45 protein-coding genes and 2 tRNA genes (1 of these 47 running past the window's edge) are annotated in these 57,671 nt (G+C 45.0%); 12 read left to right on the top strand and 35 right to left on the bottom strand.

Annotation, left to right across the window (positions count from 1 at the left end):
- The 14 genes from rpsA to gyrA all read right to left on the bottom strand — a co-directional run.
- On the bottom strand, positions 1–407 hold the 5' end (the start) of the coding sequence (gene rpsA / locus LU351_RS12515) for a 30S ribosomal protein S1 (RefSeq protein WP_232594416.1). Its footprint begins 1,276 nt before the window's first position; the window shows 407 of its 1,683 coding nt (coding positions 1–407); the start codon lies at positions 405–407; the stop codon falls past the left edge of the window.
- 262 nt (positions 408–669) lie between these two features.
- Positions 670–744: transfer RNA gene (locus LU351_RS12510), tRNA-Asn, on the bottom strand.
- 29 nt (positions 745–773) lie between these two features.
- A tRNA-Asn gene (locus LU351_RS12505) sits at positions 774–848 on the bottom strand.
- 184 nt (positions 849–1,032) lie between these two features.
- Positions 1,033–2,235: a lipopolysaccharide assembly protein LapB gene (gene lapB / locus LU351_RS12500; protein ID WP_232594415.1), complete on the bottom strand. Its 1,203-nt coding sequence runs from the start codon at positions 2,233–2,235 to the stop codon at positions 1,033–1,035.
- 27 nt (positions 2,236–2,262) lie between these two features.
- The gene (gene cmk / locus LU351_RS12495) at positions 2,263–3,006 is read right to left on the bottom strand and encodes a (d)CMP kinase (RefSeq protein WP_232594414.1); all 744 of its coding nucleotides are present in this window, start codon (positions 3,004–3,006) and stop codon (positions 2,263–2,265) included.
- A gap of 78 nt (positions 3,007–3,084) precedes the next feature.
- On the bottom strand, positions 3,085–3,810 hold the full coding sequence (pyrF, locus tag LU351_RS12490) for an orotidine-5'-phosphate decarboxylase (RefSeq protein ID WP_232594413.1): 726 nt from the start codon (positions 3,808–3,810) through the stop codon (positions 3,085–3,087).
- Between the two features lie 82 nt (positions 3,811–3,892).
- Positions 3,893–4,225, bottom strand: a complete 333-nt coding sequence (locus LU351_RS12485) for a ComEA family DNA-binding protein (protein WP_232594412.1) — start codon at positions 4,223–4,225, stop codon at positions 3,893–3,895.
- 262 nt (positions 4,226–4,487) lie between these two features.
- Positions 4,488–5,915, bottom strand: a complete 1,428-nt coding sequence (cysN, locus tag LU351_RS12480; protein ID WP_232594411.1) for a sulfate adenylyltransferase subunit CysN — start codon at positions 5,913–5,915, stop codon at positions 4,488–4,490.
- The gene (cysD, locus tag LU351_RS12475; RefSeq protein WP_232594410.1) at positions 5,915–6,826 is read right to left on the bottom strand and encodes a sulfate adenylyltransferase subunit CysD; all 912 of its coding nucleotides are present in this window, start codon (positions 6,824–6,826) and stop codon (positions 5,915–5,917) included. Before cysD ends, cysN begins: the two co-directional genes overlap by 1 nt.
- A gap of 158 nt (positions 6,827–6,984) precedes the next feature.
- Positions 6,985–8,301 (bottom strand): 3-phosphoshikimate 1-carboxyvinyltransferase, encoded by a 1,317-nt coding sequence (gene aroA / locus LU351_RS12470; RefSeq protein ID WP_232594409.1) that lies wholly within the window; start codon positions 8,299–8,301, stop codon positions 6,985–6,987.
- Positions 8,302–8,307: 6 nt separating this feature from the next.
- A complete protein-coding gene (locus tag LU351_RS12465) occupies positions 8,308–9,192 on the bottom strand; it encodes a prephenate dehydrogenase/arogenate dehydrogenase family protein (protein ID WP_232594408.1) in 885 nt (294 codons plus the stop codon).
- Positions 9,193–9,222: 30 nt separating this feature from the next.
- Entirely contained in the window at positions 9,223–9,840 is a 618-nt protein-coding gene (cysC, locus tag LU351_RS12460; RefSeq protein ID WP_232594407.1) for an adenylyl-sulfate kinase, read from the bottom strand.
- 207 nt (positions 9,841–10,047) lie between these two features.
- Positions 10,048–11,169: a prephenate dehydratase gene (gene pheA, locus LU351_RS12455; RefSeq protein WP_232594458.1), complete on the bottom strand. Its 1,122-nt coding sequence runs from the start codon at positions 11,167–11,169 to the stop codon at positions 10,048–10,050.
- A 236-nt stretch (positions 11,170–11,405) separates the two neighbouring features.
- Positions 11,406–13,979, bottom strand: coding sequence for a DNA gyrase subunit A (gyrA, locus tag LU351_RS12450; protein WP_232594406.1), 2,574 nt, complete (start codon positions 13,977–13,979; stop codon positions 11,406–11,408).
- A gap of 768 nt (positions 13,980–14,747) precedes the next feature.
- Here gyrA and ubiG point away from each other — a divergent pair.
- From ubiG to LU351_RS12435, 3 genes are read left to right on the top strand one after another with little or no spacing between them, the layout of a single operon-like run.
- Positions 14,748–15,449, top strand: coding sequence for a bifunctional 2-polyprenyl-6-hydroxyphenol methylase/3-demethylubiquinol 3-O-methyltransferase UbiG (ubiG, locus tag LU351_RS12445; RefSeq protein ID WP_232594405.1), 702 nt, complete (start codon positions 14,748–14,750; stop codon positions 15,447–15,449).
- Positions 15,450–15,496: 47 nt separating this feature from the next.
- Entirely contained in the window at positions 15,497–16,177 is a 681-nt protein-coding gene (locus tag LU351_RS12440; RefSeq protein WP_232594404.1) for an HAD family hydrolase, read from the top strand.
- 41 nt (positions 16,178–16,218) lie between these two features.
- Positions 16,219–16,986, top strand: a complete 768-nt coding sequence (locus LU351_RS12435) for a YciK family oxidoreductase (RefSeq protein WP_232594403.1) — start codon at positions 16,219–16,221, stop codon at positions 16,984–16,986.
- Positions 16,987–16,999: 13 nt separating this feature from the next.
- On the opposite strand, the gene LU351_RS12430 is transcribed toward LU351_RS12435, so the two are convergent.
- The 14 genes from LU351_RS12430 to flhA all read right to left on the bottom strand — a co-directional run bounded on the left by LU351_RS12430 (position 17,000) and on the right by flhA (position 35,141).
- The gene (locus tag LU351_RS12430) at positions 17,000–17,626 is read right to left on the bottom strand and encodes a DUF2802 domain-containing protein (RefSeq protein ID WP_232594402.1); all 627 of its coding nucleotides are present in this window, start codon (positions 17,624–17,626) and stop codon (positions 17,000–17,002) included.
- A gap of 131 nt (positions 17,627–17,757) precedes the next feature.
- Positions 17,758–18,243, bottom strand: coding sequence for a chemotaxis protein CheW (locus LU351_RS12425; RefSeq protein WP_232594401.1), 486 nt, complete (start codon positions 18,241–18,243; stop codon positions 17,758–17,760).
- A gap of 292 nt (positions 18,244–18,535) precedes the next feature.
- Positions 18,536–19,990, bottom strand: a complete 1,455-nt coding sequence (locus LU351_RS12420) for a chemotaxis protein CheW (RefSeq protein ID WP_232594400.1) — start codon at positions 19,988–19,990, stop codon at positions 18,536–18,538.
- An 18-nt stretch (positions 19,991–20,008) separates the two neighbouring features.
- On the bottom strand, positions 20,009–20,785 hold the full coding sequence (locus LU351_RS12415; protein WP_232594399.1) for a ParA family protein: 777 nt from the start codon (positions 20,783–20,785) through the stop codon (positions 20,009–20,011).
- Between the two features lie 339 nt (positions 20,786–21,124).
- On the bottom strand, positions 21,125–22,246 hold the full coding sequence (gene motD / locus LU351_RS12410; protein WP_232594398.1) for a flagellar motor protein MotD: 1,122 nt from the start codon (positions 22,244–22,246) through the stop codon (positions 21,125–21,127).
- A 115-nt stretch (positions 22,247–22,361) separates the two neighbouring features.
- Positions 22,362–23,102 carry a flagellar motor protein gene (locus LU351_RS12405; protein WP_232594397.1) on the bottom strand — a complete coding sequence of 247 codons (741 nt, stop codon included), beginning with the start codon at positions 23,100–23,102 and terminating at the stop codon, positions 22,362–22,364.
- A gap of 120 nt (positions 23,103–23,222) precedes the next feature.
- A complete protein-coding gene (locus LU351_RS12400; RefSeq protein WP_232594396.1) occupies positions 23,223–24,578 on the bottom strand; it encodes a protein-glutamate methylesterase/protein-glutamine glutaminase in 1,356 nt (451 codons plus the stop codon).
- 29 nt (positions 24,579–24,607) lie between these two features.
- Complete coding sequence (locus LU351_RS12395) at positions 24,608–26,956, bottom strand: chemotaxis protein CheA (protein ID WP_232594395.1); 2,349 nt, start codon at positions 26,954–26,956, stop codon at positions 24,608–24,610.
- 338 nt (positions 26,957–27,294) lie between these two features.
- Entirely contained in the window at positions 27,295–28,104 is an 810-nt protein-coding gene (locus LU351_RS12390) for a protein phosphatase CheZ (protein ID WP_232594394.1), read from the bottom strand.
- 21 nt (positions 28,105–28,125) lie between these two features.
- A complete protein-coding gene (gene cheY, locus LU351_RS12385; RefSeq protein ID WP_232594393.1) occupies positions 28,126–28,509 on the bottom strand; it encodes a chemotaxis response regulator CheY in 384 nt (127 codons plus the stop codon).
- A 498-nt stretch (positions 28,510–29,007) separates the two neighbouring features.
- Complete coding sequence (locus tag LU351_RS12380) at positions 29,008–29,757, bottom strand: RNA polymerase sigma factor FliA (protein ID WP_232594392.1); 750 nt, start codon at positions 29,755–29,757, stop codon at positions 29,008–29,010.
- Positions 29,758–29,771: 14 nt separating this feature from the next.
- On the bottom strand, positions 29,772–30,599 hold the full coding sequence (locus LU351_RS12375; RefSeq protein ID WP_232594391.1) for a MinD/ParA family ATP-binding protein: 828 nt from the start codon (positions 30,597–30,599) through the stop codon (positions 29,772–29,774).
- 47 nt (positions 30,600–30,646) lie between these two features.
- Positions 30,647–32,797 (bottom strand): flagellar biosynthesis protein FlhF, encoded by a 2,151-nt coding sequence (locus LU351_RS12370; protein WP_232594390.1) that lies wholly within the window; start codon positions 32,795–32,797, stop codon positions 30,647–30,649.
- 115 nt (positions 32,798–32,912) lie between these two features.
- Positions 32,913–35,141 carry a flagellar biosynthesis protein FlhA gene (flhA, locus tag LU351_RS12365; protein WP_416053954.1) on the bottom strand — a complete coding sequence of 743 codons (2,229 nt, stop codon included), beginning with the start codon at positions 35,139–35,141 and terminating at the stop codon, positions 32,913–32,915.
- Positions 35,142–35,495: 354 nt separating this feature from the next.
- On the opposite strand from flhA, the gene LU351_RS12360 reads away from it, so the two are divergent.
- Both LU351_RS12360 and LU351_RS12355 read left to right on the top strand, forming a co-directional pair.
- Positions 35,496–36,194 (top strand): NAD-dependent deacylase, encoded by a 699-nt coding sequence (locus LU351_RS12360; protein WP_232594389.1) that lies wholly within the window; start codon positions 35,496–35,498, stop codon positions 36,192–36,194.
- A 406-nt stretch (positions 36,195–36,600) separates the two neighbouring features.
- Positions 36,601–38,391, top strand: a complete 1,791-nt coding sequence (locus tag LU351_RS12355) for a PPC domain-containing protein (RefSeq protein WP_232594388.1) — start codon at positions 36,601–36,603, stop codon at positions 38,389–38,391.
- Between the two features lie 85 nt (positions 38,392–38,476).
- On the opposite strand, the gene LU351_RS12350 is transcribed toward LU351_RS12355, so the two are convergent.
- Both LU351_RS12350 and LU351_RS12345 read right to left on the bottom strand, forming a co-directional pair.
- Positions 38,477–40,306, bottom strand: a complete 1,830-nt coding sequence (locus LU351_RS12350; RefSeq protein WP_232594387.1) for a DUF885 domain-containing protein — start codon at positions 40,304–40,306, stop codon at positions 38,477–38,479.
- Between the two features lie 292 nt (positions 40,307–40,598).
- Complete coding sequence (locus LU351_RS12345; protein WP_232594386.1) at positions 40,599–42,563, bottom strand: hypothetical protein; 1,965 nt, start codon at positions 42,561–42,563, stop codon at positions 40,599–40,601.
- 352 nt (positions 42,564–42,915) lie between these two features.
- Between LU351_RS12345 and LU351_RS12340 the strand changes: the two genes are divergently transcribed.
- Positions 42,916–43,284: an acyl-CoA thioesterase gene (locus LU351_RS12340; protein WP_232594385.1), complete on the top strand. Its 369-nt coding sequence runs from the start codon at positions 42,916–42,918 to the stop codon at positions 43,282–43,284.
- A gap of 3 nt (positions 43,285–43,287) precedes the next feature.
- Here the strand turns inward: LU351_RS12340 and LU351_RS12335 are convergent, their stop codons facing one another.
- The gene (locus tag LU351_RS12335; RefSeq protein WP_232594384.1) at positions 43,288–45,018 is read right to left on the bottom strand and encodes a two-component system response regulator; all 1,731 of its coding nucleotides are present in this window, start codon (positions 45,016–45,018) and stop codon (positions 43,288–43,290) included.
- 419 nt (positions 45,019–45,437) lie between these two features.
- Between LU351_RS12335 and LU351_RS12330 the strand changes: the two genes are divergently transcribed.
- Genes LU351_RS12330 through LU351_RS12315 form a run of 4 tightly spaced genes read left to right on the top strand, consistent with a single transcriptional unit; the run spans position 45,438 to position 49,782 of the window.
- A complete protein-coding gene (locus tag LU351_RS12330; protein WP_232594383.1) occupies positions 45,438–46,955 on the top strand; it encodes a PAS domain-containing sensor histidine kinase in 1,518 nt (505 codons plus the stop codon).
- Between the two features lies 1 nt (position 46,956).
- Positions 46,957–47,412 carry a response regulator gene (locus tag LU351_RS12325; RefSeq protein WP_232594382.1) on the top strand — a complete coding sequence of 152 codons (456 nt, stop codon included), beginning with the start codon at positions 46,957–46,959 and terminating at the stop codon, positions 47,410–47,412.
- Positions 47,409–49,334 carry a response regulator gene (locus LU351_RS12320; RefSeq protein WP_232594381.1) on the top strand — a complete coding sequence of 642 codons (1,926 nt, stop codon included), beginning with the start codon at positions 47,409–47,411 and terminating at the stop codon, positions 49,332–49,334. The genes LU351_RS12325 and LU351_RS12320 overlap by 4 nt, the downstream gene beginning before the upstream one ends.
- Before the next feature lie 7 nt (positions 49,335–49,341).
- Positions 49,342–49,782 (top strand): response regulator, encoded by a 441-nt coding sequence (locus tag LU351_RS12315; RefSeq protein WP_232594380.1) that lies wholly within the window; start codon positions 49,342–49,344, stop codon positions 49,780–49,782.
- Between the two features lie 331 nt (positions 49,783–50,113).
- Here the strand turns inward: LU351_RS12315 and LU351_RS12310 are convergent, their stop codons facing one another.
- Together LU351_RS12310 and LU351_RS12305 are read right to left on the bottom strand one after the other, a co-directional pair.
- Positions 50,114–50,773, bottom strand: coding sequence for an HD domain-containing protein (locus LU351_RS12310; protein ID WP_232594379.1), 660 nt, complete (start codon positions 50,771–50,773; stop codon positions 50,114–50,116).
- A 209-nt stretch (positions 50,774–50,982) separates the two neighbouring features.
- Positions 50,983–51,150 (bottom strand): hypothetical protein, encoded by a 168-nt coding sequence (locus LU351_RS12305; protein ID WP_232594378.1) that lies wholly within the window; start codon positions 51,148–51,150, stop codon positions 50,983–50,985.
- Here LU351_RS12305 and LU351_RS12300 point away from each other — a divergent pair.
- The gene (locus LU351_RS12300; protein ID WP_232594377.1) at positions 51,132–52,130 is read left to right on the top strand and encodes a glycoside hydrolase family 16 protein; all 999 of its coding nucleotides are present in this window, start codon (positions 51,132–51,134) and stop codon (positions 52,128–52,130) included. The two genes, LU351_RS12305 and LU351_RS12300, sit on opposite strands and share 19 nt — an antisense overlap.
- A gap of 37 nt (positions 52,131–52,167) precedes the next feature.
- On the opposite strand, the gene LU351_RS12295 is transcribed toward LU351_RS12300, so the two are convergent.
- A complete protein-coding gene (locus LU351_RS12295) occupies positions 52,168–52,470 on the bottom strand; it encodes an antibiotic biosynthesis monooxygenase family protein (protein ID WP_232594376.1) in 303 nt (100 codons plus the stop codon).
- 86 nt (positions 52,471–52,556) lie between these two features.
- A complete protein-coding gene (gene traF / locus LU351_RS12290; protein WP_232594375.1) occupies positions 52,557–53,849 on the bottom strand; it encodes a conjugal transfer protein TraF in 1,293 nt (430 codons plus the stop codon).
- Between the two features lie 605 nt (positions 53,850–54,454).
- Between traF and LU351_RS12285 the strand changes: the two genes are divergently transcribed.
- On the top strand, positions 54,455–57,671 hold a 3,217-nt coding region (locus LU351_RS12285), incomplete at its 3' end, for a DUF6531 domain-containing protein (RefSeq protein WP_232594374.1).

Below are 57,671 nucleotides of genomic sequence, written 5' to 3'. Positions count from 1 at the left end.
ACAAGAGAACCAGGCAAGAATGCACGAATACCAGAGACATCAACGGTAAAGCCACCTTTGACTTTTCCGTTAATCACACCTTTAACAACTTCTTCTGCAGCATGAGCAGCTTCCAGAACTTTCCAGGATTCAGCGCGCTTCGCTTTCTCACGAGACAAGCGAGTTTCACCAAAACCATCTTCTACGGTTTCTAGTGCAACTTGAACCTCATCGCCAATAGCAAGCGTCAACTCACCATTTTCATCCAGAAATTGAGAAGCTGGAATTACACCTTCAGACTTCAAACCTGCGTGTACAGTAACCCAGTCTTTATCCACATCGATAACCACACCGGTTACGATTGATCCTGGAACCATATCAACGCTTTTTAAGCTCTCTTCAAACAGTTCTGCAAAGCTTTCGCTCATTGTTTTACCTTTAATAGAGTAACAGCATCACCACTTTCGTCATGATACTTTATCCACCGTAAAGCCAGTTTCACGGGTAAGTTATAACAAACAGCAAACATAAGGAAGTAATAATCTGGCCACTTCTAAAGTTCGCTTTTATTTTGCCACAAAGCGCAGATGCGCCGGGGGCTGCGAGCTTACCAGAAGCCAGCGCAAGGCTCAATGAGAACTGATTATAAATGTTAAATAAAAAGATATTTTGGAAGAAATGAAATATTGATGGCTCCGGCACCTGGGATCGAACCAGGGACCAATAGATTAACAGTCTACTGCTCTACCGCTGAGCTATGCCGGATTCACAAGAAAGGTTCTCTTAAGATATATTGGCTCCGGCACCTGGGATCGAACCAGGGACCAATAGATTAACAGTCTACTGCTCTACCGCTGAGCTATGCCGGAATCATCTATACCCGTCGAGGAATGGCGCGTATCTTATAGAGAGCATTTTTTACTGTCAACAACATGAAGACATTAAGTATCTGTTTTTTGTAGAGTTCTTTCCTTCGGGGAAAATTTACTTTTTATATTTTGATAAAATAGTGAATTGCCAAGCCCCTACCAGTAAAGCCCTCTCCCGAAACGCTTATTCCCCATCAATACCCCTAACCGCACGAATACTTTCCCAAGATTTACAGCTAGGGCAAAGCCAATAGAGTTGATTTCCTGCAAATCCACAGGAATTACAGCGATAGTAAGGTTTTAATTCAACCAAGTGCCTTAACAATAATTCTGTCACCTTCTCTGGGCGATTCTTTTCTTCCTGTGAATTGTCCTTCTGAAACGTTAAAAACTTTCCCACAACACGAAGGGAAGGCCTTGATTGTAACTTTTCAGCTAAAAAATTACTGGCAGCAGCACTACCATCCATGCTTTTGACAAGCTCAACCACTGAAAGCAATACAGAGCTACTAGGATAGCGATCATGAAGAGCGATTAAATATCGAATAAGCTCTCTCACAGATCCATGTTTGGCGTAACACTCAACCAATCGAGGCAACACTTCTGGGATATAATCAGCATCTTGATCTGGAACTTTTTTGAGGTGACGAATAGATTCCTTGTAGCTACCTTCCATAACATATACCCCAGACAATTCAAGGGAGGCTCTGGCACAGTTTTTATTATAATTAAGCGCCTCTGAAAATGCTTTTTGAGCAGAAATGAAATCATTCTGCATCAACATAACACCACCTAATTCACAATAATGATGAGCCTGTACCTTTCGCCAAAGGGTGATATCTTCGACGATTTTTTTGTCCAACAAATGATCAACAGCCTCTATGGCACTCAGCCACTCCTTTTCATCCCGATAGATATCACATAAGTACTCCAAGGCTCGTCTTTGCAAAGTCAAATCTTGGGAGCTTTTAAGCTCTAGGAAAACATTTTCAGCACGATCCAATACCCCAGCCTTCATATAATCTAAACCCAATTCTAATTGGGCATATTGCTGCTGAGTCAAAGACAACGAAGGGCGGGAGAGTAAATTTTGGTGGATACTGATTGCACGGCCAATATCCCCTTGCTTCCTTAGCAAAGCCCCGAGAGCCATGTGGGTATGCAATGTTTCGCTGGATACCTCAAGAGCAGAGACCAATATATCTGCGGCTGCATCAGCATTTTCGTTCAGAAGATGATTCAAGCCTCGAATGTACTCAGCCTGATCAAACTTAGCCTTCTCACGAGGCCAAAGCTTCTCTGTCCATGAAAACGAAGACAGCCGACCAAGCAAATAACCAATAGCAAGTGAAAGGAATATGAGAAAGAAAATGGCCGTATCATTCATTGAGTTTTGACCCCAACAACACTTAATCTACAAAGCGCTATTTTTTTCCCCAATGGAAGAACTGGCACCGGAAGGAACAAAACGTTTTCCATCAACAACAAGAATAGAGTCTGCATATTCGACAATCTTTTCAAAAACGGCATCAATCGTCATTTCGCTACTGTCGATACTGACCGCACTAGTGCATGCCTTCAAAGGCGAAACCGCACGTTTTGAGTCTTGTTCATCCCTTAATTGAATATCAGATAAAATTGCTTCGAAATCTGCATCGACACCAGAGGACAGTAATTGCTGGTAACGTCGCCTAGCACGCTCTTCAGCAGTAGCCGTTAAAAAAACTTTAACATCTGCATTAGGGAAGACAGTTGTCCCCATATCCCGCCCATCAGCGATAAGACCCGGGGATTGAGCAAAATGCCGCTGACGCTCCAGCAATGCCGCTCGGACATTCCCAAGCGCGGCAATTTTCGAGGCGGCCATCCCCACTCTTTCTGTTCGAATTTGGCTCGAAACCTCTTTGCCATCTAAAAAAACAGCAATTTTTTGGTCAACCGTCTTAAATTGAATATCAAGGGTTTCAATTACCCTAAGGACAGCGGATTCATCTTCTATTGAAACCTGCAAATTACAAACAGCAAGTGCTGCGATTCTATAGATCGCACCACTATCTAATAAGTGAAAGCCGTAGTACTGGGCCAGTTTTTGGCATAACGTTCCCTTTCCTGCCCCACTTGGACCATCTACAGTGATAATGGGTATTTCTCTACTCAACCCTAACCTTCCTCACAACACATTTATTTTAATCGCAACGTATCTTGAAATACGCCCACAGAAATAAAAAAGCCAAATCTAACAGGATAACTCAGCCACAACCGCTGCAGAAGCTTCTCCAGGATCATCAGCTTGTGTAATCGGACGGCCCACAACAATATGACTACTGCCAGCATTCACTGCCTCAGCAGGTGTCATTACCCGGCGCTGATCTCCCTTTACACTATTGGACGGACGTACCCCTGGGGTAACTCGTAAAAAATTGGACCCAAAGCGGTTTACCATTGACGAGGCTTCAAATGCTGAACACACAACACCATCCAACCCGCACTCATTAGCTAACTGAGCTAATGTCGCCACGTATTGATCCAAGTTAATGGCAATTCCTAGTCCAGAAAGATCTTCTTGTTGCATACTGGTTAACACAGTCACTGCTATCAATAAGGTATTTGTATTTGACGATACAATCGCGTTTTTTGCCGCTTCCATCATACGCCGCCCTCCCTGAGCATGGACGTTGACCATCCATACACCCAAGTTTGCAGCGGCTCTTACCGCCCCAGCACACGTATTGGGTATGTCATGGTATTTAAGATCTAAAAAAACATCGAAACCAAGTATTTGCAGCTGCTCAACAATATGCGGACCTGATGCAGTAAACAACTCCTTACCGACCTTCACGCGGCAAAACTCCGGTGAAAGCTGCTTAGCCATAGTAAGGGCGCTATTAGCATCAGGGTAATCCAATGCCACAATCAGTTTTGGCCCCAAGTCTACAGCAGTTGTCGTCACTTGCTTTGTCATTATTACACTCTACTCATTTCAGCATTACATAGAAAAAAGCCCGAGTAAAAACTCGGGCTTTTTTCTATTAAACCAGCTTTTATTACTGAATGACAATCCGATCTCGATTTTTATCCATGAGTTTTTCACCAATGCCTTTCACTTCCATTAGCTCTTCCACATGCTGGAATCCACCATTCTCTTCACGCCACACAACAATAGCTTCCGCTTTCTTAGGGCCAACACCATGCAGCACCTTCGCCAAGCGCTCAGCCGGAGCGGTATTAATGTTGACGATATCAGACACACTTTCAGATATGACAGAAGCCGCTGATTGTGACGTCTCAGCCTGCGCCAAAACAGTGCCCGAAGCAAACATAAGCAGCACAAAAAAGGCAGTGGTCAATGTGGATTTTAGATGTTGAAATGAAGCCATAGCTATCTCCTTCCATGAAAGAATCAGTATTTAGTAGTGTTTGTCACAACGACCAAAACATATTATTCTCAAATGAAATAATTAAACAGGCGACATTCTCCACACTTTGTTTAAGAAAAAGACTCAAGCGCCGCAGAAATATCTCACATTATCAAAAACATCTAATATATCAAATAAGAAAAAACCTCGTAGGGCAGCTAACCTACGAGGTTTATAAATCAACATTAAATAGCCTTGGGACAAAATCCAAGAAGCTAATTAATTATTTCAATATTTTAGAGATATCCGCCGCTCCCCAATGAGGAAAATGCTTGCGAATTAATGCATTTAACTCTACTTCAAAAGCAGAATGCTGGGCTCCTGAACCATCTACCCATTGCGCCTCATCCAATGCTTGCATCACCATACCAGCACCGACAGTGATGTTGCTGAGCCGATCAATGACAATAAATGCGCCAGTTGCACGGTTTACGCGATAGGGATCAACAACGACATCACCGCTCAATGTTACCTCTACCAAAGCAATATCGTTCAGAGCCAAATTATCTGCCGCACTCTGTTCCTGAGTATTCACATCAATAAGATGTTTGATATCAGTCACTGAGCCGGTTACGGAATGGCTGGCGAATTTGAAGTCGTACTGTCGCTCCGTCGATAAGTGCTTTTCGGACATCCATACCACATGAGCTTCCACATGGTTGGTCATTGATACCGATTCACCGCTTTTCACGAGCGTATCACCACGACTGGTATCGATCTCATCTTCCAGCGTAATTGTGACGGCCTGTCCGGCAAATGCACTGTTTAGCTCACCATCGTAAGTCACAATGCTCTTGACTCGACTGACTTTACCGGACGGTAAGGATTTCACCTCTTCACCGACATCAATCGTGCCCGAAGCAACCGTCCCGCAAAACCCTCTAAAGTCTAAGTTCGGTCGATTAACGTACTGCACCGGGAACCGGAAATCAGCGAAGTTGCGATCTTGGGCAATCTCCACTGTTTCCAATATCTGCATCAATGTTTGACCTTTGTACCACGCCGCTCTCTCACTGGGGTTAACAACATTATCTCCATCCAATGCTGAGATAGGTACATATCGCACGTCTTTTAGGCCTAAACTGTCCGCAAAAGGTTCGTACTCGGCTTTAATTTCTTCAAACCTTGATTCGTTAAACTCAACAAGGTCCATTTTATTAATCGCCACGACGATATGACGAATTCCCAGTAAAGACGCAATATAGCTATGACGACGCGTTTGTGTCATCACACCGTGGCGAGCATCGATAAGGATAATGGCCAAGTCACACGTAGAAGCACCGGTTGCCATATTTCGTGTGTATTGCTCATGCCCTGGTGTATCAGCAATGATGAACTTTCGCTTCTCGGTAGAGAAATAACGATAAGCCACATCAATGGTAATACCCTGCTCACGTTCTGCGGCCAGGCCATCCACCAACAATGCCAAATCCAGTTTCTCACCTGTTGTACCATGCTTTTGGGTATCTGAAGCCACTGCCGCCAATTGATCTTCATAAATCATTTTTGAGTCGTGCAGCAAACGACCAATTAATGTGCTCTTACCGTCATCAACGCTGCCACAAGTAAGAAAACGAAGAAGCTCTTTCTTTTCATGCTGCGCTAAGTAAGCATGGATATCTTCAGCAATAAGATCCGATTGATGAGACATTAGAAATAGCCCTCTTGTTTTTTCTTCTCCATTGACCCTGAGCTGTCATGATCAATTACTCGACCTTGACGCTCTGATGTAGTGGTTAACAGCATTTCTTGAATAATATCCGGCAAAGTAGCCGCTTCAGACTCCACCGCACCCGTTAGCGGATAACACCCAAGAGTTCGGAATCGCACCATCTTTTCTTGAATTTCCTCACCCTCTTCCAGCGGCATACGCTCATCGTCCACCATAATCAGCACGCCGTCTTTCTCAACCACAGGACGTTTAGCGGCAAAGTAAAGGGGCACGATGGGTATACTTTCTAGGTGGATATATTGCCAAATATCCAGCTCAGTCCAATTCGAAAGCGGGAAAACACGAATGCTTTCACCCTTCTCAACACGACTGTTATAGATATTCCAAAGTTCAGGGCGTTGATTTTTCGGATCCCAACGGTGGTTTTTATCACGGAAGGAATAAACACGCTCTTTCGCCCGTGATTTTTCTTCATCACGACGGGCACCACCAAAAGCAGCGTCAAAACCATATTTATTTAACGCCTGCTTAAGAGCTTGGGTTTTCATAATATCGGTGTGCTTCGCGCTGCCATGAGTAAACGGACCCACTCCCATTTCCACACCTTCTTGATTGGTGTGAACAATGAGCTCTAATCCTAAGTTTTTAGCCAGCTCATCACGAAATTTAATCATCTCCTTAAATTTCCATGTTGTATCGACATGCAACAATGGAAACGGTGGCTTTCCAGGGTAAAACGCTTTCATCGCAAGATGCAGCATGACTGCCGAGTCTTTCCCGATGGAGTAAAGCATCACAGGGTTATCAAATTCGGCCGCGACCTCACGAATAATGTGAATACTCTCGGCCTCAAGTTCCTTTAAATGAGTGAGTTTATAGTCGGTTGTCATAGTCACCACTGCCAGTAATCTTGCGTGTGAAGTTTTGATGAACGGTTAAGGAATGCTCTGAACGCAACATTCGAAGTTTCAAACCGAGCCTTTGAGTTTCTGATTTTCATCATCAAAAACAAAAATCTGGCTCAGTATAAGGGGTCAATAATAGAAGCTTAAGAAATTTGTTCTTCTATTCTTATTCCTAATTTATTGGCAAGCTGTATGAAATTGGGGAAAGAGGTTCGGACATTGGTTGCATCCTGAACGGTAATCGCACCCGTCGCCCTCAACCCAGCAATGGAGAAGGCCATCGCAATACGATGATCATGATGTGTTTCAACAGCCCCGCCCCCCATTTCACCGCCTTTAATCACAATACCATCCGGCGTGGGCTGAGCATCGACCCCCAAAATATGTAAGCCATCTGCCATGGCCTGAATTCGATCACTTTCTTTTACTCGCAACTCCTCCGCACCGGTAAGCGTCGTCACTCCTTCCGCACAGGCGGCTGCAATAAACAAAGCGGGAAACTCATCAATAGCCAAAGGGACTTGATCTTCCGGGATGGTAATACCTTTAAGAGGCGCATACTGAATACGGATATCCGCGACCGGCTCACCACCGACCTCTCTCTCATTGTCTAGGGTAAGATTTGCCCCCATTAAGCGTAAGATATTGATCACACCAACACGGGTTGGATTGATGCCTACGTGAGTTAATGTCACATCGGAATCCGGAGTAATGGCAGCTGCCACCATGAAGAAAGTTGCAGACGAGATATCAGAGGGCACTTCTATTTTTGTTGCCGTGAGCTTTCCTCCCCCCACAAGACTAATGACATCGCCTTCTCTCTTAACGCTATAGCCAAAACCACGCAACATTCTCTCAGTGTGATCTCTCGTCGGCGCAGGCTCTAGAACGCGAGTTTCTCCATTGGCGTATAAACCCGCCAATAACACACAAGATTTAACCTGAGCACTGGCCATTGGCATCTCATACTCAATAGCTGTCGGGGTCACTCCACCATTAATTTTTAAAGGGGGCCGCCCACCTTCAGCCGCCTCAACCTCTACACCCATCTCACGCAATGGGTTAACTACTCGATTCATGGGCCGCTTGGATAACGAAACATCCCCGATTAATTCCGCATCAAAGTTTTGTCCCGCAATAATTCCTGCAAGTAATCGCATGGACGTACCCGAATTGCCCATGTCCAATGCTTTAGAAGGCTTCCTCAAACCATGAAGGCCAACACCATGAATGGTTACCTTTCCATCTTTAGGCCCCTCAATAGAAACACCCATATCTCTGAATGCTTGGAGCGTAGCTAAAGCATCCGCTCCCTCTAAAAACCCTTCTACTTCTGTAACGCCTTCCGCCAAGGAGCCAAACATAATAGAACGATGGGATATGGATTTATCTCCAGGTACTCGGACTGTTCCGCGAACAGTACCACCTGGCTGAACGACGTAATTAATGGTCTGACTCATAACTCTCTACTTTTCCTGTTGCTTTAGGCGTTGCGTAAAGTGATCACGTGCTGTTTTTGCCCGAGTAAAAACCCCTTTTATGGCATCACCGTCATTAGATTCGATCGCGGCACGTAATCGCTCCAAATTCGCAGTAAATAAATCAATGGAGTGTAATACACTTTTCTTATTTGCAAGCATAATATCGTGCCACATATCAGGGTCGCTAGAAGCAATCCGAGTAAAATCTCGAAACCCTCCCGCCGCATAACGAAAAATATCTTCATTATGGGCATCACTGGCCAAAGTATCGACCAATGAATAGGCAATGACGTGAGGCAAATGACTTGTGGCACCCAAAATTTCATCGTGCAAATCAACATCCATCAACAAAATTTCTGCCCCCACCTCTCGCCACATCTTCGCCACATCATCAACATGAGCGTGATCCGTCTCTGGCATAGGTGTTAAAATAACTCGATGGTTAACATAAAGATTGGGATTGGCTGCGCTGACCCCACTTTTTTCTGAACCGGCAATGGGATGACCTAAAACTAACTGCGATGGAATACAACCATAAACAGCCAGCGCAGCTTCACGCACACTTCCCTTTACACTCGCCCCATCCGTAATCGTGACAGAAGGACTCAACAAAGATCGACATTGATGAAGCACCGCTTCTATAGATAGTGTAGGAACAGTCATCATCACAATATCGCCCCCCCCTAACTCAGCAGCAACCTCCCCCAAATCCGACACACACCGATCAACAACGCCCATCTCCAGTGCTAAATTTGCATTGGATTTTGAACGAAAAACACCAATCACCTCATAGGCGGACTTGCGAGTTTTCAGACCCAAGGCCAAGCTTGAGCCAATCAAACCCACACCAATTATGACTAATTTCTTCATGAAGCTGCCCTAAAAAGTACAAAAATTCAACTAAACAACAGGGCTAGTACAAACGGGAATAATGGAATGAGATTCTAAATAATCAATGACTTTTGCAATGCTTTCTTCGATAGTTAACTTTCCAGCATCAACAAACACTTCCGGGTGCTCTGGCGCTTCGTAAGGGGAATCAATCCCTGTGAAGTTTTTGATATCCCCTGCTCTCGCTTTTTTGTAAAGCCCTTTGGGATCTCTTTGCTCGCAGACCGATAACGAAGTAGCAACATGCACTTCTATGAACTGACCTTTGTTCACCAAGGAACGAACAAGGTCGCGATCAGACCGAAAGGGAGAAATAAACGCACTCAACACAATCACACCAGCGTCAACAAACAGTTTTGAGGTTTCTCCAATACGGCGAATATTTTCAATACGATCTTCATCCGTGAAACCCAAATCCTTATTTAAACCATGGCGAACATTGTCCCCATCCAGCAAATAGGTATGTCTATCTCGTCGATAAAGCTCAAGCTCTACCGCATTTGCCAAAGTCGATTTTCCTGCACCACTCAACCCTGTGAACCATAAAATACAGGGTTGCTGCTGCATTTTTTCGACACGCTGGATATGCGTCACTTTATGATCATGCCACTTAATATTCGTGCTCATAAAAACTCCCTTCTTCATCAGTTCAAATTCGTTACTAGCCTTTACCCAATATCGGCTTCTATCCTTTTACAACCTTCCTCCCAAAATCCAACCTATCGTTGGCACTTAAAGAGAAAGTAAGAACCTCTTTTCTAACACTGTTTGTTAAACATTATCACCCGTACGCTAAATACCTCTTTTTGCCATACGGTGTTGTAGAATGCGACTCTACAATACAGCACAAGGGTAAGAGCCCAATACTTTTACTTCTGAAGCTCGCGAAGAAACTTCTTCCATTGCAGCCGCCACGGTGTCATCACTCTGGTGTCCGTTCATATCAATGAAAAATACATAATTCCATACACCCGATTGCGAAGGCCTTGTTTCAACCCGAGTTAAATCAACATTGTGTTCACGAAAGGGTTGTAAGAGATTATGAAGCGCCCCTGGCTCATTTCGCATTGAGACCACAATAGAGGTTTTATCTTTCCCGCTGGCAGGCACTTCTTGTGTACCGATGATTAAAAAACGGGTTGAGTTATCTGGCCGATCTTCAATCTTTTCAGCCAGAATTTGTAACTCATAGCGTTGAGCTGCGAGCTCACCCGCAATGGCAGCCGAATTCCATTCCCCTTTCACCCGTTTAGCGGCTTCCGCATTACTGCTTACCGCAACACGCTCAGCATTCGGGTAATTAGCATCCAACCACTTTCGACACTGCGCCAAAGATTGTGGATGGGAATAAATTCTACTGATAGCACCGACATTGGTAACTTCGGATATCATCAGGTTTTGATGTATTCTTAGCTCTACTTCTCCGCAAATTTTTAAGTTGGAGAACATAAAGTTATCCAAGGTGTGATTAACTACACCTTCTGTAGAGTTTTCGACAGGCACAACGCCGAAATTGACACTGCCCGCCTCCACTTCACGAAATACCTCATCAATAAACGCCATCGCCTTTGTCACCGCAGATTGACCAAAATGCTTTAAACACGCTTGTTGAGTAAAGGTACCTTCCGGGCCGAGATAAGCTACCTTTATGGGTTTTTCTAACGCAAGGCAGGCCGACATAATTTCACGAAAAAGGCGCGCCATCTCTTCGTCCGTTAAAGGGCCAGCATTCTTCTCCATGATATTTCGCAGTACCTGAGCTTCCCTCTCTGGGCGGTAAAATGTACCCACCCCGATATTCGAGCTTTGTTTAACCTCAGCAACCTGTTGCGCACAGCGAGCTCGCTCACTGATCAATTCCCCAATGCGTCGATCAATGCCATCAATTTGGTCTCGCAATTGAGAGAGAGCCTCTTTATCACTGGCAGACTCGGGTGGTGGGTTTTTATCGCTCATAATGGCCTCGATATTAAAACGATCGACAGTAACAAGAAAATAATCTGTACCATCCATATAGATCTCTACTATCCACATAGATTGTGACAGAACAGGTGTATTGACAAGCAATGGGCCTGCCATACAGACAAGCCCAAAGTAAATCGGCAAGAAAAACGACAAAATCTGTCGCCAAAAAAAAAATAAAATTTAATGATAGAAAAGTCGTTTTACTACCATTAATTCTCTATGGCATTCTACTCTTCGCCACTTTCAGCGCTCGTGTCGTCGCTATCCTCTGCGGCAGACTCTTCAATGCGCTCAATGCCCACTAAATGCTCACCTTCTTTCACCCGAATAACACGAACACCTTGTGTATTTCGCCCACTGGTAGAGATTTCATCAGAACGAGTGCGAACCAACGTACCCTGATCGGAAATGAGCATAATTTCATCTCCATCAAACACCTGTATCGCACCTACCACAGCGCCGTTACGTTCAGACACTGCCATGGCAATAACCCCCTGAGTGCCTCGCCCTTTTGTTGGGTATTCGCTCACATCCGTGCGCTTTCCAAATCCGTTTTCACTCACCGTCAGAATGCGACCACTTTCTTTCGGAATCACCATCGAAATCACACGATGCTCTTCTGTCATGCGAATACCTCTCACCCCACGAGAGGTTCTGCCCATTGGGCGGACATCCGATTCTTTAAAGCGTGCCGCTTTGCCAGACGAGCTCAGAAGTAAGACATCACAGTTCCCATCTGTAATCGCGGTGCCCACTAAATGGTCACCCTCTTCCAAACCAATGGCAATTAAACCCACACTGCGTGGCCTGGAGAATTGAGATAACGGTGTTTTCTTCACAGTACCGTTGGCGGTTGCCATGAAGATGTAGTGATCATCGTCATACTCATTCACTACCAAAATAGAAGTAATACGCTCATCATCTGCCAGTGGTAAGAGGTTGACCATAGGGCGCCCTCTCGATTGACGACCGGCTACCGGAATTTGATAGACCTTTAACCAATACACTTTACCGGCATTAGTAAAACAAAGGAGTGTTTCATGTGTATTAGCAATCATGAGGTGTTCGATGAAATCTTCATCTTTCACCGACGTTGCTGCTTTACCCATACCACCACGGCGCTGGGATTGATAAGCATCCAATGGCTGCGTTTTCGCATAGCCACCATGGGAAATAGTCACCACACGATCTTCTTCGCTGATTAAGTCTTCGATCGTCAAATCGGTTTGTGAACTTTGAATTTCTGTCAAACGCTCATCACCGTAATTCGTTCGAATTTCTTCTAATTCTTCACGAATGACTTCCATAAGACGTACAGAGTTTGTGAGAATGTTTAAATACTCTCCAATTTGTGCCAGTTTCTCTTCGTACTCTTTGAGGAGCTTCTCATGCTCCATTCCAGTGAGGCGATGTAACCGCAGCTCTAAGATCGCTTGTGCCTGAGCAGGAGATAAATAGTAGTGGCCGTCTCTCACACCAAAGCCAGCTGGTAAGTCTTCTGGTCGACAGGCATTTTCACCGGCACGATCCAGGAATTCTTTTACGTCACCTATGGGCCAACCTTGAGCGATTAGCGCTTCTTTTGCATCCGCAGGGGTTGGGGAGGATTTAATCAACTGAATAACAGGATCAATATTGGCAATAGCAACTGCCCAGCCTTCCAGAATATGACCGCGCTCACGAGCTTTACGCAATAAATAAACTGTACGACGTGTCACCACTTCGCGGCGGTGCAATAAGAAGAGTTCGAGTAACTCCTTAAGGTTTAGCACTTTAGGCTGGCCATCCACCAGCGCTACGATGTTGATACCAAAGACACTTTGCAATTGGGTTTGTGCAAATAAGTTATTCAACACAACATCGCCCATTTCACCGCGCTTAAGTTCAATCACAACCCGTAAGCCGTCTTTATCCGACTCATCGCGCAGCTCACTAATGCCTTCAATTTTGCGATCTTTCACCAACTCGGCAATTTTTTCGATTAACCGGGCTTTATTCAGCTGATATGGAATTTCGGTGATGATAATGGTTTCTTTATTGGCCTTATCGTCTCGCAAAATATCAGTTTTAGCGCGAACGTAAATTCGACCTCGGCCCGTACGATACGCTTGAAGAATTCCGGCACGCCCGTTAATGATGGCACCCGTCGGGAAATCTGGCCCGGGAATGATTTCAATTAATTCATCAATGCTGGTTTCTGGATTATCGATCAGTGTCAAACAGCCAGAAATCACTTCACGCAAATTATGAGGAGGGATATTGGTCGCCATGCCGACCGCAATACCCGATGCCCCATTCACTAACAGGTTCGGTACGCGAGTTGGCATTACATCCGGGATATGTTCAGTACCGTCGTAGTTTTCTACAAAATCGACGGTTTCTTTGTCCAGGTCTGCCAATAATTCATGGGCAATTTTGGCCATACGAATTTCGGTATAACGCATGGCGGCGGCACCATCACCATCAATAGAACCAAAATTCCCCTGTCCATCCACCAAGGTGTAACGCAATGAAAACGGCTGCGCCATACGGACGATGGTGTCGTATACCGCTGAATCACCATGGGGGTGATATTTACCGATTACATCACCCACGACACGCGCGGATTTTTTGTACGCTTTGTTCCAGTCATTTTTCAACTCGCTCATGGCATACAACACACGGCGATGTACTGGTTTCAAGCCGTCTCTAACGTCTGGTAACGCGCGACCCACAATGACACTCATTGCGTAATCGAGGTAAGACTGCTTGAGCTCATCTTCAATATTTACAGGGGAGATTTCTTTTGCTAGTTCTGCCATAGAGTATTCGCCACGTTAACCGACGGTCGTAGAATCATTCATAAAATGCACACAGGTGGTACAGATGCAGGCATAACACGTTGTTCGTTTAAACCCATAACTACTAAATCCATAACGACTAAATCCATAACTACACCTATAACTGCGCCCCAAATACATGTTTACACACGGGTGCAGAAAAAACTGAATGCTTTTTGACCACACATTTTTACCCGGTTTATTTCACCCGATTTTTTTCAACATACTGCAATACAAACAATGCACTATGAAGCTTGTATCGCCCTGAAATCAAGACGTTAGTGGAGCCTGATACTACCATAAAAATCAGTAAGATACGTAAATCTGAGGGCTCAATACGACTCCAATTTCAACCTGTTTATTTTGTGAACAATTTATAGTTTCTGATAAGCTCCATTAACTCACCTTTATTCGCCCTTATCCTCTCTAAAAAACGAGATAGAATATTATTGAGGCGCCGCCATACAGTGAAATCCCCTTTTCCAATACAATGCATTTCCGAATATCATTCTCAGATACGCCTGATTCATACAACTCACATAAAAAAATAGGGTAAGATCGTTATTTAATGATAGAGCCTGTTCTCTATGCCAATTTTATTGAAAGAAAGCACTCGCAGGCACTGGCGGTAAGTGACTTGTGGCCCTAACGACCTGAAGTAAAAAGTCTGTGTCACAACAGTCTATGCCACGATCTATGCCACAATAGCCTAAAGCCACGCTTTCCAAACTCCGGAACGAGACATCAAGAATGACTAATGTCGACCCCGCTGAAATTTCCAAATTTGAATCCATTGCCAGTCGCTGGTGGGATCCCTCTGGTGAATTTAAGCCCCTTCACGAAATTAACCCTCTACGCTGCAATTACATTGATGAAAAAGCCAATATCGCCGGAAAAAAAGTATTGGATATCGGCTGCGGTGGCGGCATTGCCTCCGAAGGCCTTGCTCAACGAGGGGCAACGGTTACGGGTATTGACCTAGGCGAAGCGCCATTAGAAGTGGCCAAACTGCATGCCCTAGAAAGCGGGCTGAATATTGATTATCAATGCGTGGCCGCTGAAGCCCTTGCCGAAGAGCAAGCGGGCACATTTGATGTGGTCACCTGTTTGGAAATGCTGGAGCACGTACCAGACCCAGCCTCCATCATCACAGCGTGCGCGACATTATTAAAGCCGGGCGGCCAGTTGTTTTTATCCACCATCAATCGCAATCCCAAAGCTTATGGCGCAATGATTTTAGCCGCCGAGTACGTTTTGAAAATGGTGCCCAAAGGAACCCACGAATATCGTCGCTTTATTAAACCGTCGGAACTGGCTCGCTGGGTGCGAGAAGACGATTTACTCGTCGAGGAATTAATGGGGATGACCTACAACCCTCTGACCCGCCAGTTCAAACTCACACCGAACGATGTCGACGTGAATTATTTGCTCTACGCGACCAAACCAGAGTAAATCTTCACCCTACATAAATTCACACAGCTTAGTTTCATATACCTACTATGCCCATCTCACCACAACGTGCTGTGCTGTTTGATTTAGACGGCACCTTAATGGATACCGCAGATGACTTCGTTACTGTCGTCAATGCTATGCGTTTAGACTATCAACAGCCGCCACTGGACGAACAGCGTATTCGCGCTACCGTTTCTGATGGAGCGCGAGCACTCATTAAACTGGCCTTTACTGAAGACGAAAGCGGTGATGAATTTCAGCGTTTGCGCCAAGAGCTACTTGATCGCTACCTTGAGCAACTCAAACCCGGTATCACAACCTCTACTTATTTTTCTGGCATAGAAATATTGCTGTCATTATTGCAAGCCCACCAAATCCAGTGGGGCATCGTCACCAATAAACCCTGGTTGTATACCGATGCGTTATTAAAAGCATTAAATATCTCCGCCCCCGTGGTTATTTGTCCAGATCACGTATCACAAACAAAACCACACCCAGAACCCTTATTCCTAGCCTGCGAAAAGCTCCGTTGCATTCCCGAGGAGAGTATTTATGTTGGAGATCATATTCGGGATATCGAAGCGGGACGCGCTGCCAACATGGCAACCGTCACCGCTAAATGGGGTTACATTAAAAAAGAGGAAAACGTCAATTTGTGGGAGGCTGATGCCATTTGTGAATCCCCTCAAGACCTCTGGCCTACGCTGCAAGCTTTATTAACGCTGTAAGCTTTATTGAAAACCTTTTTGAAGAAAAGTCACTATTGCCCATGACCAATGAAACACAACTCAGCCTACCCGAACAATTTTCCCCTACGGAAAATTGCCTAAAAGACAAAATTATTATGGTAACCGGTGCGGGCGATGGCATTGGAAGAATTGCCGCAAAAACCTACGCCGCCTTTGGTGCAACTGTCATTTTATTAGGCAGAACCACCCCAAAACTTGAAATGGTGTACGACGAAATAGAACAAGCCGGTAACCCGCAACCTGCTATTTACCCGATTAACTTTGAAGGTGCAGTCGAAAAAGATTACATCGACATGTGCAACACACTCGAAAGAGAGTTTGGCCGCATTGATGGTATTTTATTTAACGCAAGTGAGCTCGGCCAACGCACCCCCATTCAAAGCTATGATGCAGACACTTGGAGTCGAGTATTGCAAGTCAACTTAACTGCCAATTTTTTAATGACGAAAACCTTACTGCCATTGCTGGAACACGCCCCCTCAGCCAGTGTCATTTTTACGAGCTCGTCGGTAGGGCATAAGGGCCGTGGGTTTTGGGGTGCCTACGCGGTATCAAAAGCAGGAGTGGAAAACCTCTGTGAAGTCCTTGCTGACGAATGGGACGGTGTCAATCAGGTACGAATTAATACCTTAAACCCTGGAGCAACGCGCACCAACATGAGAGCGGCGGCCTACCCTGCCGAAAACCCTGCCAGTGTGGCTCCGCCCGAACAACACATGCCGCTCTATGTTTACTTGATGAGCAACGACAGCGTTGATGTCAACGGCCAACACTTCAAAGCTCAGTAAATCTGTGGCCAGCTTACCCCGCTGAGCGCTGATGCACCAAACGCATAATATTGGCTTCAGCCACCGACAAACCACAACGTCGAGCAACCTCATTAACGCCAACGCCTTGGGTAAGTAAACGGGACGCCATACCATAAGCGCCACTACTGGCCGCTTCTGAGTGAGAGGGTTCCGGTCTTATCTCAGAGGCACGCTGTGAATTACCAGGCTGTTGGTTGGTAGATTGTCGGTTGGTAGATTGTCGACTGATAGATTGAGGATGAGAAGGATGAGTCAATTGCGAGCCAGTAGAGTACGAATTGATAGCGTTCGAAATGGAGGATTGTTGGTTGACCGTTTGAGCCTCATTCGATTTGTAACGGCCATCAGAATGGGATGAAGTTTGTGGAGCAGAAGACCTGAGTGACAATAATGCCGACGCCACCTTTTGCTCGACAGACACCACTTTACGCCCTACACCAACTGCATTGGTATTGATGGCGTCAATCTCCAGTTGGAGTCGGCGATAGGCTTTTACGGTGGCACGGTGCTGTTGATATAACATATAGAACCCCGCCAACACTAATGCCAAGGCCAACCAACTGACCACAACGGCCATTGCCACAGATTCAGGTTGTGCGAATTCTGCCAACGTTAACATCACCATCACCTCGATTTACGTTTTGCTTACGCAACAGCACCATTTAAAAACCGTTCCAACTCAATACCTTTCAGTCAGAAATCTTCTCACTGGATATCGTTCAATTAAATATCGTCCAACTGAATGACATCTTAGATATCGTCCAGCTCTGCCCATTCACGATCAGAAAGCAATTTATTCAAATCAATCAAAATTAAAAGCTCGTCATTTTTATGACAAACCCCTTGAATAAATTTAGCGCTTTCTTCATTACCCACGTTCGGAGCTGTTTCAATTTCGGACTGACGCAAATACACCACTTCCGCCACGCTATCGACTAAGATGCCAATCACGTGTTTATCAGCCTCAATAATGACAATACGGGTATTGTCGGTAATATCGCCAGGCTCTAAACCAAAACGATTACGAGTATCAATGACCGTAACTACGTTACCCCGTAAATTAATAATCCCCAATACATAGGTGGGCGCACCGGGTACTGGCGCAATTTCAGAATAACGCAAGACTTCTTGCACCTGCATTACGTTCACGCCGTAGGTTTCACCCACTAATTTAAAGGTTACCCACTGCAATACCGGATCTTCACTGGCTTTTTGGGTATTTTGATTTCCAGCCATAATCTCGAGCCCTCAACTCACTCAAGCGTCAAAAAAATAAACACATTACTGCTTTACTGTAGGTAATAGCACTAACCGTGCCAAGCTTGTCACCGATAACCTGTATGACGCAGGCGCTGTTTTACCGTGACCTCTATCAGCATAGTCAAAAATCCATTAAAGAATGGTGTTTGCAGAAATACCCTTTCGACGAAATCAAAAAATAGAAGATGAGCTTTTAACAAAGAATGGGGAACAATACGGAAAAGAAATAAACAATAGAGAAGGCAGAAAAAGTGGGAATAAAAAACTGTCAGGATTTTGGCTGCTTATTTTTATCATTTACCTCCAACTCATGGCCCAGCTTAGGTATATCCAATAATGCACACATATGGGTTTTCACCGTTCCGGCCAACCATGCGCGCTTGCCGCGACCAGAGCGCCAATTAACTTCATCAGGGTCTAGGGAAATGGGTTGCTTCACCTCATCCACCGCCAACCCCCAAGGCAAACCATCAATGCTCATAACGTATTTAAAACTGTCTGAAAACTCTGGCTTGTAACGCTCAGGCATCACAAATAATGCGGTATTCACAGTTCGAATCTTCCCCATTGCCGTTGGTTGCAGCCCCATAAACCAGTCAGCTTGACCAAACAATGGGGTCAACTCGTCTGTAAGAGGGTGAATGGTACCCAATGACACCAACGGCACGGCTAACGTCAAGCCAGACACACTGAATAACAATACCTCGAAGCGATTCTGTGCCCATTGTGGCCGTCCGTTTTCACACCATTCCAAATGCGAATCCACAGCGGCATCGCTTTGCGATATCACTTCAGCATCAGGCTCTGCTGGAGTGGCTACCTCCGTTGGTGCCACCTCGATCGTTTTTCGAGTGTCTATGTCCGTTTTTATTTTGAGGGGCTTTTTCGCTTCTACATCCTGCTGTTCGCCAACATCAACTCTCGCTTTAACCTCCACCTCTGGGATTTTGGTGTCTACTTTTGTTTCTATTAACGGTTTTGCGACCGCCCCTTTCAGTAATTTTTCAACCTGTGCACGCTTTTGTGCCAATAAATCGTCAACAGGCTCCGGCTCACGGGGCAATGACAACGCATTCATTTTGTGTTGAGGCTTAGCCTCAACCGGGCTGGAAGTCATCGACGCGGACGTCACGGCGTTAGCATTGATCGTCGGAGACATCACCGAATTTGGAGTAGTAGTGGAGGTTGGTGTGGCCGAAGAGGTCGACTTCGGTAACGTCACAGGCTCAGACTGATCAACGCGTGGGTGAGGCTCTAGCGTTTGAGTGTATTTTTCCAAAGATGAGCCGATGGATTCATAACGAGCTTTGGTTCGTTCTGTAACCGGTTTTCGAACATCTTTCACATGAAGAGACGGTGCCCGATGCGTTGACGGTGTTTTTTCTGTCAAACGTGATTGAATACCTACCGACTCGGGTAAGACAGCGGTTTCTGAAACCCTTGACTCTGAAACCCTCACCTCCGGGGGTGGTGAAGATTCATAAGAGTCGGTGCCATTGATTCGAAACTCAGAGCTAGACACCGACGCAGAAATTGATTCACTTGATGCATCCTCACTCGATGGAAAAACAGGCTCACTCGCGCTCATCCCCTCATGCAAATTGTCTCCTTCATCTACATTGTCTCCTTCATCCGCATGGCAGCCCAAGCCCTCCTCTGTTAAAAGAGAGTCCAAGTAAGAAGACAATAATGCGTCTGGACTTTTGGGGGTCGAGCTCGCCAAAACTACCTCCTGATGGCGTTAGCGCTTGGTCTTCTCAAACATTAGCTTGAGTAAGGATTTGTAGGCTGCCACCGCACGGCTCTCTGAATCAAAACTGTGAGGCACAATACCGGCTTTGCTGGCATCACGAAGCTTCGTATCCACCGGAATCATACCCGCCCATGCGTGATCGGGGTATTGATTGCGAATATGCCGTAAGCTCATTACGGATGCCTGAGTTCGGCGATCAAACAGTGTGGGTACGATCGTGTAAGACAATGGCGATTTCCGCGATTTACCTAACATGGTTAATGTATGCACCATACGCTCTAATCCTTTCACCGCCAAATGTTCCGTCTGCACTGGCACCAATAATTGCTGGCACGCAGCCAAGGCATTGACCATCAATACCCCCAGCAAAGGAGGCGTATCGATAATGGCCAGATCATAATCCGATGCCACTAGCTGTAGTGCCTTCATAACCACCAACCCCATACCATCTTTGCCAATGGCCTGACGCTCCAGCGTCGCTAATGCTGTGGACGCCGGTATCATATCCAGCCCCCACAGAGACGTAGGCTCAATCAACTCTGATACCAACGTGGCATTCAAGCGTTTTGGGTTCTCAAAAAGGTTAAACGATGAAGCTAAACGGGTATCGGCATTAAAACCAAAATAACTGGTCATGGAGCCATGAGGGTCCAAATCCAACAACAACACTCTCATGCCCTTGTCGACCGCCAACCCACCCAAGGCGACCGCCGTAGTGGTTTTACCTACGCCACCTTTTTGGTTTGATACCGTCCAAATACGCAAAATTCACCTCAACCCGCTAAACACAGGCCAGATAAATGGCACTTAGGCATTTTGGCCTCTGTACAATACATGAGACACCCCTTGGTTATTTATTCGCTCAACGATACGTCTAGAGTTTTTATCGGCGATAGTGGGAAAAACTTTGCGGAAGATTTGTAATTTTTTGATCTTTTTTAATGAATTAGCGCTGAATTTTCCAGTAAAGACTGAACACTAGAGAATGCTTAACAAGCTATAGTTTAACAAGCGATACCTTAACCATCACGCTTGCTTATTGTGATTGCCCAGTATCATTGCCGCTACTTAACCACTGCCATCACCTGAAACCGCCATCACTGACTAATTGTCATCGCCTGTGGTATTTTCCCGTAATAAATCAGGGTCACTGGTGAACAACAAACCACCACCTTCAGTACGTACTGGCTCTATTCTTAATGGAGGCGCACCGGATACATCCCCCTTTTGCAATACATCATTGAGAGTGGTTGTTTCAGTGGCCGCGGGCAGAGCATTTAATTCATCCAGTTGTTGCAATGAAGATAACGTGCTTTCGGTTCCTGATGGTTGAACTGGTGGCGACAATGACTCATCACGCCCTTGTGAATCACCAGGATCAGATAACGAGGGGGTGGACAATGAAGGAGTAACCAATGGGCGTGGCGCCAACTCACGCGCGATCAGCAATCCCACGCGACGATTAAGCGCACGCCCGGCTTCCGTCTGATTGCTGGCCACGGGTCGAAACTCACCATAACCCACCGCCGACAGGCGCGCGGGATCTATACCAGCTCCGGCTAAACGCTTCACCACGGCAGCAGCACGGGCCGCAGATAACTCCCAATTACTGGGAAACCGAGCATTATTAATCGGAGTATTATCCGTAAACCCTTCGACAGAGATAGCATTGGCGTGGGGCGACAAAATCGTCGCAATATCATCGAAAATAGAGCGTGCTTGCAAAGTGAGGGTAGCACTGGCCGGATCAAATAAAATTTTGGCATTTAATTGCACTTCCAACCAAGATTCATTCGCACTCACCACCACCAGCTCATCATCCACTAGATCTTTAAATTCATTCAGCAAGGCTTCCTCCATGGCCGATAGCGGTGTCGGCGAGGCACCTTCAGCCACCGCAAAAGAGTCCGTATCACTTTCTGGCGGAGACTCAATACCCTGTGGTAAAGGCGCCGTCTGCTCAAAGGCACCCTCTCCCATCATAGGATTATCGGGCACCTCGCCGGTGTTAATCACACTGGGCTCTCGCCCACTCACCGGCTCCCCAATTTGGATAGGATCAATACTTCGTTCCGGTTGACTGAATGTCGCCGACAAGGTTTCAGAAAGCACTCTGTATTGCGCTTCATTGACTTGAGAAATGGAATACATCACCACAAAAAACGCAAACAATAAGGTGATAAAGTCGGCGTAAGACACCAACCAGCGCTCGTGATTCATACTCATTTCAACGCGTCGCCGCTGTTCTCTCACCGTTCTTATCTCACCGCTCTTTTCTATATCGTTGCCATTTCAATTGGCCATGCCAGGTTATCAACCCTAAAAAATCCAACTTACCGGCTTAATGCAGATACCCCTGCAATTTAAGCTCAATTAGCCGTGGGTTTTCTCCATCCGCAATAAAGAGTAATCCATCAATCATTAATTCTTTGTACCGCGACTCAGACAAAACACAGAGCTTTAATTTATTGGCAATCGGTAACAATAAAAGATTAGCCAGCGCCACTCCGTAAATGGTGGCCACAAATGCCACCGCAATACCCGGCCCTAATTCACTCGGGTCAGCCAGATTTTGCATCACATGAATTAACCCCATTACCGCGCCAATAATACCAATGGTTGGTGCATACCCGCCCATGCTTTCGTAAAACTGTACAGCGTATAAATCTTGCTGTTCTTTTTGTGAAAGGTCGCTTTCCAGCACTCGACGAATGGACTCTGGTTCAGCACCATCAATTAACAATTGCAGCCCTTTTTTGGCGAAAGTGTCTTTTTCACGCTCCACCAAATTTTCCAAACCCAATAGACCATCGCGCCGGGCAGCATTAGCCCAAGCCACAATTTTTTTGATGCCCGTTTGGGCTTGATAAGCCGGTGGATTAAACACCCAAGTAAACAGCGATAATGCTTTGCCTAAGCCATTTTTGGGCGTTTGCAATATCGCCGCTCCCAAAGTGCCACCAATAACAATTAATGCTGCAGGGCCATTCACCAGCGAGTGCCAACTTCCCCCTTCTAAAAAGTTTCCTCCCAACAAGGCAGCAAAACCCACAATAACGCCGATAAAACTGAATTTATCCATAATGCCCCATAAGAGCTTGAGAATAGTAATGAATAGATGTGTGAAATGATGTTGACATGGTGGCGCCGACTCAAAAACGGCAAATCAATGACAATATTTGCATACATTAAAAGTACAGATTTACGTCCATGCGTCATTCAAATCTGGCGCAAATTGTCGTAACGCGACAACACGATCAGTTAAACCCGCTTTGGCCACCGCCATTGGCATACCGTAAATGACAGAACTGTCTTTATCTTGCGACCAAACAACACCGCCTTTTTGCTTGATAATTCGGCAACCATCGCAACCATCCGAGCCCATTCCAGTCATGATAATCGCCATTAGGCGATCCCCAAACGCATTGGCCGCTGATGCGAAGGTAACATCCACACAGGGTTTATAGTTGAGGCGATCATCACCGGGCAGAATTCGAACGGTCGATCGGCTTTTAGGGTCCACCATCATTTGCTGTCCACCGGGGGCCAACAAAGCCTGGCCCGGTACGAGTTTATCGCCATCACTGGCCTGTTTAACCCGAATTTGACACAACCTATCCAATCGCTCAGCAAACGCCTGAGTAAAATTCTGGGGCATATGTTGAATCAGTAAAATAGGCGCAGGAAAGTTAGCCGGTAACTTAGTTAACACTTCCGTGAGTGCCACAGGGCCCCCTGTTGAAGCCCCAATAGCCAATAATTGCAAACGATTGCGTAATCGGGGCACCGACTCACGGGATGCTCGCGCCGATACTGTGGCAGAGCGCTCGCCCACCGCCTCAAGATAAGGGTCGTGACGCGGTGGTTCCTGACTGTTTTTTTGTGGAGCCGCTGCACTCGCCTTTGGCTGACTCACGGCATCATCGTCAGGCTCTTTTCGTGTAACGGTATTGCTTAGATGCCTGCTGGTCTGACTGTTAGTCGTCTGATTTTTAGCCGTCTGACTGTTAGCCGTCTGACTGTTAGCCGTCTGACTATTAACAGCCTGACTGCCAGTAGACTGGCTTTTGGTTGCCTGACTTCTATGTACCTGAGTACTGGATTGTGATGAAGAAGATGGACTGGAAAAGTTGGTGGCGCCAAAGCCCGATGCGGCTCCACGTTGATTCACAATGGCTAATAATCGCTCATGTAACCGAGCTTTTAATTGCCCAGAATCTCGTGACACTTCCGCAAAGTTTTTAGGAAGAAAATCCACTGCACCAGCGTCTAATGCATCTAAAGTGGTTCGCGCACCTTCGTAAGTCAAAGAAGAAAACATAAGAATGGGCGTGGGGTGTGCCGCCATAATTTGCCGAACCGCCGTCACCCCATCCATCACTGGCATTTCATAGTCCATTGTAATTAAATCTGGACGATGCTGCTCCGCAAGCTCCACTGCCTCACGACCGTTACTGGCGATGGCCACCACTTTTAGCTTGGGGTGCGCTTGGATCATTTCCTTCAAACGTTCTTGAAAAAAATGGGAGTCATCCACCACCAACACTTTGAACGTCATTGATTCCTCATACTCCCACGCTGCGTTAGCTACAGCGACCCAGCATAGCGCTTCAACAAACTGGGTACATCAAGAATCAAGGCAATCGTACCATCCCCTGTGATGGTCGCACCCGCCATACCAGGTGTGCCTTGCAAGGTGTTGCCTAAAGGCTTAATTACGACTTCTTCTTGACCGATCAATTGATCTACCACAAAACCCACACGTTGTGTGCCCACAGACACCACCACGACATGACCTTCTTTTGGCCGCTCTTCCCACTGCGCACCCTGCACCAACCAACGCTTGAGGTGGAAAATTGGCAACGCTCGCTCACGAATAGTGACACACTCTTGCCCGTCCACTGTGTTGGTTTTGGTGAGATCCATATGGAAAATCTCATCCACATTGACCAACGGTAATGCAAAGGTTTGATCCGCCAACATAATCATCAATGTTGGCATAATGGCCAAGGTAAGTGGCACTTTAATGGACAGCTTCGTGCCTTCTCCCTTACGGGAATCAATCTCGATGGTGCCATTGAGCTGCGTAATTTTGGTTTTGACCACGTCCATGCCGACGCCTCGGCCAGACACATCGGAAATTTCTTTCTTCGTGGAAAAACCCGGCGCAAAAATTAAGGCGAAAGCTTCTTGATCAGATAATCTGCCTGCTGCATCCTCATCCAAGACCCCTTTTTCGATGGCAATATTTTTCAGCTTTTCAGGGTCCATACCACCACCGTCATCGGTGATGGACAAGAGGATATGATCGCCTTCCTGCTCTGCCGCTAAAATCACTTTACCAACACGGGGCTTACCCACATTTTCTCGGACATCCGGCAGTTCTATACCGTGATCCACAGAATTGCGCACCAAATGCACCAACGGATCGGCCAGAGCCTCCACTAGGTTTTTATCTAGATCCGTGTCTTCCCCTTGCAACTCCAAATTAATTTCTTTTTTGAGGTTACGCGCCAAATCCCTTACCACTCTTGGGAAACGACCAAACACTTTCTTGATCGGCTGCATACGGGTTTTCATAACAGCCGATTGAAGATCAGCTGTCACCACATCCAGATTTGACACCGCCTTGGATAAGGTTTCATCACTGCGCTCATCACCAATGCGTACTAAACGATTACGCACCAACACCAATTCCCCGACCATATTCATAATGTCGTCAAGACGCTGGGTATCCACCCGAACCGTAGCCTCAGCAGCGACGGCCACGTCTTTTTGTTGAGCCGCAGAAGGCGGCTTAGCTTTGGGGGCAGCAGGCTTCGGTGTCGCTTTTGCAGCTGGAGCGGGTGAAGATTTAGGTGTTTGAGGGGCAGACGCTGGGGCAGCACTTGAGCTTGGTTTATCAGAACTGGATGTACTAAGAGGCGTACTAGGCGTACTATTAGCCGCACTACTAGCCGTACTACTAGATGCCCCTCCCGCAGGGCCTTTACCTGCTCCATGAAGCTGATCGAGTAATGCTTCAAACTCATCCTCGGTAATATTATCCCCAGAACCACCGGAAGCCGTATTACCGTCAGTTGCATCAGTCGCTGAGGGTGCAGGTGCACTGGCCACGGGAGTGGCTTTCGGTGCTACCACCCCAGGGCCTTTACCCGAACCATGAAGTTGATCCAACAAGGCTTCAAATTCATCTTCGGTAATATCATCAGAACCAGAACTTGCGGGCTGAGACGGCGCACCGGGTGCTGGCGCCGTTACACCCGGACCTTTCCCTTTGCCATGCAATTCATCCAGCAAAGATTCAAATTCGTCTTCAGAAATATTGTCATCACTACTGAGGCTAGCGGGGGGCGTGGCTGAAGATGATGCAGAGGTTGAAACCGAGGCTGCAGCAGCATTAGGATCGTCGGCAATAGCATCCAACAACTCTTCAAACTCTTGATCCGTAATATCATCACCGGGTTGAGGTGATGGAGCGGCCACTTCAATAACCGTTTCTGTCGGCGCTGTTTCTGCAGCCGCTGCCGTCTCTGTGGCAATATCCTCACCTGCCACTAAACGTCCGAGAGCATCAATTAAAGCAGGATCAGCGGGTGACGGTTCTTCACGAGCTTGTACTTGCTGAAATTGAACATTCACAGCATCCAATGCCTGAAGGACAACATCCATAAGCTCCGGTGTCACTTCTCGTTTTCCATTACGTAAAATATCAAATAAATTTTCCGTAACGTGGCAACAATCCACCATCGGGCCTAACTGTAGAAAACCCGCCCCACCTTTTACTGTGTGAAATCCACGAAAGATAGCATTCAGCAAATCTCGATCGTCGGGGCTGCGTTCCAGCTCAACGAGCTGTTCCGATAATTGTTCGAGGATTTCTCCTGCTTCGACCAAAAAGTCTTGGAGAATCTCTTCGTCGTCACCGAACCCCATTCACAATTCCTCTAACCGCCTGTTTTTGTAGCCAACTGGTGTGCTCAACCCTGGTGTAGGTCTCGCATGTTTTTTTGAATGGGCTTGTTCGAATTTATTTTCTCGAATACACATTCATCAAAACCAGTGTGGTGTGAATAAAACGCAGCGTGGCTGAAAAATGAGATTAATTAAAATAATTAATCTCCCACTAACTAGCATCTATCTACTCGAACCACCTACTCAAACCACACTGCATAAACCACATGTGAGTTTAACCCTATGGGAATCAAACTCTGTATGAACAAAACCATACATAAGTTAAACCACCGAGCTGGCACACCTGTCGAACAAAATGCTTAAAAACCCAAACTGGACAATAAATCGTCCACGTCATCTTGGTTGGACACCACATCATCGCGCTTGTCTGCGTTAACCTGCGGCCCTTCACCTTCCCCTACCACTTTTTTCTCTGGTGTGGCATTGGCATCGATAAAGTTATCGGCATCATCGATCAAACCTGTAATTTCTTCGACTTGACCGGCAATTCGAACCAGATTCACCAACTCAGATTCCACATCCGAAATTAATCCAATCACTTTTTTCAAAACTTGGCCGGTTAAATCTTGATAGCCTTGTTCTAAAATAATTTCTTGCAAATTTTGGTTCAGTTGATCGGCACCAGTACCCATTTGATCGAGAAAATCATCCATCCGATAATACAACTGGCGAAACTCATCGGGTGTCATTTCTCGACGTTTTAGCCGGTGCCACTCTTCGCGCAAGCTGCGAGACTCTTGGCCCAACCCCATAGCAATGGGAGCCGACGCTTCCACCTTATCCATGGTTTTATCGGCCGCTTGCTCTGTTAATGAAATGACATAATTTAAACGATCAGAAGCGTCTTTAATTTCTGATTTTTCAATTGAGGCGGGATCAGATGTTAAGTCTCCTTCAACATTGAAGTTGACGATGGCGTTATGCAATCCTCGGGTAAGACGGCCAACACTCTGATAAATATGGTTGTCACGTTTTTGCGTCAGCGTCGTGATTAATTCCGACGCCGTTTCGTAGTCACTACTTTGAAGTTTATCGACCAGCATTTTTGCACAATCACGTAGCTCTTCGACAAACAAGTTTGCATTGTGATCAGTTTTATTTGATTCCATCGTCACGCCTTTGTTTAATGGTTATCCAACGCGCTCAAATATTTTTTCAATTTTCTCTTTTAGAGCTTGAGCAGTGAATGGTTTAACCACATAGCCATTTACTCCGGCCTGAGCCGCTTCAATAATCTGATCACGCTTTGCTTCCGCTGTAACCATCAGCACTGGCAATGAAGACAATTTTTCATCCGCCCTCACTTGCTTCAGTAGCTCAATACCCGTCATACCGGGCATGTTCCAATCGGTTACAAGAAAATCAAAATCGCCACTTTTTAACATTGGCAACGCTGTCTGCCCATCATCAGCTTCTTGCGTATTGGTAAAGCCCAAGTCGCGAAGTAGGTTTTTAATGATCCGCCTCATGGTAGAAAAATCATCCACGATGAGGATTTTCATATTTTTGTCCAATTGAACCTCCGTAAAACCCCTGGCCCGGGGGTTGATTTACTCTTAGTCTAGTAGCAGTTTGATCGGTATCCAGTTTTTTGAGGATAACCATTCTTCTGCAATGTGTATTAATTTCAGAATGTCACACATGAATTCGTCAACGGTGGGGGATTATCCCGAACAATCGACATAGCTGTCACTATCCGTTTAAACGAATAACAACAGGAATTGAGTAGTTTTTGCCAGACGCTGACTGTAATTGAACGCGAAACATTCAGTTTAAAATTAAAGCGTCAAAATAATTACGCTTTTACTTCTTTATAAATACTGTATAGCAAGAGTTACAAAAAATTGTACTATTTCGTAATGGTGCAAGAATGGAAAGACAAATAACGGAAAACTCACCAACGACAAACTTATTCACCACAAGCTTATTCACCACAAGCTTATTCACTACAAACTTATTCACTACAAAGTGACCAGGAACAAGCTTACCGGCGGCAAGCGTCCCACGAGAGACTACTCGGAATCATCTCGCTGCCAGTCGGTTAAACGCCCCCGTAATCTCAATGCCGCTTGACTGTGAATCTGACTGACTCTGGATTCACTCACCCCCAACACCTGACCAATTTCTTTTAAATTCAACTCTTCATCATAATACAACGCCAAAACCAGCTGCTCTCGTTCTGGCAACGACTGAATGGCTTGCGCTAACGATTTTTTTAACCCTTCACGCTGCAGCCCTTCTAACGGGCTACGATAAGACACACTGACTTCTTCACCACTAAAGCGCGAATCGTCCTCTCCCACTGCTTCTTCATAACTGAACAGCCGCGTACTGGTACTGTCGAGAAGAATAGAATGGTACTCGTCGATGTCCACTCCCATTTCTTTAGCCACTTCGCCATCTTGCGCATCACGACCGGTACGCCCTTCTACTGAAGAAATCGCCTCTTGTACTCGACGAGCATTGCGATGCACTGAACGCGGCGCCCAATCACCACGGCGCATTTCATCGACGATGGAACCGCGAATGCGAATTCCTGCGTAGGTTTCAAAACTGGCTCCTTTGCTGGCATCAAACTTCTGTGCGGCCTCAATTAACCCTACCATACCGGCTTGAATTAAATCTTCGACCTGAACACTCGCCGGCATACGCATCATCATGTGATGCGCAATCCGTTTTACTAACGGTGCATAGTCACTGATTTCAATTTTGGAGGTCTGCTGAGTTTGATCGTACATTGCCAGCCCATCTGCCAAAGCCATGTGTTTACTCCCAATTACATCCGCGCGCTTGAGGTTTCCAGCAGCCGCTCCACAAAAAATTCCAAATGCCCTTGTGGGCCATTGGGCAGTGGCCATTCATCCACTTTTTGCGCAATCGAACGAATTGCCTGAGCCGCCCGACACCTCGGTGCAAAATTCAGCAGGGGTGTTTGTTTTTGAACCGCCTTTCTGACATTTTCATCAAACGGAACATGCCCTACGTATTGCAAAGTAACATCTAAAAATCGATCGCATACGGTTTGTAATTTATTAAATAAACCCTGCCCCTCTTGCAGAGTGCGCGTCATGTTGGCAATCACTCTGAAACGCGTTTGGCGATATTCCTTGTTCAGAATTTTAATCAACGCGTACGCATCCGTAATCGAAGAAGGCTCATCGCAAACGACGACTAAGGTTTCTGTAGACGCACGAACAAAACTGATCACCGAATCGGAAATTCCAGCGGCTGTATCAACAATCATGGTATCAATATGTTGATCTAAACCACTAAAAGCATGAATTAGCGCGCCATGCTGTTGAGAGGTTAACGTCGTCATACTTTGTACACCGGAAGAAGCGGGTACAATTTTCAAACCGCCGGGGCCGTTTAATAAAATATCTTTTAAATCCACTTCGCCATTGAGTACATCGGCAATATTATGTTTCGCACGTAATCCTAATAGCACATCAATGTTGGCCAGCCCCAAATCGGCATCCAACAATACAACACGACGCTGCATCTCTGCCAAAGCGATGCCTATGTTGATTGAGAGGTTGGTTTTACCCACCCCACCTTTGCCGCCAGTGACCGCAATCACTTGAACCGGGCGTGAATAACTCATGTGTTCTCCCCGAACATTACTGGTGCGGTAATCAAAAATTATTGGGTTTACACCGCATCTGCATTCAGTATAGGTGTTGTTGACATCGACGCTGAACTAGACGTTGTCATTGGTACTTTTCGTGTTGCCAAGTCGGTTTTCAGCGAAGCCGGCACGGAGGCTTCTCGCATCTGCTGATCCAACCGAGTCTTGAAATTCTCTCCAACGTTTTCTCCAAACTCTTTTTTAAGGGCTTGCTGTTTTTGAGATTGTTGTTTTTGGATTTGCTGCGCTTGAATCTGTCGTTTTTGAGCTTGCTGTTTTTGAGCTTGTTGTTTTTGAAGCTGTTGTTTGAGCGCTTGTTGCTTCAGAGCCTTCTGTTTAGCCTCATGACGTTGCTGTAATTCACTTCCAGCCAAAGCTTGATCAACCGGCTCACTTAATGGCAAAGGCCCCTTCGCTCCAGGGTTAACAGAGCGTGAAGGCTTCAGATTAGCTGCAACGCTGGCTGAACGTACCCCCGACTGTTTGGTGGCCGCTACCGCTCTCGCAACTAAGCGATGGCCTTTTGCCACTTCTAAATCTTCAGGAATCTCTTGCCCTGCCGTGAAATACGCCACAGGCAAACGCCACTCCATCACTGCTTCCAACGTCTCACCGAGACTGGCACACTCATCCAATTTGGTGAGCACACACCCTCTTAACGCCACATCACCCCACCAACGCAGTACACGACGATGTAAACCCGGCTGACTGGTGGCCGACATGACCAATAGTTTCGATACGTTAGGCATGGTCAGCAACTTACCTTGCAGCGGGGTTAACCCACCCACATTTGTGCCAGCCGTATCAATCAGAATTAATCGGCAATAACTTAGGCTGGCCAACACATCGGGCAAGGATTGTTCATCACTCACCGCTCGAATCGGAATGTTCAGAATCGTCGCCAGAGCCTTAAGCGGGTCTTGTGCGCCTAATCTTGCGGTATCGGTTGTAATTAATGCGATGCTTTCACTGCCGTGCTCAAGAGCATATCGGGTTGCCAATTTGGCAATCGTGGTGGTTTTTCCACTGCCTGTGGGGCCAATAAATGCGAATACACCGCCAGCCGCGACTAAGTCACAAGAAACGACTGGAATTTGACGAGACAACAACGCCACTGCTTGTGACCACACTTCCTGATTACTGTATGCCCGTTCGTTCGACGCTAATGCATTCATTAACGGCTGAGTTATCTGTCGACGACAATCCGTACCAAAGCCCAACATTTGCAAACGTCGATCAGCAAATAAGGCTTGGCCAGACAAGCAAACATCCGCCGAGCGGGTTAATTGCAACTCAAGCAACTCACGCATATCGCTCAATTCGCTTTGCAATGCCTGAATTTGCTCTCGGTGAGCCGCCTCCTCTTGCCGACGCCGCTCTTGTTCATCGCGACGGTGAGCTTCTTGCCTCAAGCGTTCTTGTTCTAAGTACTGTTGTTCTAGGTACTGTTGTTCCAAGTACTGCTGCTCTAAATGCGCCTGTTCTAAACGTTCTTTCTGTTCTCTTAATAAGCGCTCTTCTCGAAGACGATCCTGCTCTCGAATTGCGGCTTCAGGGTCATTTGGCACACCACACAGATCACCCTCTTGTTCATAGCGAGATGACCTATTCACCGATTGTGTCTGCGACGGAGCTGATGCCGGTTTTTGCTGAACTGAGCGAGACTGCAATCGCTCAGCAATCGCTTCGGCTTTTTGCTTGCCGTTAATGGCCAATGGAGAAGGCTTGGATGAGGCTAATGAGCTTGATGACGCCAATGAGTTGGATCGCTCGGCCGTCTCATGTTGCAAACGGCGCTTTTTCACATTCCCCTTCACCACATGGGGCTGATCATGGCTATGCCCTGCTTGATGATTGTGATCATGAACCGCGTATTGATTCGCGGCTTTTTCGCTCAATGATGCAGGCTGCGGTGATAGTGACGAAAACGCATCGTCAATTCGTTCTGATGCGCCTCCAGATTCATATTTATCAAACACGCTTTCAGTCGGCGCAGACGGATCAATGGCGGATTCCGTCGCAATCCACTGTTGACTCTCTTCAGAGGTCGCCAAAATCTCGACACCTCCTTTAATTTTGCCACTGGAGAGTATGATGGCCTCATCGCCCAGCGACTCGCGTACCATTTCGAGTGCCCGCCTCATATCGGCAGCGGTAAAGCGTTTAACTTGCATGGCGTTCATTCTCCTCACTACCGGTATTATCGTATCGCTCCGGCAGACGTTTTTTGACGGTCATCATTGACATATGATGTGTGGCGTTACTGGCAAAGTCCTCAAGCAAAGTTCTCTAGTTGGTGGTATTCACCCCAATAGACCCATCCACAGAAAGCGTTTTACTGTCGGGGATTTCCGCATAGGCCAAGACGCTTGCCTCCGAGCCTCCGGCACGAGTCATGCGACTCACTAATCGACGAATGGGGCCTGCCACCAATATCACGCCTGGCTTATTCGACATTTCCTGCTTAGAAACCGCCTCGCGAATGGATTTCTGCAAACCCTCTACAATCCCCGGCTCAATAAACGCACCTTCATCAGTGCCAGTTTTTTGTGCCTGTTGCATAGCTTTTAGCAACAACTGTTCCAAGTCTGGATTTAACGTTAAAACTGGCAACGGGTCGTCGCCGGGCACCAGCCCATACACAATATGCCGAGCCAATCCAATCCGAGCAGCGGCGGTAAGCTGTTCTGGATCTTTGGTTTGGTCAGCACTGGCAGCCAAACTTTCACAAAGGGATCGTACATCCCGCACAGCCACTCCTTCTTTCAAGAGGTTTTGACACACCTTCAAAACAACATTCAGCGACAGCTTTTCTGGCACCAACTCACCCACCAATTTTGGCGACGACTGCGCGAGTTGATCCAACAGCTTCTGGACTTCTTCATGACCGATTAACTCATGGATATGTTGTTGCAAGATTTGATTGAGATGTGTGGCCACCACCGTACTGGAATCCACCACCGTGTAACCTAAGCTTTGCGCTTCGTCTTTTTTGCTCCGCTCAATCCATACCGCATCTAACCCAAAGGCAGGGTCTTTTGTCGCAATACCATCAATATTTCCAAACGCTTGGCCAGGGTTAATGGCCATATCTCGATCGGAGTAGACTTCCCCTTCACCTACTCCGACCCCCATCAACAAAATCCGATAGGCATTGGGGTTTAAATCCAAGTTATCGCGAATGTGCACACTGGGAACGAGGAAACCTTTTTCTTGAGAGAGCTTTTTACGAATACCTTTAATACGACCAAGCAACTCACCGCCTTGCGCTTTGTTCACCAAGGGAATCAATCGGTAACCCACTTCCAGCCCGATCATATCCACCGGCATTACATCATCCCAGCTCAGTTCTTTATTTTCGGGTTTCGCATCAATGGTTTCGCCACCGCCTTCCCCCGGCGGTAATGCTTGTCGGGCACCACCACCAGGCCCACCGGGCGCAACACCTGGGCCACCACTGGGCTTCACCGTTACTTCTTCAAATTGCTGTTTGCGACGATGGATTTGATAAGCCATAAACCCACACACCGCCGCCAAACCCAAAAAGGCCACATGAGGCATACCGGGAATCGAACCCATAATGAAAAGAATCAATGCCGAGACCATTAATGCCTTGGGGGAGTCGAACATCTGGTTCAGAACTTGGGAGCGAACATCCTGAGAGCTGTTCACTCGCGTCACCATAATGGCGGCGGCTGTCGACAATAGCAGCGACGGAATCTGTGCAACCAAACCATCACCAATCGTCAATAAAATGTATTTCTGAAGCGCATCGGCAAATTCCAAGTCATGTTGAATCATGCCAATGCCAAGGCCACCAATAACATTAATCACCAGAATTAAGATACCGGCGACCGCATCCCCTCGCACAAATTTACTGGCACCGTCCATCGCACCGTAAAAATCGGCCTCACTGGCTACTTCATCACGGCGGACCCTCGCCTCTTCTTGATTAATCAGCCCCGCATTCAAATCCGCATCAATCGCCATTTGTTTACCGGGCATGGCATCTAAGGTGAATCGAGCGCTGACTTCCGAAATTCGCCCCGCCCCTTTGGTCACAACCACAAAGTTAATGATCATTAAGATAATAAACACCACCAATCCCACGGCGTAGTTACCACCAATGACCACTTCACCAAATGCCTGAATCACCTTACCAGCAGCATCGCCTCCTTGATGCCCTTCCAGCAATACCACACGAGTAGATGCCACGTTCAAAGCCAATCGCAATAACGTGGCAATCAACAAAATCGTCGGGAAAACAGCGAAATCCAACGGGCGCAAACTGTATACACCTACCAGCAATACCACGATAGACAAGGCAATATTGAAAGAGAAAAACACATCCAATAAAAACGCGGGCAAAGGTAAGGTCATCATACCCAGCAGCATCAACAACAAAACGGGAATGCCCAAATTGCCATTAATTAAGCTGCGGGCAGAGCCCAGCATTTGTTGACGGTCGACACGACCCTCACGAATATCATTCAGCAACGGAAAGCTTGGCAGCTGCATAAAAGAAAAACGCTCCATAACCACAAGATTGACACGCGCCACAATTTTTTGACGCTTTACGAGTTACAGAGGGTTAGAGCAAGATGTGTTCCCAATTGATAGAGTATTCAACGACGAGAATGAAATAGTAATTAGAACCATGTCCGTCTGCCTTTGAATTTTCTACAGGCACCGATTTTGTTGGTGCTGCAATGAGGAAATAATCGATAAACCGTCACTTTTCATAAATCCTTCGCCCAAAAATGTACTGGTGACAGCAGGCTTTTGTCAGGTATCGTTTATACGTTGCCATTAACAATAAAAAACACACTAAAAATACTAAGCTCGAATAATACGATAAGCGCGTGAGCTATTATGAATAGAAAAGAAATCAACCCGAAAAAAATCGTTGTGTTCACCGGTGCAGGCATCAGTGCCGAGAGTGGTTTGAAAACGTTCAGAGACTCTGACGGCCTCTGGGAGAACTACCCTATTGAGCTGGTGGCCACCCCCGAAGGTTGGTGGAACGACCCTGAACTGGTTTTAGGGTTTTACAACCAACGTCGCAGTGATGCTGCTCAGGCGAAGCCTAATGCCGCACACCAAGCCATTGCTCGCCTTGAAGAACAATATGAAGTCGTCATCATCACGCAGAATATTGACGACTTGCACGAGCGAGCAGGCTCCACCCAAGTCCTTCACTTGCACGGCGAGTTAACCAAAGCACGCAGCTCGATAGAAGAAAGCTTACTCTATGATATCGGCAGCAAACCGATTCACCTCGGTCAGAAGTGCGAACTCAATAGCCAGTTAAGGCCACATGTTGTCTGGTTTGGGGAGATTCCTCTTTATATGGAAGAGGCGCAAGCCCATTTCCAAGAAGCAAGCCGTGTACTGGTAGTAGGCACTTCATTAGTGGTTGAACCCGCCGCCAGTTTAGTGAAACGGGCGCGATATCAAGCAGAGAAGGTGATTGTTACTCTGGAGGTAGACAAAGTACCCTATGGCTATCAGCTGCTCAGAGCTAAAGCTACCAGTATGGTACCGACGATTTGTGACGGCTGGTTGAATTAAACAACCCGCCTCTCATTCAACAATTAGAGATAAAAATAGAGGTAGCAAGAAAACTAAAAGAGAAAAAATGGATTGCTAAACCTGACCCAGCACCTTTTTTCAAAGGTGCTTCATTAACCCTATCTGGCACAAAAAACCTCACCCCAAAAACATCAAAAATACTGAATGACAAACGTCTAAACACAAAATGCTGTCACTTCATTTATAAAACATAGACTTCTTCTCAGTCTGAATAAAAGTACAAAAATCCCTAACCTATTCACCTAATTTACTTTGAATACCTCACAACCCGACCTTCCTCGGCTTGCTACACTGCGCTCACATTCAGAATACGACAGCAATAACTACAAAAATACCGCGCTCAATGTAATAAATAACGTCACGTCAGAAGGCTTAGAGAATAACTATGATCACAAAGAAAACCTGGCAACTTACGCACCGATCTACCCTTGTTACAATCATCGCGATGGCGGTATCCAATGCGTGGGCCATGCCGATCGATTTATCTGGCATGTCTGGCTTTTCGGATCAAGATACCGAAACAGGAAAAGCCGTATTCAACAATAGCGATAACAGCTATGAAATGCGCGGCAATCGCTGGCGTGCAACCAATCAGTTTTACACAATCACGGAAGACTCTGTCTTAACATTTGAATTTAAAAGTAATTCTCGCGGTGAATTTCACGGTATTGGCTTTGAAGAAGATGATAAAGAATCCTCCAATCGTTTTTTCAAACTCTCTGGCTCACAAAGTAATTGGGGAATTCGTGGTGAATTTGGCTACACCGCCTCAGGGGAGTACCAAACTTTCAGCATTCCAATAGGACAATATTACACTGGCGATACCATGCGTTTAGTATTGGTGAATGATAAAGACAAAGGTCGAAAAAATAACCGCAGTACTTTCCGAAATATCGAACTGACTTCAACGTCTAACGATAATGATCAGCCACCTCCGACCACACCAGATAACGCCTCACTGACCAACGGCAATCCCATATCTGGATTAAGCGGAAACCGATCTGAACAACTTCGCTTCACACTGGACATTCCAGACAACGCACGCAATTTGTCCATCGAGATGAGCGGTGGCTCCGGTGATGCAGACCTGTACGTTGCCTATGGTAATGAACCTCAAACCGGAAATTACGATTGCCGTCCTTACCGCAGCGGCAACAATGAGGCCTGCTCATTTAACCCCCCCCAGGCAGGCACTTATCACATTATGATTAATGCCTTCAGTGACTTTTCAAATCTCACTCTCGTCGCCAACTACCAAGAAGGTAATGATGGTGGAGGCGGCGGTGGCGGTACACCCACTCCACCCACACCAGGTGGAATGTTTGAAGAATTCACCAATGCCAGCTGTACCGATGGGCAATATCAATTAACACTGCCCAGCCTTGAAGTGGATTATCAAAGCATGATCAACGAAGTGGAAGGCAACGAAACCAAAGCCGGTATCGTTGAATTCACACGCAAGGCGTTATCTCAAGGCTACCCGTACATGTACGATGTTGTCACACAAAAAGCCCAACCCAATTGCATTGAAGATTGGTGGTGGGACGATGGAAGCCCCAATAACCCTGAATATGGCTGGGAAACCAACTATGGGCTAATTGTTCACGAATGTGGCCATGAGGCGAATGGCTTTTCAAACTACTACGTCTCAGAAGGGTATAACCTTCAACAGCCTCGCCGAGATTATTTTCCTCGTCAAGAAATTTCACGCGATCCGTTTCATGATAATTTAGACGGTGATGCCAACAGTACCTACTTTAATTACGGTTCGACCACCGGAGATCAAGGTATTCAAACCATGTACGACGAATGGACAGAATATTTTCACTCTGTCGCAGCAGATTACCAGTTTTATGATATTACCGGCACACAATACCATGTGAATTATCTTCTGAATTTTGCCTGGGCCGCACCACGCTACTTGCTATGGGCAAAGCAAAATCATCCGCAAGATTTTGAACACATGATGAATGATTTTAACGTCCGTGAAGATACACTGGTATTATGGGGCGCCACGTTTGCACTACTCGATGCGTTAAATAACAACACATCATGGTCGCCTTCCACCAAGCATCAAGCCTATTTGGATGAAATTCGCATCAACACCAGTGAAGGGCAAGTATTACTGGATATGATCGATGAAGTCCGTGCTGCGCATGGCTGTCAAACCAACTAATCCAATCGGAAAACCCGACTCACCATAAAAAAACGCCGCTCACGTAACGTGAGTGGCGTTTTTTTATGGTGAACGCTAACAGCAGTTAGCGCTGAGCTTCTACCCATGCATTGATTTTGTCTTCCAAAATCGACAATGCAACAGGGCCATCCTTCAAAATTTCATCATGAAAACCACGGATATCAAATTTATCACCCAGTGCCTTCTTCGCCGCTTCACGCAACTCCACAATTTTAATTTTGCCAATTAAATAAGAGGTTGCTTGACCTGGATAAACAATGTAACGCTCAATCGCTTTTACAGTATCGTTTGCAGGGTTCGGCGTATTATCTTGAAGATACTGAATTGCTTCTTCTCTTGTCCACTTTTTGGAGTGAATCCCCGTATCCACCACCAAACGACATGCACGCCACAACTCCATCGCTAAACGACCAAAGTCAGAATAAGGATCTTCATAGAAACCCATTTCTTTTGCTAGGTACTCACTATACAAACCCCAGCCTTCCGTATAAGCGGTAAAGCGGACAAATTTTTGGAATTCGGGCACCCCCTCCAATTCAGCGGTAATTGCCAACTGCATATGGTGCCCAGGAATGCCCTCATGATAAGCCAACGCTTCCATTTGATAAGAAGGCATATCTTCCATTTTGTATAAATTCACATAATAAATACCTGGACGGCTGCCATCGGGTGGTGGGCCCTGGTAGAAGGCTTTACCGGCACTGGCTTCCCGGAATGCCTCAACACGCTTCACTTCCAGTTCCGCTTTCGGGAAGATTCCGAAATACTCAGGCAATACCTCACGAACCGTATCAATCAATTCTACGGACTTCTCCAAATACGCCGCTCGACCTTCATCAGTATTGTCGTAATAGAATTGCTTGTCTTCACGCATAAAGGCAAAAAATTCTTGTAACGTGCCTTCAAAACCAACCTGCTTCATGATCTCACGCATTTCATTATGAATACGCTGAACATTCTCCAAACCAAGCTGATGAACCTCGTCGGCAGTCAAATCTGTCGTGGTATAATAATTTAATAAATAACGGTAATAATCATCGCCATTGGGTAAACGCCAGACACCATCACCTTCAGGGGCTACTTCATATTGCGCCTCTAATTCCGCAATCAATGATTTATACGCGGGCTTAATAGACGTCAACAACGCCTTCATCATTTGCTCTGTGTATTTAACAGACTTGTGCTCGCTTAAATTCAGAGAGTCTAATTTTTTCTTAAAATCCGCAAATAACGTGTTGTCTTTTCCACCCTGAAAAGGCGCGCCCTTAATCACATTAGCTGACGCCGCCAACATTTGTGGATAACTCCAGCGCGGAGGATAAACGCCTTTCTCCGCTTGAATTCTCATGTTATCAATAACTTGTTCGAACAAATCATCGACCTTTTCAACGCGAGATAAATAATCTTTTAAATCTTGCTCGGTTTTCACACGATGGATATTGATCAATAAACTTGGAATCCAAGTGTGCCAGGCACTAAACTGCTGCATCACGTAATCGTTATGACGAAACTCATAACCAGCAATGCTACGATCCATATACAACTGAGCAATTTTTAGGCTTAGCTGCCCTTGAGTATCCATTTGAGCGGCGTCAAATTTTGCCAACTTGGCTTTACGCTTCAACGTAATTTTATGCTCTTCTATAGCAGCCGCCTCGCTGGCGTCATCCCACTCTCCATAGCCGTCTTTGCGACCACGATAGGTAGACGTTATCGGGGAGCGCTCTAAGTTTTCTTCATTGATCTGATCAAGGTACGCCATCAAGCGCTCTTGCTCACTGACGACTTCTTTTTCCGCCAGTGGTGACTTATCCAGTAAGGAACATCCGCTCAACAACGGCAATCCCATTGCTGCCGCCAATGCTAGGGAAAGTAATTTTTTCTTGCCTCGCATGTAAAATTCCAACATTCTAATTTGATTAATAAAACACCAGATTTTTCACTCTGGTTTCACCCACACACCCGTAAGTTACACGGGCTAGAACAATGGCTGTACTGTCTTCACAGCTGCCATGGGCAGAACCACTCCATATTCGGAATAAAAGCTGCTTGGAATTGAAACGAATAACAACCCGCCTTCCTCAACACCAAAAGAGACTTTTAAGAAATCTACTTTTTGCATAGGTTAGAACCCAAAAACGCGCCTAAAGGCGCGTTTTTGGGTTCTATGTGGAAGTAATCAATCTCTATTGAACAGGGAGGGTCATCTCACCTGTAGTGGTATCCCCATTTCGAGTTTGATAAGAATACTCGATAGTTACAGAGTTTACATTGCTTGATTCATTATCTTGCAAATAGAAAGAGCCATATAAATTGACTTCATAATAGGACAAGCCCTCTTCAAAAGCAGTTCCTAAAAGAATCTCATTCGACGAATATACATTGACGTTTTCATTATCTGAAACAGATACCACCACATGCCTAAGGTCTGCACTTGGGCTATTGCCAGAGGTAATAATAGATCTTAAACGACTATCCTCTGCTTCCACGACTCCATTTCTAGTAACAGATACGACACGAATATACAAAGTTTGCAAACCGACAATTGACGGAGGAAAATATAAATAAACTTCGCCAGCCCCTCTACCTCCGAATGATCCGAAGCCTGCAGAGTTTTCCGTTATGATCTCAACATTATTGGTTCGATAATTACGGTTATCGGCTTTAATCATAGCGGGGTTAAACTCACCCACTGAACCATTCTCACCAGCACTAAAACGGATGCTGTCATCAACAGATAAGTCTACTGATATCATCTGGTCACCTTCGGCATTCACCGTAAAGTCACCCACACTGTATTGATACGCCACTTGATCCAATAAAGGTTGAGCTGGTATTACCGTCAAACGTGTGCCATTTAGATCCATTGAGACATCTACAGGGACGGCACCTCCACGACGTAAGATTTGTGTCGAGCCACTACCATCTCTCACGATTCTTGAAGAACCATTTTCGAAAAGAGCCACCTCACTCGCTTCAATAGTGATGGGCTCAGAATAGAAAGCCTGAAGAGCACCCTCTGAATTAACACCCGCGTGCAATAAATTAACACTGCTGGACTGATCCGCAATTTTTGGCATAACGACCAAATCAATTACTGGACGGATATCAAATCCAACATAGGAATCAAGATTGTTAACATTACCAAATTGGACATTAACTCTATCTCGACCCGAACCGAAAATATCAATCGTTGCACTTTGATAATTTACATCGTTATACGTAAACGCAGGCATCCGCAAATCCGCTCCTTCTGGACGAACAAGCGCCTCAACAATGTGTTGACCTAAAGCCTCATCATAGCGAGACTCACTAAGGGCCACCGAATCATCGTTATAAAATATTGCGGTTGGAATGGGTTGCAATTGCTCATCAAGTACTGAAATACGAAACTCGATGGCGCCTCTAACACCCACTTCTAATTCCAAAGTTCCCAGCCAATCCGTATTCGCTTCCGCAATGGTTAAGACACCATCTACTGTAGTAACACCAAAGCGGGCACTATGGTAATCCTCAAGACCATCGCCATCCACATCCAAATCTAACAATACATTCGTATCAATGTGCTGAGGGAGCGTAATTTCATAAACGCCTCGCTCACTGTTGAATGTACTTCTATGGGCATAATCTTGATAACTGGAAGCACCATTGTAGCGATAATAGCGGCCTTCTTGTAATTCAGCGTGAGAATGAGCATAAAACTCAAGATTCGAAATAACCTCTTGTGTTTCTTCATTAACGACGGAAAAATCCACCGTGATAGGTTGAGAGACTTTCAGCAAGCCAATATCTTCATAATTATCTGAGCCAAGATAACCATTTAACTCAGAATAAAAAACACGCTGCATAAATTCGCCATTCGTGCTTGAAATAATAAACTCCAAGTCCGCTCCTGCTGGTAGCTCAGGCAATTCAAAACGTCCATTTTCTGCTTCATAAGAATCAATCAACACTGTATCACCACGTTTTACCGTGATTGACGCAGAAGACACCTCTCGCTCATCGTAGGCATCCACTACTCTTCCACGAGCGGTTACCGTTATCTCTTCATAAGTGACTGTAACGTCATCATTATTATTGTCTTCCACTTCCAGACAACCAGAAAGGGCGGCGACAACACCAAGCAGAAGGGTGTTGAATAATTTATTCATAACTCAATCCTGATAAATTTCAAACGTAGGGAAACTCAGCATTCCTAAGAGTTTCGAGTGTAATGGAGTATAAAAACGACCAACCGACGGTGGGCAATAACAATCTGTCACCGACGTATTTCACAAGCGAAATGAAAAATTAAGTTCGTTTTATATGAGAAAAATGAGCGCCGGATTATCGTTAAAATGCAAACTGGTTCAATAATACTTATGTTAAGATTTGTAAAGAAGGCTAAAATTCACTCAACCAATGGCAATTTAGCACACAAATAATGAAGACCATGCGGTCACAGATGGATATTGATTTAAAATAAAGCGCTTTAGAAAAAGTCATTAAGAAGAAGAGAACACAATGGAAAACTACCAACTTGTTTTAACAGAACACTTAAACCACTACGGCTACTTATTTGGTGGAACACTATTAAAATGGGTCGATGAATCTGCCTATATGGCCGCAAGGTTGGATCACCCAGGCAAGCGCTTTGTTACCGCCGGAATGAACGAAGTCAGTTTTAAGCGACAGGTGGAATTAGGCAGCATTGTGATGTTTGATGCGAAAAAAATCGCCATGGGAAATACTTCAGTGACCTATGAAGTCAATGTGATGGTAGCCAGCTCACTGAGCACCCCCGACGAGCCTATTTTTTCAACTCAAGTCACTCTGGTGTGTATTGATGAAGCCGGAAACAAATTCAGCTTAATGGAAGGTGTAGGTAATTAATACCTAATGCTTAGAGTACTGTAGATTACTGTCCAAGCCTGCAAGATACTGCTGATTAAATTCCATTATCGTTAGAGGCTTGGAGAAATAATGCCCTTGAAGGCATTCAACGCCTTGCTGAACACAATAATTCACCATATCTATGGTTTCAACACCTTCTGCAACCGAGTGCAACCCCATGGTATTCACCATTTTTAATAATCCTGAGAATAGTGCCTTGTCTTTTTCATTATGTTGAGACGACGGAATAATGGATCGGTCTATCTTTAATGTCGATATTGGAAAATTCCGTAAATAGGTAATGGAAGAATAGCCTGTACCAAAATCATCAAGAGCAATGCTACACCCTAAACTACTCAATGTTTCAAGGGTATGAATCGCCAACTGATTCACCTCCAATAATGCCGTTTCTGAAAGCTCAAATTCAATACAAGAAGGTGATACTCCAAAACGCTGGCAACAATCAACAATATATTCTGGCAAGTTGGGATCTGTCAGTTGTACACCCGATAAATTAATAGCAATATTAACATCCACTGTAAATTGCTGCTTCCAAACAAAAACTTGTTCGACAGCTCGGCTTATCACCCACCGACCAATGATACAAATTTTACGAGAATCTTCAGCAATCGTTAAAAAATCCTGGGGTGTTATGATAATGCCGCGCCTGCGCCACCTTAACAATACTTCACAGCGAACCAAATTACCGTCCTTAGCATTCACAATTGGTTGATAAAGTAAGAAAAACTCTTCCCGTTTCAAACCCATCATCAAACCAGACTCCATACTGATTCGATTCTCTACTTCTTTTTGTAAACCTTTTTCAAAAAAGCGTGTATTGCCTTTTCCTTCTTTTTTTGAGCGATACATAGCAATATCAGCTTGCTTCATTAATTCTTCCGATGCCAGCGCATTCTCTTTTTTACATACGGTAATGCCAATACTCACCGTTACCCACACTTCCTTATCATTTAGGAAAAAAGGCTCCCCTAATGCCATGTGAATACGATCAGCAATTTTTCTTGCACCATGAAGATCTTTATCTTCTTTCACCAAAATGACAAACTCATCCCCCCCCAATCGTGCAAAAAGCTCATCTCCTCGCAAATGCTCATTAACACGCTGACATACATTCACCAACAACAAATCTCCCACACTATGGCCTAATGTATCATTGATAAATTTAAAGTTATCAATATCAAACAGCAGTAAAGACAAATATTTATTCGAACGCTGAACATTCGCTATGGCCAATTTTAACGACTCTTCAAAGAGGTATCTATTTGCTAAAGAAGTCAGCTGATCACGTTCCGCCAAATATTTTACCTGAAAATAGCTCTCCCGAAGCTTATTTTCCAAGTCGAAGCGTTTCTTCGCCTGCACAATTACACGTCGCAAACGACTGGAATTTATTTCTTTTTTCAAAATAAAATCTTGAGCTCCGGCATCAATACACTCTAGGGCTAAATTCTCATCCTCACTGTTACTCATCATCACAACCACATTTTTTCGGGCACGCTCTCCCACGCCAAGCGCGAGAATAAAATCCACTCCATTTTTTTTGGGCATACGATAATCAAGCAAAATAACATCAAACTTTTCCTGAGCACATTGATCAAGCGCATCATCGACAGAAGACGCTTCCAACACTTGCAACTCCTGAGAAAAACCGAACAAAGAGCGTTTGACCATTTCACGATCTACAGCATCGTCATCCACTAACAAAAAATTCATACCCGACCTCTATAACCCTTTAAAATAACAGTTAGAAAACCAGTCACTCCCACAAATCAAGCAAAAATCAAACAAAAGCAAAATCCTTAAACTTTTAAATAAACCCATAAAAAAAGTAAAACCAAAAAGCGCTTTAACAGAACACTCAAATCATACAACGACCCCCAAGTCAAACACTATCAACATTTCTAAGGCAATTAATATAATCCTCAAAAAACACTTATAAAATTACACTAAAATCATCCAAAAAAAGAAAAAAAATGCCATAAACGACAGAAAATCAAAAAACTCACCACCACATAAAATTTAATACACCCCACCCTGCATCACTGCCATACTTTAGAAATTTATGCACCCCAAGCACCTCTATAAGAATAAACCAAAAAAAATGACACATTGAAAAAAGGATAAAAACTGCTATGAAATTTTCCCACAACGATGTTTTACAAGCAGTTATGAAAACCGTTATCGATGGACTCATCATTATTGATCAAAATGGAATTATCTTAGCATTCAACGACTCTGCATCGCGTATTTTTGGTTATAAATCTAGCGAAGTTTTAAATAAAAATGTCAAAATTTTAATGCCAGATCCTTATCATTCTGAGCATGATCAATATTTAAGCAACCATCTTAAAACTGGTATTAAGAAAGTTATCGGAAAAGGGCGAGAAATCATTGCCAGACGTAAGTCAGGAGAACAATTTCCAATGGAGCTCGGTGTGAATGGCATGGAACTGGATGGAGAAAAATTTTTTGTAGGAACGATAAGAGATATTAGTGAGAGAAAACTAGCCGAAAAAGACATTAAAGATCATGCCGAGCGATCACAGGCGATTATGAACACCGTATTGGATGGGCTAATTATCATCGATCACTTGGGTATTATTCAAGAATTCAACCCTTCCGCTTCACGAATATTCGGCTATACGCGTGAGGAAGTATTAGGCAACAACGTCAAAATACTCATGCCTGAACCCTATCGTTCGGAGCATGACACTTACCTGAGCAATTATGAAAGCACGGGGGAAAAAAAGGTTATTGGCATGGGTAGAGAGATACTAGCCTGTCGAAAATCAGGGGAAGTCTTCCCCATGGAATTAGGCGTTAACAAACTAGAAACCTTTAAAGAAACACTTTATGTTGGCACCATTCGAGACATCACTACCAAAAAAGAAGCAGAAAAATCCATTGAACAATTTATTAAAAATCTTGAAACCAGCAACCAAGAATTAGATCAGTTTGCCTATATTGCTTCTCATGATTTAAAAGAGCCCCTTCGAGGCATTGCCAATAACGCTCAATTTTTACAAGAAGATTATGCTGCACTCATTGAGGAAGGTGGGAACCGACGCATAAATAGAATAAACTTTCTCTGCAGGCGAATGGAACGATTAGTCGATGAATTGCTTTATTACTCTCGCCTTGGTCGACAAGCCCTGGCTATTCAGGAGTGCAATATTAAAGATCTCGTAACGGATGTCATTGAAACGGTTATTGAACCTGATTCACAGGATATACACATCAAACTAGAAGACGATTTACCGACTATTTACTGTGACAAGCCAAGAACAAGAGAGCTTTTTAGAAACCTCATCGTTAACGCCATAAAATATAACAATAAACCTCAAAAAAATATTCATATAGGCTATAAATCAATTAAAAATCCGAATGACGAAGAAACTTATCAAGCATTCTATATTGAAGACAACGGCATTGGCATTGATAAACGCTTCCACAGCGACATCTTTAAAATTTTTAAAAGGCTTAATGAAGAAAGTGAAATTACCAAAGGATCAGGCGTTGGCCTCACCTTCGTCAAAAAAATTGTCGAAAAACATAATGGAGAAATATGGCTAGACTCTAGAATAGATGAAGGTACAATCTTTTATTTCACCTTAAAGTCGAAAAACCAAGAATTTAAGGAGGGTGTTTAATTTGGAAGACCTTTCAACAATATTATTGATTGATGACAATATTGATGACTACGAAGCCACAGAACGTAGTTTCAGAAAGAATCACATCATCAACCCAATAAAATGGTGCCAATCAGGCCAAGAAGCCAAAGATTACCTATTTAAAGAAGGGCGGTATCATAACGACATATCATCTCCTCCGACATTAATTTTACTGGATTTAAACATGCCAGGAATAGACGGAAGAGAATTACTTAAAATCATCAAAAAAAATACGTCCCTAAAATCCATTCCTGTGATTATTTTGACCACCTCAAAAGACGAGAATGACATTGATATTTGTTATGCAAGTGGCGCAAGCACTTATATACAAAAACCCATTGACATGAATGGCTTAACAGATGTAGTTCACAAATTTAAACAGTATTGGTTTAATGTTGCCATATTACCTCGCCATTTAAATAAATCAACTTTATGACTCAATCATCACACAACATTCTTATCATTGATAAAAGCGCAGAATATATCGCTTTTAAACTGAACGACTTTTATCAAGATAGACCAGAACATTTTGAAATATCATTAACAAAAAGCCACAAAGAAGCACTCACACAATTTCCTCAAGGTACCACCCACTTCAGCTGTATAGCATTAGAGTACAACTTAAAAGAAGGGGCTCGGTTAACAACACTTCTTGAATTACAAGAATACTACCCCAACACCCCCATCATTGCACTTTGCGATAACATTGACAAACACACCATTTCTCAGCTACTCCAACATGGCGCCCACGACTGTATTTACAAACGCTACACACTTTTTAATACGCTTTCAGAAAGTATTATGAATGCTTTATCAGAAACATCACCCGCCCACAACAGCAATCTTTTTTCTATTTTAATTATTGATGACAATCCTGATGACCGTGAGCTTTGCATAAGGCAATTGAAAAAAAACGATCAGTATCAGTACTGCTTTAATGAAGCAGCCTCGGGGCTTTCTGGCATTCAACGCATTAATGAAGAAATACCTGACTGTGTATTACTGGATTATTCCATGCCAAATGAATCGGGCATTGACATCATTAAAACACTGTCAAAAAAATACCCTTTTCTTGCCATTATTATGATGACAGGACAAGGTGATGAAAATATTGCAGTACAAAGCATCAAGCATGGCGCTCAAAATTACATCGTTAAAAACGACATATCCCCTACACTATTAAAGAATGTTGTGCATTCTGCAATTGAAACCAAGAAGCTGGAAGCCAATTACGCCACCATTGACACCAAACTCTCTTCCGCCCGAGACCAACTCGCAGACGCCCTTAATTTCCAACAATTGATATTAGACAGCAGCCCCTTTTACCTTTTTGTACAAGACAGCCACCACAATATTGTGCAAGCAAACAAGCACTTTTTATCGCTCCATCCAGAAAGCTCACAAAGTAAAGTCATCGGCAACCCCATTAGCCCTTCACTGATTAATGAAAACAGAGAAGAGTTTATCAGAACCAACAATGAAGCCCTGAATACCGGATTGAGTGAAGCTATCAATACTTCTATTTTTCCGAATGGGACGAGAAAAACACTACACATTCGAAAAACTCGTTTTTCAGATGCCCAAGGCAACCCTTTCATTCTTACCATATGGAACGACGTGACCGAAAGAGAGCGCCTTATTGAGCACCTAAAACAGTCCAATCAAGACTTGGATCAGTTTGCCTACATCGCCTCCCATGATTTACGCTCACCCATTAACGCCATCTCAAAATTGACCTCATGGATAGAGCAGGATTGCCAAAGTCTATTACCAGAAGAAAGTCAAAAACATTTTGAGCTCATCAAAAATAGAGCTCAGCGCATGGATAAATTACTGTCCGACCTATTAGCGTATTCGAGACTAAGCAAGTTAAACGCCAACCCCAAGCAAATATCGCTAAAAAGTTTTGTGAATGACTTGCTTCTACTTATTGATAATTCAGATAACTTTATCATTAAGACAACTGAGACATCACTCTTCTTACCTGAAGTTCCACTACGAATGGTACTACAAAATCTTATTTCAAACGCAATTAAACATCACCCTAATACTACCGGAAAGATTGATATCACCTGCAAAAAAAGCGATCATGATTACTATATTGATGTTACTGACGATGGCGCAGGTATTGACCCACAGTATCACACTCAGATCTTTGAACTTTTCCAAACATTAAAATCGAGAGATGAAAAAGAAGGCAGCGGCATGGGACTATCGTTTGTCAAAAAAATGCTCGATAATTTTGGTGGAAACATCACCTTAACGTCGAGCATAGGCGCAGGCTCAACCTTCCATATTCATTGGCCAACACCCATCGCACAAACAGAATGTTTGTCTCATCAACATCAAAAACATTAATTCGCCTATGCACGCCAAAAGCGCTATCTCCGAAATCACCGTGTTTGTCGTTGAAGATGATGACGTCGACTTTATGACGATCGAACGCAGCTTCCATCATGAACGTATCGCCAACACTATTATACGAGCGAAAGATGGTATCGAAGCCTTTGAACTTATGAAAAACGACAAAATACCCCAGCCTTATATTACGCTGCTGGACTTGCGAATGCCTAGACTTGATGGGTTAGGATTGTTAAATAAAATCCGGAGTGATGATTCTCTAAAAAGCACGACTATTTTTGTATTGACAACCTCTTCTGATGACACCGACATCAACAAAAGTTATGAGAGAAATGTCGCAGGGTATTTCGTTAAAGATCAAGTAGGAAAAGAATTTATTGACATGATTCAAATGCTGGAAGGCTATTGGCGAATTGTGCATCTACCCCACCAAAACGACACATAAAGTCCACCTAAACAACACATAAATTCCACCTAAAACCGATGTAGAAAGTAAATACAAATAGCCGCACAGAATATAAAAGAAAAGGGCGCTATCACTAGCGCCCAAAGCAACACCTTAGGGAATGTGAAACTATATACACCATGCAAAAACATATCAGACAAACTGGGAGTGAATTGAATGATATGGTTTACTTGCTGCATATAATTATAGAGTGTCTCCTCTATTACTTAGTTCCCCAGGAAATAACTTTTTTCTTGCTTTCCTAAAAAAGTGATTTATTTCCAGCCCACCCGAGAAGGGTGACACCCGCAACCTCAATACAATTGATAAATTACTTTAATGCTTTTAACAGATTGGCTCGTGCCTGTTGCTCAAATCGTTCAAAAAACCATTCTGTGTGAAAAATACGGGGCTGTTGCAAGACATCGCGTAAGAATTTACGCCGGCCAATTTTGTAGAGCAGTGTTGGCACACGGCGAAATTCAGCTCTTACACGATTTGAATAGGTTTGAAACTCCGAAGGCTCTGAGCCTAATATGGCCATATCGGCATCCAATACCGCTTTAAACGCCTCGTCACTGTTAACCGGTGGCAGATGGGACTTTGTGGCTAAGATAATCGCCGTCGCCCGAAGGATAATAGAAGTTTTCACCCCTAAAGATTCCATCACCTCTTGAGCAACAGCCGCACTCAAACTTTCATTGTCTTTCGCGCCAGGTTGGTAGATGTAATCATGAAACCAAACCGCCCAGTGTGCCGCCACATCGTCTATGTTTGCAGCATTGAGTAAGTTAAGCATGGAAGCGATGTGCTCCAACGTATGGTAGCTTCGGTGTGCTTCTTCATAAGCGCTGACTAAAGCCTTAAACCACTGCGCAGCCTGCTGCTTTATATCAGGGCTAGAAAGCCATTGCTCACCCAATGTGGTATTCATGAGTTCATACCAAAGGTGCTCTAATGGAGCCTCTGCGGCGACTGTTTGCTCTGTCATTATTTACGTCTTAGTTCTCTTAATGGCTTAAGTATCTTAATTTTTATGGCAGAGCGGATTTAAGCTTTGCCTCATTTTTGCCGAATGCCTCAGTGAATACTCACTCTAAATACTCGATAAGTGAACATACAATGAAGGACGATTCCGACTCTTTGAACTCATCGTTACAAATGGTGGTCGAACCATCACAATTCAGTATCATGACCTTTTTATTGCGATTTCCGAGGCACTTTTTCAGCGACTCTTTTTCTATCTAACCACTCTTTTTCTAACCACTCTTTTTCTAACCACTCTTTTTCTAACCACTCTTTTTCCAACCACTCGTGATAAAAAGGGTAATGTATGGGGGCATCATTTCTTGAACAAATTTCATTCAAACTCGACTCTTCAGCTATCGTCTCACGCGCTCCTTCAACGAAATAGAAGGCGCTATCTCCTTGTAAAACTGAGCTTATTATTCAGCATCTTCCTCCTTTCTCCTTACCTCATTGCACAAACACTTTCACAATCAACTTCGCTTTCATCAAAGCTCCCGGCTCCTAAATCTTCAGCCCCTAAATCCTCAGCCCCTAAATTCATAGACACACGGAGTGGCCGATGGTTTCTTGCATGGAATGATGAGTTTGAAGGGAATCGCATTGATACTGACAAATGGAGCCTCGAAATCAACGCAGAGGGCGGCGACAACAACGAGCTACAGTATTATACCGAGCGAAAAGAAAATGCTTGGGTAGAAAGTGGACAACTGCACATTAGAGCTATCAAAGAGGAGTTTCTGTATAAAGGTATTACCCGACAATACACGTCGGCACGACTGCGAACCTTTGATAAAGCCGACTGGACCTACGGGCGCTTTGAAATTCGAGCCAAACTGCCCCATGGACAAGGGCTATGGCCAGCCGTTTCGATGCTGCCGAACACCTGCCAAACATCGTGTGGCGAGATCCATATTATGGAAGCGATCAACCTACGAAAAAGCGGTAAAAACGAAGTGTTCGGCACCCTCCTCCACGGCGATAACTTCCCGAAAAACATTCATACCACGAAAACTTTCAGCCCCAAAACCAGCGTAGTGGATACATTCCATACCTACGCCATTGAGTGGGAAAAGGGAGAAATCCGTTGGTATATTGATGGCGAACATTACCAAACACAAAAGTATACCTCAGCAGGAGCTTACCCTGCCCCCTTCAACCAATCGTTTTATCTTATTTTAAACGTCGCCGTGGGTGGAGATCTCCCAGGTGGCCCCACGCCCCAAACACCATTCCCTCAAACGATGGAAGTGGATTATGTACGGGTCTTTCAAAAACCGCCTTCTATCACACCTCCAAAGAGTGACATCGCTACCTTTTAAATATTCATTAAATACTCAAAAACCTAAAGAGCCGGTATTACAAGGCCTTCTCATAAAGATCAAGCTGTGGAGGGCCAAGATAAATTTCTTTTCTAGCGCCTGCATTAGCATGCGCTTTTCTGAACGCCTCAGATTGTGTCCAAGCTTCAAACGCCTCCTTGGACTCCCATGTGGAGTGAGAAGCAAATGACGTATACTCTTCATGACTTGAGCCACGCAATAAATGAAATTCTTTGAACCCAGGTACACTTGCAAGATACGTATTTCTTCCTTCCCAAATATCAATAAATTCCTGTTCACACCCGAGCTTTATTTTAAACTTGTTCATTGCAATAAACATATTCGACCTCATTTAGTCAGGAAAGGCTCTGTCATTGTTGAAGGGTAATACAGACCAATAAAATAAGAGCAGATTCAAAAATCCAATCACATCACATAACCCATTTGCAGTGAAACGCCACGCGCTCCATTGCCATCACTGGCGGCAAAATCAAAAACAAAACGACGAAACTGCAGGCCAACACCAAGCGAATAAATGTCATCGCGAGTTTCTTCTATGTCGTAACGGTATCCTCCTCGAAGAAAAACCGGCCCCCAGACATTCCATTCTCCCCCTAGCGAAAGGTCTTGAGTGGAAAGGTTAGTGCCAATAATATCCACTTTAGTCACATCCACATCCATGCCCACCTGCCAGGTATTCCGCACATACCCCAACCCCATTCGAGTTTTCGGCTCAAGCGTTACCGTCTGCCCGGTCTCACTATCAAAATCTTTGGAAATCACATCTTTAACGGATAAACCAAATCGATAGTAGTCGGCAAATTCCGTCGCCATTCCAAAGTCAAAATTTAATGCTCGTAAATTTTCATCACTGACGTCACTGTCAATATTTCCTGTGTCCAAATCCAGTTGGGCATCAAAGGTTCTCAATATCATAAACTTCGGTGTCACACCCACAGCAATCGGGTGTCCGAATAGGTTATACTCTTTTGCAAAAGAAACACCCACCTCCGCAATGGCCAAACCTGCCGCTGTAGCCGTGGACGTTAACGAATCTGTTGGGTCAATTAAGCTTCCATCCGCATTAAACAACTCGGGGTGAGCAACACCCTCTTCCCCTGATGAACCCACAAATAATAAGGCTTCCGTATAATCTTCAAGAAGCGCGAGATCTTCCTCAGTTACATCAGGAAAGGCACCACCAATCACCCTCGCGCCAATATAAAACCCACCGCCTTCTCGATCCCCAGGTTCGGTGATGGATAATCCACTAAACCCATTCGCAAACAAGCTTTCGTCGTTTAACTCCGATATCGCTCGTAGCAGCTCATCGGCAGAATCCACGACGGCTAACGCATTGTTAATGGTCTGGGAATTGTTAAACTCATTCACCGAATCGGTTAAACGCTCATCCAGCTCATCTTCTTCAATGTCCACCGCGTCGAATACACTGCGCGATATTTCAGCGGTGATGACAGGGAAATAAATTCGTCCATCTCGGGTTTTGTCTTCATCTCCATCGTGCAAAGCCAGCAGTGCTGGGTTGTAAAATAGCCCGTTATCAGTGGAGCCTATCGCCGTTGCCGTGCCTCCCATACCCAAGCCACGAGCATCATAAATACCATAACCTTGAGCAACGACATTCACACTCGACAATACAAAAGCAGGCGCCATTGCAATTGCCATTCGATTTTTTACCCATTGGAATCCGATAGTCACTTTCTCTCTCTACCCCTACTCAAACTAAAACCTAGAACCACACTAAAACCTAGAGCCACACTAAAACCTAGAGCCCACGCCTTTTCATTAAAGGCTTTAACCCACCATCTTTATTCTCTTCAATACTACCTAATTTACGCATCAATAGCCTTATCAGAACCCATAACCGGTGAAAACCTTCTCACGTTTCCTACACTTTTGCGCAAAGCCAGCGAAGTGAGCCAATAGGCGAAATCACGATAACCCCAATTAAGCTCAGTATATCCAGTGATCAAAGCTCGACCTTACCAGAGAGAATATAGATAAGAATGTTTGACAAATATCGCAAAAATGGCACTTTCCTTACTATAGTTGACATACTTAATGTTCTTTTTGTTAGTACACTACTCATCAATAGGTAATTTATTTGTGGGTAGGTACTATTTTTGGGTAGGTACTATTTGTGGGTGTGCATTATTCATTATTGAGGGTGCATAAGCACATTCACTGTTATTCACCACTTCTACAAGAAATACCGTTTACAAGAACGACTGTTTATAAAAACCGTTCTAAAAACTGCCACAAGTAACGACGTACAAATAGCATACAAGTAAGGACGACAAGGCATGGCCATTTTAGCCACCACCACAGACGGACAACGCTATCGATTAGAAATCGCTTGGCCAAACATGCCATCGCCCTCTTCCTTCCACTTCCGTTATTTTGAATGCATCGAATTCGTCAAAGCCTTACCGACTTCAGAATTACAGCGGATTTATGACGAATATTTCGGGTTACAGAAAGACATTTATAAACCGTTTTTTATGTCAGGCCGCACGCCCGATATAAAAGACGAAGCCAATCGTTACATAAGCGATCCTAAATACCCCACCCCGACTAAATTTACCCAACTCCAAAAAGACATTTTTCTTGCGCTGGTGCACAACCGCTTAAGCATTAATGAAGCCCCGCTTTCTTTACAGGAATTGAGCAACGAAACGGCGCTATTGCGCCAAAAAATTCAATTGGCATTGCGCCAAATTATTGCCCAGGAACAAGCCGAAGCGGCGCAAATAGACGCGGATTACCAACAACGTTCTGCGTTGGGTAAAGCCGGTGCTCATGTTCAATCGTTTGGCGAGACGCTGGGGGAGGCGGCTTGGGGCTTGGCCATCTGGGCAAAAGATATTGTTGAAATAGCACAAAAAGTCTCGCCTCAACATTTGTCCTACGTTGCGTCAAAATCCGTTTACGATTACGCCGCGCACAATAAAAGTTTCGAAAACTCGCGAGATGACTACCTTACTGGCTTAAAGAAAGAAGTCGTGGATGTATTAGGGTTCGACCCCACTAAAATTACCCTCGCCCAATTTGAGCAAGCCATGGACGTGGCCACCTTAATTTACGACGACCCCACCTTGCGGCAAATGATAGGGGAATTTACCAAAGATTATGTGGCCGCCCAGCACAGCCTAGAGTGGACAGAAATGGCGGGCGGAGGTGTGTTCGAAATTATCCTCACTATTGTCTTAGCTGCCGTCACCGGCGGTGTGGGCGCGACCGTTGCCATGGCAAAAAACCTTCGCTTACTCACGCACTTTAAAAAAGTGGGTGAGCTCATGCTGAAATTTGCCGAAGCACAAAAAAGTCGATTAAAAGCCTTAAAAAAATACTCTGCCAAAGCCGAAAAAGCCGATTACAAAGACATCCCTACCTCTAACAGCACCCCAGACACACCGACCTCAGACCCGTCCAAGCAAGGGCGAGAGGAAAGAATCGCAAACCAAAAACAGGCTGAAGCGGAGAAAAATAAACCCAAGGAATCCGATAATGCCACGGATGCCACAGGTACAAATGCTGACGGCGAACCGACCCAGTGCAATAGCAATGCCTGTGAAGGGGGTGAGCCCATCAATTTAAAAACCGGGGAAGAACGGTTAACTCTGGTGGATGCCACCTTGGAAGGCCCTCTACCGCTCACCTTGGCCAGAACCTATCGCAGTGGTAACCCGCAAGACTCCACTTTGGGATTTGGCTGGAGCCACCCTTTAGCCGAAAAGATAGTCTGGAAAGATGACGACCAACCGTTGCAATTTCACGATGGCGAAGGGCGCATCATTGAATTTCCCATCCCCGGTGCCAGTAACCAAAGCCACAATGTGGTGGAAGGCCTGACGCTCATTCGTGTCAATGATCGACACTGGGTGATCACTCCCTACGGTGCCCCCGATGGCATTCAAAAACATTTTGAATCCCACACCCCTTTTTCTGCGGAATTTTCACTGACAGAAATTAATGACGATTACAAAAATCGTCATGTTTTTCGTTACCGTGAAGATGAACAACACGGCAAACGCCTCTCGGTAATTCAATCGTCTTTGGGCGACACGCTACATTTAATCCCATCGTCCTGCGGTCGTATTGAAAAAGTCATTCGCAAAACCGCCGACGGGCAACAATCGACACTGGTCCAATACCAATACAATGAACACGGCGATTTAATTTGTGCCACCGATGCCAGTGGCAACAGCGAACATTACGAATACCACCAACACATTATTACTCAACGCACGTTAAAAACGGGGTATCACTTTTATTTTGAATGGGACAAAACAGGCCCTGGTGCCAAATGCACTCGCCAATGGGGCGACGACATTCATGGCGTACCCACTTATCATTACCAATTTGCGTGGGACGATGATGGCAAAGGCGTGACCGTCACCGATACCCGTGGCGGAGAAGAAACCTATCGCTTTAACGACCGAGCGTTACCGGTCTACCACAAAGACCCAATGGGCGCCGAAACCCATTACCACTACAATGCCCTCGGCCAATTACTGCAAACGGATTTACCCGCTCACCATAACGAGCGCCGCACGGAACAATTCGAATACGACAAACAAGGTCGCCTCAGTAAAAAAATCGACGTGGCCGGTAACGAGCACACCATTGCCTACAACGCCAGTGGCCTGCCCAGCAAAATCACCAATCCAGACGGTCACACCTGGGAGCGTCGCTACAATTTGCGCGGGCAAATTAAAGCCACCATCGACCCGCTGGGCAATAAAACCACCTACACCTACAACCCCATCGGGTTGGTTGGCAGCGTAACCGATGCCTTAGGCAACACCACTCGCTACCTCTGGAACAACCACGGCAAACTCACCGCCGTGCACGACCCCATGGGGCGCACCCAGCATTATGTGTATGACAACGCCCAGCGGTTAATTGAAGTTAAACACGCACAAAAGCAATCGACTCATTACCAATACGACTCGCTCGATCGCATCAGTGCGGTAACGACACCCGACGGCGCCAAAACCCAATACCGCTATAACCCGCAAGGGTTAGTCTCAGAAATTATCGATGCCGAAGGCCGCAGTACCCAGTATTTTTACGATGGCTTAAGCCAAGTCTCGAAGCGCATTAATCCCGACGGCACCGCACTGCATTACGCTTATGATGGCGAGCGAAATTTAATTGGGTTATTAAACGAAAAGGGCGAACGCTACCAATTAAAATACGATTTAAAAGAACGCTTAACTGAAGAAGTGGGCTTTGATGGCCGTACCACCCGTTACGCCTATAACCAAGCGGGCCACTTAATTGCCAGCCGTGCGGTGATAGACCCGCAAAATGGCGACGGCATCGATACCTTATTCGAACGTGATCCGTTCGGCAGATTATTACGAGAAAATACCCCGGATGGCGTCACCGATTTTCAATACAATGCCTCCGGCCAATTAACCGAAGCCAAAAATGCACACCGCACCTTAAAGTGGACCTACGATGCCTGTGGGCGAGTGATTCATGATTGGCAAGGGCACGACAAACTCACTCATC

The organism is Marinibactrum halimedae (assembly GCF_021234875.1).
Classification (GTDB): Bacteria; Pseudomonadota; Gammaproteobacteria; order Pseudomonadales; family Cellvibrionaceae; genus Marinibactrum; species Marinibactrum halimedae.
Note: the sequence above shows the minus strand (reverse complement) of the source record. Positions and strands in the feature narration are given on the sequence as shown.

What these genes read in the sequence shown, in the direction of transcription:
- LU351_RS12485 (WP_232594412.1), bottom strand. Translation starts at nt 4,225, where the DNA reads ATGGCTTCATTTCAACATCTAAAATCCACATTGACCACTGCCTTTTTT.
- ubiG (WP_232594405.1), top strand. Translation starts at nt 14,748, where the DNA reads ATGACTAATGTCGACCCCGCTGAAATTTCCAAATTTGAATCCATTGCC.
- LU351_RS12295 (WP_232594376.1), bottom strand. Translation starts at nt 52,470, where the DNA reads ATGTTTATTGCAATGAACAAGTTTAAAATAAAGCTCGGGTGTGAACAG.
- cysN (WP_232594411.1), bottom strand. Translation starts at nt 5,915, where the DNA reads ATGTCTCATCAATCGGATCTTATTGCTGAAGATATCCATGCTTACTTA.
- LU351_RS12400 (WP_232594396.1), bottom strand. Translation starts at nt 24,578, where the DNA reads ATGACGTTCAAAGTGTTGGTGGTGGATGACTCCCATTTTTTTCAAGAA.
- motD (WP_232594398.1), bottom strand. Translation starts at nt 22,246, where the DNA reads ATGAGTATGAATCACGAGCGCTGGTTGGTGTCTTACGCCGACTTTATC.
- LU351_RS12355 (WP_232594388.1), top strand. Translation starts at nt 36,601, where the DNA reads ATGATCACAAAGAAAACCTGGCAACTTACGCACCGATCTACCCTTGTT.
- LU351_RS12370 (WP_232594390.1), bottom strand. Translation starts at nt 32,797, where the DNA reads ATGCAAGTTAAACGCTTTACCGCTGCCGATATGAGGCGGGCACTCGAA.
- LU351_RS12440 (WP_232594404.1), top strand. Translation starts at nt 15,497, where the DNA reads ATGCCCATCTCACCACAACGTGCTGTGCTGTTTGATTTAGACGGCACC.
- LU351_RS12340 (WP_232594385.1), top strand. Translation starts at nt 42,916, where the DNA reads ATGGAAAACTACCAACTTGTTTTAACAGAACACTTAAACCACTACGGC.
- LU351_RS12315 (WP_232594380.1), top strand. Translation starts at nt 49,342, where the DNA reads ATGCACGCCAAAAGCGCTATCTCCGAAATCACCGTGTTTGTCGTTGAA.
- aroA (WP_232594409.1), bottom strand. Translation starts at nt 8,301, where the DNA reads ATGAGTCAGACCATTAATTACGTCGTTCAGCCAGGTGGTACTGTTCGC.
- LU351_RS12405 (WP_232594397.1), bottom strand. Translation starts at nt 23,102, where the DNA reads ATGGATAAATTCAGTTTTATCGGCGTTATTGTGGGTTTTGCTGCCTTG.
- LU351_RS12390 (WP_232594394.1), bottom strand. Translation starts at nt 28,104, where the DNA reads ATGGAATCAAATAAAACTGATCACAATGCAAACTTGTTTGTCGAAGAG.
- LU351_RS12430 (WP_232594402.1), bottom strand. Translation starts at nt 17,626, where the DNA reads ATGTTAACGTTGGCAGAATTCGCACAACCTGAATCTGTGGCAATGGCC.
- LU351_RS12375 (WP_232594391.1), bottom strand. Translation starts at nt 30,599, where the DNA reads ATGAGTTATTCACGCCCGGTTCAAGTGATTGCGGTCACTGGCGGCAAA.
- cysC (WP_232594407.1), bottom strand. Translation starts at nt 9,840, where the DNA reads ATGAGCACGAATATTAAGTGGCATGATCATAAAGTGACGCATATCCAG.
- LU351_RS12330 (WP_232594383.1), top strand. Translation starts at nt 45,438, where the DNA reads ATGAAATTTTCCCACAACGATGTTTTACAAGCAGTTATGAAAACCGTT.
- LU351_RS12360 (WP_232594389.1), top strand. Translation starts at nt 35,496, where the DNA reads ATGAATAGAAAAGAAATCAACCCGAAAAAAATCGTTGTGTTCACCGGT.
- LU351_RS12345 (WP_232594386.1), bottom strand. Translation starts at nt 42,563, where the DNA reads ATGAATAAATTATTCAACACCCTTCTGCTTGGTGTTGTCGCCGCCCTT.
- LU351_RS12320 (WP_232594381.1), top strand. Translation starts at nt 47,409, where the DNA reads ATGACTCAATCATCACACAACATTCTTATCATTGATAAAAGCGCAGAA.
- LU351_RS12435 (WP_232594403.1), top strand. Translation starts at nt 16,219, where the DNA reads ATGACCAATGAAACACAACTCAGCCTACCCGAACAATTTTCCCCTACG.
- LU351_RS12465 (WP_232594408.1), bottom strand. Translation starts at nt 9,192, where the DNA reads ATGAAGAAATTAGTCATAATTGGTGTGGGTTTGATTGGCTCAAGCTTG.
- LU351_RS12335 (WP_232594384.1), bottom strand. Translation starts at nt 45,018, where the DNA reads ATGAATTTTTTGTTAGTGGATGACGATGCTGTAGATCGTGAAATGGTC.
- LU351_RS12425 (WP_232594401.1), bottom strand. Translation starts at nt 18,243, where the DNA reads ATGGCTGGAAATCAAAATACCCAAAAAGCCAGTGAAGATCCGGTATTG.
- flhA (WP_416053954.1), bottom strand. Translation starts at nt 35,141, where the DNA reads ATGCAGCTGCCAAGCTTTCCGTTGCTGAATGATATTCGTGAGGGTCGT.
- pyrF (WP_232594413.1), bottom strand. Translation starts at nt 3,810, where the DNA reads ATGACAAAGCAAGTGACGACAACTGCTGTAGACTTGGGGCCAAAACTG.
- LU351_RS12380 (WP_232594392.1), bottom strand. Translation starts at nt 29,757, where the DNA reads ATGGCTTTGGCAGATGGGCTGGCAATGTACGATCAAACTCAGCAGACC.
- LU351_RS12395 (WP_232594395.1), bottom strand. Translation starts at nt 26,956, where the DNA reads ATGGGGTTCGGTGACGACGAAGAGATTCTCCAAGACTTTTTGGTCGAA.
- LU351_RS12310 (WP_232594379.1), bottom strand. Translation starts at nt 50,773, where the DNA reads ATGACAGAGCAAACAGTCGCCGCAGAGGCTCCATTAGAGCACCTTTGG.
- gyrA (WP_232594406.1), bottom strand. Translation starts at nt 13,979, where the DNA reads ATGGCAGAACTAGCAAAAGAAATCTCCCCTGTAAATATTGAAGATGAG.
- pheA (WP_232594458.1), bottom strand. Translation starts at nt 11,169, where the DNA reads ATGAGCGATAAAAACCCACCACCCGAGTCTGCCAGTGATAAAGAGGCT.
- cysD (WP_232594410.1), bottom strand. Translation starts at nt 6,826, where the DNA reads ATGACAACCGACTATAAACTCACTCATTTAAAGGAACTTGAGGCCGAG.
- lapB (WP_232594415.1), bottom strand. Translation starts at nt 2,235, where the DNA reads ATGAATGATACGGCCATTTTCTTTCTCATATTCCTTTCACTTGCTATT.
- LU351_RS12350 (WP_232594387.1), bottom strand. Translation starts at nt 40,306, where the DNA reads ATGCGAGGCAAGAAAAAATTACTTTCCCTAGCATTGGCGGCAGCAATG.